The following is a 57,671-nucleotide window of genomic DNA, read 5'->3' on the forward strand; positions in this document are numbered from 1 at the left end:
CTTGAGGAATAGTTGCTTCAAGTTGGGTACGAATCTGGCGGGATAAAACAGGAGATGTACCATTGGTCGCAATCGAAATAACCAAAGGTGAACGATCAACAATTGCAGGCACCATAAAACGACAATGCGGTGGATCATCGACACTATTCACCAAGACATTTTCAGCTTCACAGACTTCAAAAACCTGTTGATTGGTGGATTTACTGTCTGTTGCAGCAATGACCAAGCGATATTGACGTAAATTTAAATATTCAGGATTGTCTAGATTTAATTGCTGTTCAAATGTGGCTTGGACATATTGCCCTTGGCTTTGTACGACAATCTCTAAAAGATTAGCATCAATTTCAGGTGCAATCACGCTAATCACTGCACCTGCTTTAGCTAAGAGCACTGCTTTGCGATAAGCAATGTGTCCACCACCGACAATCAGACAAGGTTGCTGTTGCAACTTTAAAGAGATTGGAAAAATATCCACAGAATTCCTCTAAATTTATATCTGAATGTCTTAAAAATAAATCTTTGAAACAAGTGATGTTTATAAATGGCTTATAAACATCACATCATTTGCGAATTAAACTTTACGCAAGAAGTTGATTAATCAATAAAAGTCGTACCACCCATATATGGGAGAAGTACTTCAGGAATTTCAATTGAACCATCAGCACGTTGGTAATTTTCCATGACAGCAAGCAATGTACGACCCACCGCCAAACCAGAACCATTCAAGGTATGCACAAGCTCTGTTTTCTTTTGGTCTACACGGTAACGCGCCATCATACGGCGTGCTTGGAAATCACCCATGCATGAACAGCTTGAAATTTCACGATAAGTATCTTGGCTTGGCACCCAAACTTCTAAGTCATAGGTTTTGATTGCGCCAAAGCCCATATCGCCACCACATAGAATAATCTTACGATATGGTAAACCTAAGGCTTGTAAAATCCCTTCTGCATGACTGGTTAAATCTTCAAGCGCTTGCATCGAAGTTTCAGGTTTAACAATTTGTACCATTTCAACTTTGTCGAATTGATGCTGACGGATTAAACCACGGGTATCACGACCATAAGAACCGGCTTCACTACGGAAACATGGGGTATGTGCAGCATATTTAAGGGGCAAACGATCTGCATCAATAATTTCATCACGTACGAAATTAGTGACTGGCACTTCAGCCGTTGGAATCAGGTAATATTCTTTTTCACCTTGTAATTTGAATAAATCTTCTTCAAATTTAGGCAATTGACCTGTGCCACGTAAAGATTCAGCATTAACCAAATAAGGCACATACGCTTCGGTATAACCATTTTTCAGTGTATGTGTATCTAACATGAATTGAGTCAAAGCGCGCTGTAAACGAGCAAGTGGCCCTTTTAATACGCTAAAACGTGTTCCTGTAAGCTTGGTCGCTGTCTCAAACTCAAGCCCACCCATCATTTCACCAAGATCACTATGATCTTTAATCTCGAAATCAAACTGACGAGGCGTACCCCATTTCAGAATTTCAACATTATCATCTTCATCTTTACCTTCAGGTACAGACTCATGCGGTAAGTTCGGAATAGATAGAGACTTAGCTTCAATTTCAGCCTGTAATTCATTCAATTCGGTTTCAGCAGTTTTGATTTCATCACCAATCGCACCCATACGTGCCATGATTTCGGATGCATCTCCGCCTGCTTTTTTAATTTGACCAACTTGTTTAGCACCCGAATTACGTTCCGCTTGTAAAGCTTCAGTTTTGGACTGAATTTCTTTACGGCGAGCTTCAAGAGATGCCCATTCTTCTACGTTAAGTTGAACACCACGTTTCGCTAAGGCTAAATTAACAGCCTCAATATTATTTCTGAGTAATTTCGGGTCGATCATAGCCAATCTTTAAGAAAGAAAAAAACTGGCTATAGTGTAAGCTCTTCACCATTAAAAATATAGTGATAGAGCTTTATGGATGTATTGATTCGTCTAAGAAGGATGCAATTTCTAAAATTATTCCGCTGAATATTGTGGAAGACTCGGCAAGTATTCAGGTTTCACGACATCTTTTGCGACATTGTAAGGCAATTTCAGTTCTGGCATACCTTCCGCATATGATGCTAACTCATACAAGGGATATACAAATACAATTCCATTTGCACCATAAAAATAATTGTCGCTCAGTTGCAATTTATCTCGCGTAATATCATGTTGTTGTAACCAATTCGAGTTTGCGTCATAAAGCTGTTCTGCAATTTTAGCTTCCATATTCGGTTTTAAAATATCCGTCAAAGCCAAACGCTTTTGTGTTGTTAAATCGAAGGTCACATATTCATTATGATAAGTACCATGCGCTGCACCTGCTGCATACACATAAGATTGAATGACAAAAGTGGCTAAATTATATTGTTGCGAAATAAAGCGTACATAAATTGAATTTTGATTTAAACCTTTTGGCGCTTCAGCTTCAGTTGCTGTTTGTGGCGATGGCTGAGTTTGATCAAAAGCATCAGGTACATCTTTTTTAATCCGCGTTAAAAAATAATCGTCAATCCATGCAATATGTGTTTGGATGGTTTGTAAATCATATTGAGTACAGCCATCTTCATCACAGAATTGCTTTTTCGGTAAATCAACACGAATCACTTTAGCCTGAATTAACTGAACAGCCTTAGCTTTAGCTTCTGTTGCTTTCTCCTGCTGAGGTGCAGATTTTTCCTGACAGCCTGCCATAGTGATCGCCGCGATTGAAAGAGGAATTGCCCAAAGCCATTGTTTGCTCATTTTCTGTGCCATTTTATTTTACAACCTAATTACCCTTTATTTAGCCATTTCACTATACAAAGCTTTGTAATTCAATGAAATTGAAAAAATGTATCTATTCCTATTTCACATATCATTTTACTTATTTTTGCGATAAATCTACCCAATTCCCATGAAAACCAACTGGAATACGAACCCCTAAATCAATTTCAGCTTGAAACTGAACATCCAAACCATCCACTTTTAAAATCACCACTTTAGATGGCAATGCATTGATATGGTGCACATAAGACAATAAATATCCCTGCCCTTCTTTTGCAGATGAAGATTCAGCAATAAAAATCACTTCGCCTGAAATCCACTCTGACCCAAAATCATGACTGACTTTTTTACAATGCTGAACATCATGAATCAGCAATTGATTCGCTTGAGCCAATCCTTCTGCATTAAAACTTACAGTGTAAATAAACTGATAGGGTTGACCTGTAAAACGCTCATCAATACGTGGAAATTCTTGTGCTTGTTCATCCGTCACATGACGATGAATTGCTCTCGCTTGCACATTTACAGTCCAACGCTCAAGTTGTACTTTTTGCTGTTCAAATGGTCCTTGTTGTGAATACTTAAACATATGGTCATAGACTACTAAATCGATAATGATTTTCCCTTGCTCATCTCGAAAAGCATTCGCTGCATGGAACACAAAACATGGATCAATATGAATCCATTGCACCTCATGTGCTTTGCCATATTTAGGCAAAACCCCAATACGTGCCTGATGTTCTGAATTCCACTCATAAGGCAAACTATTGCCTTTAAAAATTTGTTTATTTGAAAATGTCACAGGAAAATCAAAAATTAAAACCTCAGTTTCCGTCATAGTACAATCATGAATCATTGGACCATGTAACACAGGAATTTTGCATAGATGCACCAGATGTCCTTCTTGATCTAAAACTTCGTAATAAGCATGTTTTTGATCAAACGCATCATAGCAAATGGCATGCAAATGCCCTGTGATTGGATCTTCGTGCGGATGTGCTGTAAAGGGCAAGTCTGCATCTGTATTAAAAAATTGATGCTTTTCAGTATTTAACTCTAAATCTAATTGTGCAGGAAAAGTTCCTGCTTCAATCACTGCCCAAATTTTATCGGCATAATAAAAAGCATTAGTATTCACCACATCGCCTGGACCTCGACGAAAACCTGGCTTAAGTTTTTCCTTGTTTTGCTTTTGTATACTATCAGATTGAATATATTTACTTTTAAACCAGCTTGCTGATCCATTTTCAATACACAATGCATGTAACATTCCATCACCCGAAAACCAATGATGTGAAGTAGGATGTTCAACCTGTAATGGATTAGGACCTATACGCAATAACATGCCATTCAGTTGTGAAGGAATTTCGCCGAATACTTTTAAATCTGTTTTCTCAACTTCATCAACAGGTGCATAAACACCTTCTAAATATATATTTTCACCATCTTTTTTCTGTTTTCTTTGCAACCAACTAATGCCCTTATTTATCAAACTTTGACGAAATACATTCACCTTAGATTTCAAGGCAGTCATTCGTGGATAATCCATCAACAATTGATCTTGATTATTCCGTCGCATATCCATATTCAATCTCCGTTATTCTAATTATGATTCTTTAATATATTTTTCAATCCTGATGAAAAAAAAGAAAGGCTTAAAGGCGAGTTTTGTATTAATCGACGAACTTAGCTTTCAAATATATTTACAATAAAAAAAGCAACCCGAAAGTTGCTTGATTACATCAATAAAATATTAATTATTGATCAATAATATCTGTACCTTTAGGTGGCACGAAATTAAACTTTGATTCAGGAATAGTTGGATTCACTTTGACATCATTAAAACGTACTGTTGTCGTTTGACCCAATGAATCTTGTAAAATCATTAAACTTGGCGCTTTATTCACACCAAAACTAATGGTTAAGCTTTGGAAAGCCCCATCTTTTTGCTTAGGGTACAAGGTATAATACGTTTTACCCGCATCTGGCTGAGTAATTCGATATGCCTGCATAATTTGGTTGGTATTACCCGATAACAATAAAGCAGGTGTATTCGCCACTTGTTCATCTAAATTTTGACGAACAGCTTGTTGTAAATCAGGATCATAAATCCAAACCGTTCGACCTGTAGTCACAATCGTTTGTTTCGCAGGTGATGTGGTTTCCCAATAGAACTTACCAGGACGTGCCACACTCATTGTCCCCTTAAACGTTTGGTTCATATGCTGTGCAGACAAACCTTTTTTCTGTGCAACTTTACTCCCACCCGTTACTTTGGTTGTTTGTTCAAAATTTGCAGTTAAGCTTTTAATATTCCCCAACTGTTTCACTAAGTTTGCAGTTGCTTGTTGCTCAGGTGCTGCTGTCGCTGCAAAAACATTAGTGCTCATGATAGGTGCAAGCATTGCTGCACTAACGGCTACAACACTCATGGTTTTACGAAGCATATTCATATGTTCACCTTATATAGCTTTGCTTATTTGCAATTTATTTGATGTCTTATCTTAAACCAAATTAAGTAGCTAATAATTGAGAAAATAAGAAGTTTTGTATTGTTATTTATGCACATTGTTGATATTTATTCATCATGATGAAGATTTCATCTGATCAATAAAGCTCAAAACAAATTTTTAGATATAAAAAAACCCGCAATAAAGCGGGTTTTTCGAACTATTAAAACTTACGCTTCAACAGATACATAGCGACGGCCAAACTGACCCTTCACTTCAAATTTGATCACGCCATCAGCAGTAGCAAATAAAGTATGGTCACGGCCCATACCTACATTTGTACCAGCGTGGAATTCTGTACCACGTTGACGAACGATGATGTTACCAGCAGTCACAGCTTGACCACCGTACATTTTAACACCCAACATTTTAGGGTTTGAGTCACGACCGTTACGTGTCGATCCACCGGCTTTTTTAGTTGCCATGTCTATTTACTCCTCGTAATTAGCCTGAAATAGCTGTAATTTTCAACTCAGTGAACCATTGACGGTGACCTTGTTGTTTACGATAGTGTTTACGACGACGCATTTTAACAATACGAATTTTGTCGTGACGACCATGGCTAACTACTTCAGCAGTTACAGTAGCGCCAGCAACAACTGGAGCACCGATTTGAATGCTATCACCGTTAACAAGCATCAATACGTCATCAAACGTAATGCTCGAACCAGTTTCAGCTTTCAATAATTCTACTTTAAGGGTTTCACCCTCAATAACACGGTGCTGTTTACCACCGCTTTGGATTACTGCGTACATAATGTACTCCAAACATACCCGTGTCGTCGTGCCGATAAAGGAATATATCGTTCTTAATACGAGCGCCACTGGGGAATATAAGGGGATGGATTTTAAGTGATAATGAATTAAACAACAAGTAATTTTGACTAAAAATTAACACCATCTATCATATATTCGACCCTAAATCCGCTTGTCATAGTTTTAGTAGATGATTTACAGGATTTTTTATAAAAAATGAAATAGATTTTTAAACTGAATCGGCTACTATGTAGCACAAAAGAACAATGTCCTGTAAGTTCGTGTTTTTGTTTTAAGCAGATTTGCAACGAATGATACCTATTCGTTCAGATCATTGTTCTACAAATAACATCACTTGGATGATCGTTGTTACACTAATACATGTATTGAACACATCTGTAAGAGGACTCCTTTCACATGACCATCGACTTTAAGCAAGATATTCTCGCCCCTGTTGCTACAGACTTTGCTGCGATGGACAAGCTTATTAATGAAGGAATTAGCTCAAAAGTTGCATTAGTCATGTCTGTAAGCAAACACGTGGTTGAAGCAGGCGGTAAACGTATGCGTCCAATTATGTGTTTACTGGCAGCACGTGCATGTGGAGAAACCGATTTAGTCAATGCACAAAAATTAGCAGCCATTATTGAAATGCTTCATACAGCAACTTTAGTACATGATGATGTGGTGGATGAGTCAGGTTTACGCCGTGGTCGTCCAACAGCAAATGCCACTTGGAATAATCAAACTGCGGTATTAGTAGGAGATTTCCTGATTTCACGTGCTTTTGATTTACTGGTTGACCTGAATAATATGGTCTTGCTTAAAGACTTCTCGACGGGTACGTGTGAAATCGCTGAAGGTGAAGTATTACAACTTCAAGCACAGCATCAACCTGATACAGATGAAACTACTTATTTAAGTATTATCCATGGTAAAACATCTCGTTTATTTGAGTTGGCAACTGAAGGCGCTGCAATTTTAGCAGGCAAGTCTGAATACCGTGAACCTTTACGTTTATTTGCAGGTCACTTTGGTAATGCATTCCAAATTATTGATGATATTTTAGACTACACCTCTGATGCTGAAACATTAGGTAAAAATATTGGTGATGATTTAATGGAAGGTAAACCCACTTTACCTTTAATCTCTGCCTTACAAAATACTTCTGGTGAGGAACATGACATCGTTCGTCGTAGCATTGCAACAGGCGGTACAGCAGACTTAGAACGTGTGATTGAAATTGTACAAACTTCCGGTGCTTTGGATTATTGCCGTAAACGTGCCCATGAAGAAACTGCTGCTGCTCTCAGTGCGCTTAATCAATTACCTGAAAGTGAATATCGCCAAGCACTTTATAACCTTGCTCAATTGGCATTACATCGAATTCAATAAAACGTAATTACTTTTTGCTTATGCATATAAATTTTAATGATCTTTTCCAAAAAATGCTGGAACAGCTTGAACATCCCAAAGCTGTTCCAGATGCAAGTATTCTCATTGAACTGGTTAAACGAATAAGACCAGAAGACAGTACAAATACAGATGAAATTCATCAAAAAACTCAAGCACTGATCCAAGCTTTACTCATTACTCCTAATGCCACCAATAGCTTTCAAGGTTATCTTCTTAAACTGATTAACCACTATAAACAAGCCTCTTTGTATGCTGATAGTGGCATTCTGTCTTTAGATGGCTTTTGGAATCAATTGGGTCAACGCTTAGGTGCGCATTTTCTTCCTTTACTGAAAGATGAAACTGATTTAAGAGATTTAGTTGGGAAAGTTTTTTTCTTACGTAGTGATAAAGATTGGCTTGAAAATGTAAAAGATGCGGACTGGATTCAACTTTTTCAAATTTTGAATCAAGGGCACGATTACACCACGGCGAAAATCGGCATTAAACGAGAAATCATTAAAGCGATTACGGTTTTATCCTATCGAATCAGTGGAATTGGCTTATATCCTGAATTCATTAATGCACAACCTGAACTGACAGAATACGAGTCACCTTTCTTGGTGCAGAATCGTGAAATTGTCGAATTTATTGAAGCCTATAAAAAGCAACATCAGCAAAGCAAAGATATTGCTGTGATTGCTCCGCCTGATGCAGATCAAGCTTTAGTTATGATTGAGCAATGTCGTGATGTTGTACTTAAAATTCGACGTGCGACCAAACGTATTGGGGTCAGCTTAAGTTTGACCTATTTATTGTCTTTACTTGAGCAATGTTTAGATCGAATCGAGTTACTTTTAAACCTTATTGTTGAAGACGATAATGTTCACTATATTTCTTGTGGTGAGTTACTGACTGATTTGGTTGATGCACATTACCGTGAAACCAGTGTCAGAGACTTACTTAAAACCAATAGTGAGCTGATTGCGCTTCAAGTCACCGAGAATGCCAGTAAAACAGGCGAACACTACGTAAGTACAGATAAGCAAAGCTTTTTTGGAATGTATAAGGCAGCTGCAGGCGCTGGTGTGATTATTGCCATCATGGCAACCATTAAAATTTTGCTGACTCGATTGACTCTAGCGCCATTAATGCATGCTTTTTTATACAGCATGAATTATTCACTGGGCTTTATGTTTATTCATATTCTGCACTTTACCGTCGCAACGAAACAACCTGCAATGACCGCGGCTGCACTGGCTTCAACTGTTCAACATCGCCGAGGCTCTAAAACAGCTCAGATTGCTGAACTAGCTGCACTAATTATCAATATTATCCGTACTCAATTTGTAGCCATTCTAGGCAATATTTCTATTGCGATTCCAACGGCTGCACTGATTACCTATTTGTGGCAACTCACTTTACATGAGCCTTTACTCACACATGCAAAAGCCAATGCCGTTTTACATAGCTTAAATCCATTTACATCGCTTGCAATTCCACATGCAGCGATTGCAGGGGTTTGCCTATTTTTATCAGGGTTAATCGCGGGTTATTTCGATAATATGGCGGTGTATCGTAAAGTTGGGCCTCGATTAAAAGCACATCCGCGTTTAAAAAATCTAATGGGACAAGAAAGACTAGATAAATTTGCCAAGTATATTGAAAGAAATTTAGGTGCATTAGCAGGTAATTTTTTATTCGGCATCATGCTCGGTAGTATGGGAACTATAGGATTTATTTTAGGTTTACCGCTTGATATTCGACATATTGCTTTTGCATCTGCAAACTTCATCCAAGGTTTAATGACAATTAACGGTACACCAGAGCTTGGCTTGATTATCGTATCCTTTCTAGGTGTGCTTCTGATTGGTCTAACCAATCTTTTTGTCAGCTTTAGTTTAACCATTATCGTGGCTTTACGTGCCCGACAGGTTCGCTTTGAACAATGGAAACCTTTGGCAAAACTGGTCTTTACTCACTTTTTTACACGGCCTTTAGACTTTTTCTGGCCACCGAAACAACCTTTACAAGTAGAAGATGAGGTTCCTTCTTCTAATAAAGCAAACCACTAGCTGTTTTGTTATTGTTTTGTGCAAATTGTAAAATGTTTTGCAAAAAGAATTTACTATAAATTACTCATTTAGACTCACTTGAAAAAAAGTGTACTGACTAGTACACTTTGGCACATTCATTAATCTCCAATAATGCGATTAATATAATCAAGGTTATTTTATGCCTTACTTATTACTTTTAATAGGCTGTTTTGGATTAGGCATGAGTAGTATTGGAATAAATATTCCATTAATACAACAATTTGATTCTTCAACTGTTGTATGGATGAGTTTAAATCGTTCTGATATTTTAAGTGCTATTGCTATAAGTTTATCTTATTTGGGTGGCTTACCCGTAACATTGCTCATCAGCGGAATATGGTGTTTGTTGCAAATTCGGTCTAAAAAATACTCAAATGTTTTGTTCATTTTCTTAGGTGTTTTGGGCGGTTCCGCAATCGGCTGGATATTAAAATATGCAGTCGATCGCCCTCGCCCAGATTTGATTTACCAAATGGTACAGACCTATGGTGCATCTTTTCCCAGTGCACACAGTATTTATGCGGCAATACTGGCTGGCTTAGTCATGTTTATCTTTTATAAACATACCCAAGCTAAAGTAATAAGCCTACTTGCATGTCTTTGGTTTTTGAGTATGGGGGTTTCAAGAGTTTATCTTGGTGCTCATTTTCCTACAGATGTAATTGCAGGTTGGAGTATAGGTTTGATATGGATTGCACTACTTTGGTTAGTGTTAAAGCAATTTATATTGGGTACAAATAAATTATTTTTAGATAAAAATCTAAACGAGGTGGAATAATGATGTCGGCAAAGCTTTGGGCCCCTGCCCTTACTGCTTGTGCTTTAGCAACAAGTATTGCACTTGTGGGTTGTAGCAAAGATCCAAAAGAAGCACAGCAAGGTGCTGCTGCCCAGAAAATGCCGCCGACAGAAGTTGGTGTCATTGTTGCTCAACCACAAAGTGTTGAACAAACGGTTGAACTCTCGGGTAGAACTTCAGCATATCAAATCTCTGACGTGCGTCCTCAAACCAGCGGTGTCATTTTGAAACGCTTGTTTACTGAAGGAAGCTTTGTTCGTGAAGGACAACCCCTTTATGAAATTGATGCGAATACAAATCGTGCCAATTTAGAAAGCGCTAAAGCTGCAGTGGTTCGCCAACAAGCGAATTTAAATGCATTACAAGTAAAAGCAAATCGTTACCGTCAATTGATCGGCATTAATGCTGTATCAAAACAAGAATATGATGATTTAGCAGCACAAGTAAAACTTGCTGAAGCAGATGTTACTGCGGCACAAGCATCGCTTAAAAATGCTCAAATTGACTTAGGCTACTCAACAGTACGCTCTCCTATTTCGGGTCAATCTGGTCGTTCTTCAGTAACAGCCGGTGCATTAGTCACAGCAAATCAAGCCAATGCTTTGGTAACGATTCAACAACTAGATCCAATCTATGTTGATATCAACCAATCAAGCACTGAATTACTGCGTTTACGTCAGCAATTAAGTCAAGGTAGCATTGACCGTAGCAACAATACTAAAGTTCGTTTAAAACTTGAAGATGGTAGTTACTACTCAGTGGAAGGCAACCTTGCATTCTCTGATGCCAGTGTAAATCCAGATACAGGTACAGTGACATTACGTGCTGTATTCTCTAACCCGAATCATTTGTTGCTTCCGGGTATGTTCGCCAATGCACAAATCGTGCAAGGTGTGATTCCAAATGCCATTCTAATCCCACAGGCTGCGATTACTCGTACTCCTACGGGTCAAGCGATGGCAATGCTGGTCAATGCTAAAGGTGCTGTTGAGGCTCGTCCTGTAACCACTTCTGGTGTTCAAGGTCAAAACTGGATCGTAACTCAAGGCTTACAAGCAGGCGAAAAAGTGATTGTGGATGGGATTGCAAAAGTAAAACCTGAACAACAAGTTGTTGCTAAGCCATATCAACCACAAGCAGCTGCCCCTCAAGGTCAACCTGCTGCTGGCGCTCAATCAGGCACTGCTGCTCAACCAGCTCAGCAACCAAAACCAACTGAACAAAAAGCTACTTCACATGCATAAGGGGTAGACTGAATGGCTCAATTTTTTATTCATCGCCCTATTTTTGCATGGGTGATTGCATTGGTGATTATGTTGGCGGGTATACTCACGCTAACCAAGATGCCTATTGCTCAATATCCAACTATTGCACCACCAACTGTTACCATTGCGGCGACATATCCAGGTGCATCTGCGGCAACTGTTGAAAATACAGTGACACAGATTATTGAACAACAAATGAATGGTTTGGATGGTTTACGTTACATCTCATCTAACAGTGCGGGTAATGGTCAAGCCTCTATTCAATTGAACTTTGAACAAGGTATCGACCCTGATATCGCGCAAGTTCAAGTTCAAAATAAACTACAATCTGCAACTGCACTTTTACCTGAAGACGTTCAACGTCAAGGGATCAAAGTGACTAAATCAGGAGCGAGTTTTTTACAAGTTATTGCATTCTACTCACCGGATGAAGGCTTATCTGCTGATGATATTAAGGACTACGTAAACTCTAATATTTCTGAACCACTCAGCCGTGTTGCTGGTGTGGGTGAAGTACAAGTGTTTGGTGGTTCTTATGCAATGCGTATTTGGTTAGATCCTGCAAAACTCAACAGTTTCCAAATCACACCAAGTGATGTTGCCGCAGCAATTCGCTCTCAAAACTCGCAAGTTGCAGTGGGTCAATTAGGTGGAGCACCTTCTGTTGAAGGTCAAGTACTGAATGCAACTGTAAATGCACAAAGTATGCTTCAAACACCAGAGCAATTCAGAAACATCTTCTTAAAGAACACTGCTTCTGGTGCACAAGTTCGACTGTCTGATGTTGCTCGCGTTGAATTGGGTGCAGATAATTATCAATTCGACTCAAAATATAATGGTAAACCTGCAGGTGGTGTCGCAATTAAATTAGCAACTGGTGCAAATGCATTAGATACAGCAAAAGCTGTAGAAGCTCGTTTAGTTGATCTCCGTAAAAACTATCCTACGGGGATGAAAGATCAACTTGCATTTGATACAACACCGTTTATTCAGCTTTCAATTGAAAGTGTTGTACACACATTAGTTGAAGCCATTATTCTTGTATTCATCGTTATGTTCTTGTTCTTACAGAACTGGCGCGCAACGATTATTCCAACACTTGCTGTACCTGTCGTTGTATTGGGTACATTTGCAGTAATTAATATTTTTGGTTTCTCAATCAATACACTCACGATGTTTGCCATGGTGCTTGCCATTGGTCTACTGGTCGATGATGCGATTGTTGTGGTCGAAAACGTTGAACGTGTTATGCAAGAAGATCACTTAGATCCTGTTGCAGCAACTGAAATTTCGATGAAGCAAATTTCAGGTGCATTGATTGGTATTACCAGTGTGCTATCAGCGGTATTCGTACCGATGGCATTCTTTGGCGGTACGACAGGTGTAATTTATCGTCAGTTCTCAATCACGCTTGTTACAGCAATGGTACTTTCACTCATCGTTGCTTTAACCTTTACACCTGCACTTTGTGCGACTTTATTAAAACAGCATGATCCAAACAAAGAACCAAGCAATAATATCTTTGCTCGTTTCTTCCGTTGGTTTAATACGAGTTTTGATAAAACAGCACAGAAATATCAAAACGGTGTAAACCGTATGACCCACAATAAGATTTTCTCTGGTGTGGTCTACGTTGCTGTAATTGGTGTATTGGTTGTTCTGTTTAAAATACTGCCTTCTTCTTTCTTACCAGAAGAAGACCAAGGTGTAGTAATGACTTTGGTTCAGTTGCCGCCTAATGCTACATTAGATCGTACTGGCAAAACCATTGACACTATGACTGACTATTTCATGAACAAAGAAAAAGATACCGTTCAGTCAGTCTTTAGTGTAACGGGCTTCTCATTTACAGGTGTCGGCCAAAATGCAGGCCTGGCTTTCATTCGTTTGAAAGACTGGAAAGACCGTACAACGTCTGAACAGCAAATTGGTGCGCTTATTAAACGTGGTATGGCACTGAATATGATCATTAAAGATGCTTCATATGTAATGCCATTACAACTACCTGCAATGCCTGAACTTGGTGTCACTGCTGGCTTTAACTTGCAATTGAAAGATGCAGGTGGTCAAGGTCATGACAAGCTAATTGCAGCTCGTAATGCTATTTTGGGTATGGCTTCTCAAGACAAACGTCTTGCAGGTGTACGTCCAAATGGTCAAGAAGATACGCCTCAATATCAAATCAACATTGATCAAGCGCAAGCGGGTGCAATGGGGGTAAGTATTGCTGATATCAACTCAACCATGAGCATGGCTTGGGGTGGTTCTTATATCAATGACTTCGTTGATCGTGGTCGTGTGAAAAAAGTTTATGTCCAAGGTCAAGCGAATGCTCGTATGATGCCTGAAGACTTAAACAAATGGTATGTTCGTAACAACCAAGGCACAATGGTTCCATTCTCTGCATTTGCAACAGGTGTATGGACATATGGTTCACCACGCCTAGAACGTTATAATGGTATTTCATCGGTTAATATCCAAGGTACACCTGCTCCAGGTGTCAGCTCGGGTGATGCAATGAAAGCAATGGAAGAAATCATTGCCAAGTTGCCTTCTATGGGCTTACAAGGATATGACTATGAATGGACAGGTTTATCTTTAGAGGAACGTGAGTCTGGTGCACAAGCTCCATTCTTATATGCGCTTTCTTTATTAATTGTCTTCTTATGTCTTGCTGCCTTATATGAAAGTTGGTCTATTCCATTCTCAGTATTATTGGTTGTACCTTTAGGTGTTGTTGGTGCGATGGGCTTAACTTGGTTAGGCATGACCATTAAAGGTGATCCAAATCTTTCCAATAACATTTACTTCCAAGTCGCGATCATTGCAGTCATCGGTTTGTCTGCTAAAAATGCGATTTTGATTGTAGAGTTTGCGAAAGAATTGCAGGAAAAAGGTGAAGAGCTTTTTGACGCAACATTACATGCTGCAAAAATGCGTTTACGCCCAATTATTATGACCACATTAGCCTTTGGTTTTGGTGTACTTCCGCTTGCTCTTGCGAGTGGTGCGGGTGCAGGTAGCCAACACTCAGTCGGTTACGGTGTTCTAGGTGGTGTCATTAGTTCTACACTTTTGGGTATCTTCTTTATTCCTGTGTTCTTTGTATGGATTCGTAGTATCTTTAAGTATAAACCTAAAAAAATTAACACTCAGGAGCAATCTTCGTGATGCAAAAAGTATGGTCTATTTCAGGTCGTAGCATTGCGGTATCTGCATTGGCGCTTGCTTTGACTGCTTGTCAAAGCATGCGTGGTCCAGAACCCGTAGCTCAAGCAAGTATCCCTGAAGCTTTCGTAACTCCAGCTTCTGGTACTTCAATTGCTGAACAAGGTTATAAAGACTTTTTTGCAGATCAGCGTTTATTACAAGTGATTGATCTTGCTCTAGCCAATAACCGTGATTTGCGTACTGCGACATTGAATATTCAACGTGCACAGCAACAATATCAAATTTCTGAAAATAATCAGTTACCAACGATTGGTGCAAGTGGTAGTGCAATTCGTCAAGTTTCTCCAAGCACTGATCCGAACAACCCTTATTCAACTTTTCAAGTTGGTCTAGGTGTGACTGCATACGAACTTGATTTTTGGGGTCGTGTTCGTAGTTTAAAAGACAATGCTTTAGATAGTTACTTGGCAACGGCAAGTGCTCGGGATGCAACGCAAATTTCATTAATTAGCCAAGTTGCACAAGCTTGGTTAAATTATTCATTTGCAAATGCAAACTTAAAACTTGCAGACCAAACGTTAAAAGCACAACTTGATTCTTATAATCTCAACAAAAAACGTTTTGATGTAGGTATCGACAGTGAAGTCCCTGTTCGTCAGGCGCAAATTTCTGTAGAAACTGCACGTAATGATGTTGCGAACTATAAAACTCAAATTGCTCAGGCGAAGAACTTACTCAACCTACTTGTAGGTCAGCAAGTTCCAAACAATTTATTACCAAGTCAACGTGTAACACGTATTAGCAATGCAACTGCATTGTCTGCGGGTTTACCGAGTGATTTACTAAATAACCGTCCTGACATACGCTCGTCTGAATACCAACTTTCAGCTGCTGGTGCGAATATTGGTGCTGCTAAAGCACAACTCTTCCCAACCATTAGCTTAACGGGTTCAGCAGGTTATGCTTCAACCGATTTAAGTAACTTATTTAAAACAGGTGGCTTTGCTTGGTCTTTAGGTCCAAGTTTAAACCTTCCAATTTTTGATTGGGGTACGCGTAAAGCAAACGTTAAAATTTCTGAAACAGATCAAAAAATTGCTTTGTCTAGTTATGAAAAATCAATTCAATCTGCTTTCCGTGAAGTGAACGATGCTTTAGCAACTCGTCAAAATATTGGCGATCGTTTAACGGCACAACGTCGCTTGGTTGATGCAACTAATACAACCTATAAACTATCGAATGCTCGCTTCCGTGCAGGTATTGATAGCTTCTTAACCGTATTAGATGCTCAACGTTCGTCTTATGCTGCTGAACAAGGTTTGTTATTGCTTGAACAAGCAAATTTAAATAACCAAGTTGAAGTGTATAAAACCTTGGGTGGCGGTGTAAAAGCCAATACATCTGACCAAGTGATTAAGCAACCTTCAAGTGCTGAATTAACATCTAACAAACAAGATAAATAATTTAATTATTTATATCGCTAAAAGCTCACCTTGGTGGGCTTTTTTCTTATTTGGATTTTAGATTTATTCAGTTGGGTACATCATCAGTTTAGTCCTCTCCTTTCTTTTCTTGCCTTATTGCTTGTTTTTATCTATCTTCAAATCAAATCTTATTTTTATATAGCCTAAATATGCAGTTAAGTAATTTGGAAACCGTACCGGGACATAATATTATCAAACAACTTGATGTCGTTTATGGCAGTACGGTACGCAGTAAACACGTTGGGCGTGATCTCATGGCGAGTTTAAAAAATATTGTCGGCGGAGAACTTACAGGTTATACCGAACTGTTAGAAGAATCACGGAAAGAAGCGATGGATCGAATGATTGCCAAGGCACAAGGCTTAGGTGCAAATGCTGTTGTCGGTATTCGTTTCTCAACATCCAATATTGCACAAGGTGCTTCTGAACTCTTTGTATATGGCACTGCTGTTGTGATCGAATCTCACACCACCAAATTACCTGATCCATTTTCGACGCAAGGTTAATTATGGACGGCTTAATTTTTAAAATTATTCTTACGCTTATTTTATTCTGTATTGGTTGGCTTTTTGGTCGGCACATTGAACGTAAGCATTTAAATGAACTTGAAGAAAAAGAAGCTCGACTGGGGTATATTCGCCTTGATACCAATAAATTTCAGACTTCTGAATTGAATGGTCAACTTGTCAGTAGCAATGTTGTGATTTCTCATGATTATTTTAAATACATTATTGCGCAAATACAGAACTTCTTCGGAGGAAGACTCAGTACCTATGAAAACGTAGTTGATCGGGCACGTAGAGAAGCTGTTGTTCGACTAAAACTAGAAGCAGAACAAATGGGTGCAAAACATATTATGGGTTTAAGACTAAGTACCACGGAACTGGGGATGCAAGGTGGTATGGTCGAAGTTTTTGCCTATGGCACAGCAATCATTCAGCCTCATTAAAAATTAAAATAGACTGTCCTGACCATTTTAAAATGACAGGACACAAAATTATTTACAGGCTCAAGATTACTCAAAAATAGCTTGCCAATAGTGATAGGTTTTTTCTTCACCACTGGCTAATTTAAACTCATACATCATCTTACGTGTTTCAATAATATTGAACTCTACAGGATGTTTGAATAGCTCACCTGCATAAGCAAAAGTATGATATTCACCATTTTCACCACAGACATCAACATCGGGTGGCATTAAATCAAGAGTTGCCGAACTAATATCCTGCCCGATAAAGCTTCCATCAAGCTTACTGGCATCGGTTACGATAATTTTGGTTTTTATCCCAGAGGCTAGAAAGTCTTGCATCACTTCAGTCGAATTGGGATTCCACAAGGGCTCAACCACTTCTATTCGCAATGGATGCAACCTATCTTCTCGATATTGACGAACATCCGTTAAATAAATATCACCAAAAATAAAGTGTTCCACACCTTGTGCTTTAAAGTGATTTGCAGCATCTAACATTCTTTGTTCATAAATCTCAAGATTTTTAGGCAAATAAACGGGATAAAGCGGAATGCCAATACTCTCCGCCTGTTTCATCAACAGAGTATGAGGAATGGCATGCATGGATGAAAGTTTGGTTTCTTCATTCACAGTTGTTAATAAGGCAACAACTTCAAATTGGTTCTCTTGTAAAACTTTGGAGAGTGCTAAAGCTGAATCTTTACCACCACTCCAATTAAATACTGCTTTCTTACGGGTATACACAATCATTTGACTCGCATTTTTCGAATCATTTTATATAAAGTTGTCGGTGATAAGCGAGAAACTATTACCCCAAGTTTTTCTTTACTGCCACCCACCACAATATATTCTTTGCCATTCATCAACGCTTTGACTGTTTGTTGTGCAAAGTCATCAGCATCAAGACCATTTTCAATCGCTTCATCTTGATGAGCTTGTGGTTTCCCCTGCCCATTCAATGCATTAAAAGACACATTGGTTTTTACAAAGCCAGGGAAAATAACGGAAACTTCTACACCCTCTTGAGCTACTTCGGCACGTAAGCTATTTGCCCACATGTGAATTGCCGCTTTTGCCGCAGAATAAGAAGCACGGTATTGCGTCCCGAGTAATCCTGCAACACTGGAGACATAAGCGATACGCCCTGATTTTTGTTTTAAAAATGTCGGCAATACGATTTTGGTTAAGAACACTTGAGAGAAATAATCAATTTCCATAATGGCACGTTCAGTTTGCATCGTTGTATCTGCAATCAATGCACGTTGACTCAAGCCTGCATTATTGATTAGCCAATCAATCTGACCTTTTTTAGCCAATACTTCTTCATAGGCACGACGAATTTGAGCCTCATCTGTAATGTCCATTGCAATCGAAATGTGCTGATCTGGATGCAATAAACTCACACGAACATTTTCAAGTTCTTCAAAACGACGTGCACTGAGAATCACTTGTGCACCTTGTAAAGCACATTCCTGTGCAAGCGCTTTGCCCAAGCCTGATGATGCACCCGTAATCCACACCACTTTATTGTCTAAGTTATCCAACTTCGCCATGATCAATCCTTTAGATGATAAGTATTAATTTTATGAGGCTCTTACATAAGTTATGAATCAGGAATTTATATAAGAAGCTTATTTAAACACTAGTTTTAGCAGGATCATCTAAAAACTCAAGGAAATGATCAAAAAACTGGCTCATCATTTTTGCATCATACATTGTCGCTAATTTATCAAAACGCTTATAACCCAATTGTGTAGTGACATTAATCACACCATTCAGAGTTTTATCAACCACCATATTGAATTTCAACATTTTTTTAGGTTCACGAATCAAACTTGTCACCCCTTGATCAACCACTTGGGTAAAGGCTTTTAAAGATGGTGCAACATATTGATTTTTACCTTCTTTCATATGGTCTGCATAAGCCAATAATTCAGTAATGAGTGCATTATCAACTTGATAGCTTAAATAGTCGTGACCATTTTTTGAAAAGGTCAATTTTTCTAAATAGTTCACCATCGGTGTTAAACGGTCATTCCCAAAGAAAGACACAGACCACGGCATATATTTACGTAAGGTTTCTAATACTTGTTTCAGTACTTTTTCAGATTCTTTATCTCCAGACCCTGCCATGCGCACCAATGGACTAAACACTTGATCAATCACTTCACACGCAATGTCTGCTAAGTTTTCCCCTAAAGACTTCGCCAAAGCACTTTTTTCATTGGCATTCAATTGGGTATAAATTTCTTGAAAACGTTTATAAGTTTCTGGTTTTAGTTTTAACGCAATCGTTTGCGACATTGTGTCGTCCTCTTCTCATTGTTTTATCATTTAATGCACAGTTTTTATTCAAAACTAGACATAAGTCGGATTTTATTGTGTCGTAATTCCCCAAAGAAAGCATTTGCCTTTCTGACTACACTTTACATTTATTTGCTACAATGGATGCAATTTTTTATCTACTTTTGGTCTGTTCTGATTATGACTGATTCTGCGCAAAATATTGCTACGACATACGATCCTACTGAGATCGAGAAAAAATGGTACAAAACTTGGGAAGACAAGGGCTACTTTAAGCCATCTCAAAAAGGGGATTCATTCTGTATCATGATTCCGCCACCGAACGTCACGGGTAGTTTGCACATGGGTCATGGTTTTAACAATGCCATTATGGATGCCCTCACCCGTTACAATCGTATGTCTGGTAAAAATACTTTATGGCAACCGGGAACGGATCACGCAGGCATTGCGACGCAAATGGTGGTTGAACGCCAATTGGCAGCACAAAATATTAGCCGTCATGATTTGGGTCGTGAAAAATTCATCGACAAAATTTGGGAATGGAAAGAAGAATCTGGTAATAACATTACCAACCAAATCCGTCGTTTAGGTTCATCTGTAGATTGGTCTCGTGAACGTTTCACCATGGATGATGGCTTATCTAATGCAGTGAAGGAAGTCTTTGTACGTCTGCATAAAGAAGGCTTAATTTACCGTGGCAAACGCCTTGTTAACTGGGATCCTAAATTACAAACTGCCCTTTCTGATTTAGAAGTTGAAAGTGATAAAGAAGAACAAGGTTCTCTTTGGCACTTCAAATATTTCTTTGAAGATAAGTCACTTCGTACCCATGATGATAAAGATTATATCGTTGTTGCAACCACGCGTCCTGAAACATTACTCGGTGATACTGCGGTTGCAGTTGCATTGGATGATGAACGTTATGCAAATCTTGTGGGTAAAAATATTATTTTGCCAATTACAGGTCGTAGCGTTGCGATTGTTAAAGATGAATATGTAGACAAAGAATTCGGTACAGGCTGTGTAAAAATTACCCCTGCGCATGACTTCAATGACTATGAAGTGGGTAAACGTTGCCAGTTACCAATCATCAATATTTTCAACAAAAATGCTGAGATTTTGGCTGAGTTTGAATACATTGCCAAAGCGGGCGAGCAAATTTCTAAAACCATTCCTGCGCCTGCGGACTATATTGGTTTAGAGCGTTTTGCTGCACGTAAAAAATTAGTTGAACAAGCGGAAAGCGAAGGTTGGTTAGAACAAATCCAACCATATACGCTAAAACCACCCCGCGGTGACCGTTCAGGTGTGATTGTTGAACCATTATTGACTGATCAATGGTATGTAAAAATTGCACCATTGGCTGAACCTGCTATTAAAGCAGTGAAAGATGGTGAAATTAAATTCGTTCCTGAACAATACAGCAATATGTATATGTCTTGGATGAACAACATTCAAGATTGGTGTATTTCACGTCAATTGTGGTGGGGTCACCGCATTCCTGCTTGGTACGATGTAGATGGCAACATTTATGTCGGTCGTGACGAAGCAGAAGTTCGGGAAGAAAACGGTATTCCAGCTGATGTTCAATTGACTCAGGATGAAGATGTACTCGATACATGGTTCTCGTCAGGTCTTTGGACATTCTCAACCTTAGGTTGGACTGGCGATGCTAAGAAAGATGCAGAAAACTATTTCCTCAATACTTTCCACCCAACGGATGTATTGGTAACAGGTTTTGACATCATCTTCTTCTGGGTTGCCCGCATGATCATGATGACCATGCACTTCATGAAAAATGAAGATGGCACACCACAAGTTCCGTTCAAAACTGTGTATGTGCATGGTTTAGTACGTGATGGCGAAGGTCAGAAAATGTCTAAATCTAAAGGGAATGTGCTTGATCCTTTAGATTTGATTGACGGTGTAGATTTAGAAACTTTGGTACAAAAACGTACCACGGGTTTGATGAATCCGAAACAAGCAGCGAAAATTGAAAAATCGACCCGTAAAGAATTCCCAGAAGGCATTCAAGCTTATGGTACAGATGCGGTTCGTTTCACTTTCTGCGCACTTGCCAATACAGGTCGTGACATTAAGTTTGATATGAAGCGTGTTGAAGGTTACCGTAACTTTGCCAACAAAATTTGGAATGGTACACGTTTCGTTCTGATGAATGTTGAAGGTCAAACGGTTGGTCAAACTGCACGACCTGATCTTTGGGAATTGCCTGAACAATGGATCATCAGTCGTTTACAGAAAGCCGAACAAGCGGTTCAACAAGCTTTTGCGACTTACCGTTTAGACTTGGCTGCACAAGCGATTTACGAGTTCATTTGGAATGAATACTGTGACTGGTATGTTGAACTGACTAAACCAGTACTCAATGATGAAAATGTTGCTGAAGAACGTAAAGCAGAAGTTCGTCGTGTATTACTTGCGGTTATGGAAGCATCTTTACGTCTTGCACATCCAATTATGCCGTATTTGACCGAAGAAATTTGGCAAACCCTTGCACCAATGATTGGTTTGGGCGGCGAAACCATTATGACTGTGGCTTACCCTGTTGCAGACCCTGCAAAAATCAATGATCAAGCTGAAGCAGATATGCAATGGCTTCAAGGTTTGATTGGTGCGGTGCGTAATATTCGCGGTGAAATGGGCTTAGGTAATGCACGCTTACTACCTGTATTACTACAAAACACCACGGATGCTGAAAAAGCACAGATTGCACGTATTGAACCCTTGGTTAAAGCATTGGCAAAAGTGGAAAGTATTACTTTCTTAACGGATGCTGAGCAACCGCCATTGTCTTCTTCATCTGTAGTCGGTCATGTGTCTGTATTTGTTCCAATGAAGGGTTTAATTGACCCGAAAGCGGAACTGGGTCGTTTGCAAAAAGACTTTGATAAAGTTCAAAAACAGCATGACCAAATTGCAGGCAAACTTTCTAATGAAGGTTTTGTGGCTAAAGCACCTGCTGCTGTGGTTGAAGGTGAAAAAGTGAAATTGGCTGAGTTTGCTGATCAGTTAGTAAAAATTAAAGCAAATATGGATCAGATTGCGGTGCTTTAATCTATTGATATTTTGGTCTAATTCGTAGTATAAAGGGCTGATTATTCAGTCCTTTATACTTCTATGGAAACTTTCGATTTTATAATCATTCTTATAATACTAATAACAGTGGTTATAACAATGACAGGACTTGTCAAATATCTAGATGCAGATACAACTTCATCAATTCTCGCTACCTTAGTAAAGAGTTCTTTAGGATTAGACATAAGAAATAATGATAAAGATTCTGACAAAGACGAGGAAATTAATAAACTAATAAAAGAATCGCAACGTCAAAAAGAAATAATAATTCAAAAAGAAATTGATCAATTTGATGATATTAAAAAATTAAAGTACTCAACAGTCATACGTCTCAAATCACATTTGGATGATTTGAACAGGAAAGCTAATTTAAATCTTGTTTCTGGGTTAACATTTTGTTTATTAGGTTTAGGTTTTATTTTTTATTCACTTATTGCATATACACCTTCAAATCCTCCAAATTTAAATAACACTCTAATTTATTTTTTACCTCGTATAAGCCTAACAATTCTTATAGAAGTTTTCTCATACTTCTTTTTAAACCTTTATAGAAAGAATTTAGAAGATATAAAATATTTTCAGAATGAAGTCACTAATTTAGAAAGCCAATATTTAGCTATCTTGTATGCATTTGAACAAAATAATGGACAAGTTAAAGCTAAAGTGATTGAAACACTCATGAATACTGAACGTAATTTTATTCTTAAAAAAGATGAAACAACTCTTGATCTCGAGAGAAACCGCATTGATGCACAGAGTTCAAGTAATACTGTTCAAGCTTTAAAAGATATTATTAATTTTAAAAGATAGCCCTCTCCCATAGGGAGAGGGAGCAATCCTTGTGAATTCAACTGTTGTTTGATGCTCAATGAATGTTCTCAGGAGATGAGCAGCACTGTTGCGCAAGGAAGAGGTGCTTTGAATTCCTAATACCCTCACCCCAGCCCTCTCCCATAGGGAGAGGGAGCAACCTTTGTGAATCCACTGTCGATTGATACTCAATGGAAATTCCCTCTCCTTGTAGGAGAGGGTTAGGGAGAGGTGTTTTTCAATTCATCACATACACGCCATAAATCCTCCAAAACGACATCCGTCTCACTCAAAACGTCATGATTCCAATACCGCACCACTTTTAAATCCAAAGCCTCTAAAAACTTAGTTCGTTCAACATCATATTCTTTTCCATCAGCCGTATTATGTTGACCTCCATCGAGTTCAATCACCAAGCCAATGTCATGACAGTAAAAATCGACAATATAAGGTTGGATCACGTGCTGACGACGAAATTTAAGATTCATAAATCGTTTGGCACGGAGGATTTGCCACATCAAATGTTCTGCATCAGTCGCATTACTGCGCATAGATTTTGCGAATTCTAATAATTCGGGATTCAATTTCATTTTAATTCTCTTTTTTAGCCCTCACCCCATCCCTCTCCTTTCAGGAGATGAGCAGCACTGCCGCACAAGGAAGGATTATTTTAAAAAAGTTACAACGCATTATTTTCTAACAATACCGCTAAGCCACTCACTTTCACCATATATTTTAGACGTTCTTTTTCCCATTTCACTTGCTGTTTTAATTCAGCACAATCTGCTTCTAAGCTCTTATACATATCTGCAATTTGAATGGTGTTTAAAGGCTTTTGAGTTTTCGATTTAGTTTGTTTCACCCAACTCAATGACTCAATAGTCTCTTCAATTTGAGCATCCAATTGCTGTTTTTGTGCCTCTAAAGCCAGTTTATAAAACTTCACTTGCTCATTGCTCAACCCCTTCTGAGCTATTCCCCTATTCAGCTCAACCTGTATTTGCAGTTTGAGTAAATAAAATAAATCTTGCTGTTCATAGGCTTGGTTAACTTGTTGCAACATCTCCGTTTTTTCGACTTTAAGCTGTTCATCTTGCTCACGGTCAGGGTGAATAATTGAAGCAATTTTTAAATAGACGGTTTTTAATGATTGATCCGCCATTTTCTGCGCTTGTTCGTGCTTTTCTTTTTGTCTATTTAACCTGTATTGTTCACGTTCTAATTGATGTTGCTCATCAAAATCATCGACATTCCAATCCATTTCCGCAGATTTATCATCGATGGTTTGTGTGTTATTTTCAATATGATGATTACTTTTAATATTATAATCTTCTTCACGATGTAGATTTTTCTTGTGCTTTTTCGCTTGAGTATGTTCTGCATGTTGTTGGTAAAATTCACCAATTTGAATAACTTTAATCTTCTGCTGTTCAGTGAGAAATTGAGAGTTTTTTAATAAGCTTGCTAGATTCTGAATTTTATCATCAAGCTGTGTAAGATCAGCTTTTGAAAATTCATGTACTTGCAAGCAATTCCATAACTGTTCTAGTTGCTGAAATAAAATGTTATGTAATTCACTATAGATGGGTACAAGGGTTTTTCGTGTTTGCTGTTGAATCTCATCTTTGGCTTTTTGCCACATATCGAGTTGGATTTTTTGCTGTTCGATTTGTTCAATCAGGCGATTGAGCTTTTTTTGCTGTGACGACAAATTTTGCGTATTTTGTTGTGCACTAAGTTTTAAATCGAAAGACATAGAAAAATAAGCAAAAGGAAAATCTGATCAATTATAACATTCTATCAATCCAAGAATAATCATGCTTTTATAAAGCCAATGGCATAACTTTATTGATTATCAAAAATTACCCTTCATTAAAAGATGAATCCAACATAGACTAGAGTCAATACAACAAAAATTCATGAGGGAAATATGGCACTTACACAAGCCAGTCTTATTTTTAATCAGGAACTTGCTGCGTGGGTGCAAGCCATCGGCTCAGTCATTGCTATATTTGTCGCTGTTGCTGTACCCATTCACTTTGACCGCAAACAGCGTTTATATGAACAACAGACTTTAGAGAACCAAAAACAAAAGTTTTTTATTACCTTACTGCCAACACTTTACCAACTTCGAAATAGCACATCGGCATTTCTTCAGGAATTTCAGCACCAACAAACAAGTGAAATCGATGCGATTAAAACGTTAGAGTCTGAGTATTTAAACTTAATTCCTGTCTTTGCCAAAGAACTGCATATTTTTGTGCACAGTAATATTTATGATGAACAACTGAATCAACTGTCTTTTGAATTGTTCCATTCCGAAGAAATTTTATCTCAACATTTAAGACAGCCTTCGGAACTAAAATGGATTGAGCATCAACATAATCTCATTCAACATGCAGAAAAAATTGAGCAATTCACCTCACAAATCATTCAGAAAATAGAAAAGAATTATTCTTCAAGCTAAAAAAAGGCACACCTCAAATTCATTTTAGGTGTGCAACTTTAAAATAAAAACTTAAAGCTACTATTTTTTAAATAATCGTTTGTGGTTATTCCAAAATAACACGTGCGTTAATTGGTTGAACAGGTCGATTATTTGGATGCTCTAGTAATGTAGTAAATGCTTTAATTTGTTGAGCTGATGCTTGTTGAATATCCTTTAATACAACCCAACGTACACCTTCAGTGCATGGTGGCGTCGTTAAAGAACCATTAAAGCGGTAATAATCTAATTTTTCAGGAATAAAACTAGTCGCGGCTTCTTGTTGCTGTAAAAAGTATGTGGTTCCTGGAGTTTTAGGAAGTGTTTTCCAAATATTACTGAGTTTATTATTTTCATTGCCCTGTTCAAACATCACAGCAACTACAGCCAACTCGCCTTGCTCCGATGCATGCACAAGGTGCATTTCCAAAGGATAGCTTTTACCTAAAATTGTATTTTCACTTGGGCTATGTAAATGAAACTGCTTTAAACTAAATTTTTTCCCATCTAGTTCTAATACATTCCCTTCATTAAAATCTACTTGTACAGTATGCCCATTATTCACAATAGACTTTGAAGTGGTCGCGTAATTAAATTTTAAGGGTGAAAGCTGTGCTTTGGTTGTCTGACTAATATTAATCGGTGATTGATTTAAACCTGAGCAAGCTTGATATTTGGCGTTCAAATTTGTCCAATTAGATGGTGCTTTAGCATCAGAATATCCCCAATCTGAATCTACACCTGCAAATGATATTTGACTTGTAAATAATCCGAATAATACAAGGTTTCTTATTTTCATGATTTTTCCTTATGCTTTAATTCTATCCATTTTTTAGTTTTAATTTTAGGCGAAAAGCTAAAACTCTGAGCAGAACTTTAGAAAATAAGAAATAAGATGTCAATAATGTCTATCAACGCCTAAAATCAGGCATTTAATCCATCTAATCAAACCTTTTTACTTTATAAACTACAACTAAATAAAAAATTATAAATACTAAAACCAATCCATTTAAATAAAAATAAATGAGATTTAATTATCATTACTAGCTGTGATTTAAAAAATATTCAATTACAAAAATCTCAATTTGAATGTAATTAAAATTCATTAAAAGCGGAATAAAACAAATCACTGTTCAATCAGCAAACATCGTTAAGTTATAAAATAAAGAATAAAAGGCAAAGTAATGGCTGAACATAAAGTCTGTAAGCTAATCACCCCTGCCATAAGTTGGCTATCACCACCCAAAACTTTGGTTAAAATATAAGATGCTGAAGCCGTTGGTAATGCAAAAAATAGAACCAAGACTTGTGTTTCTAAAGTAGAGAGTTGCAATATTTGACATACCAACCAAGCCAAGGCTGGAACAATAAGTAAGCGTCCAAGTGTATTGAGAATTAAACGATTTACATCTTTTTTAAGTTGCATAAATTGCAGTGCTGCACCAACACACAATAGACCGAGTGGCAAACTACATAATGCGAGTTGTTTTAAGAAACTGCCAAAACCATCCCATAAACTAAGCCCTGTGGCATTAAATAAAGCACCAAGTACACAAGACATAATCAATGGATTTTTAATTAAAGAAATAAGGACAGAATAAAACTTCATCTGCTCTTTGTTGGTTAATGCCAAAACAGATAAAATATTAACGACAGGAATACTCATTGCGAGTGCAATTGCTAAAATAATCATCCCTTGTTGATGGAATAATGTCGCAACAATTGCTAAGCCCATATAAGTATTAAAACGTACCATACTTTGCATATACACGCCGAATTGTGCTGATTCAGTTTTATATATTGCTCGTAAAGCATATAAACCGATACAAACAATACTTAATACGCCAAGCAGGACTAGACCAATGGTTTTAACGAGATGTAATTCTATTGTTGCAGATGCAAGATTGCCAAATAACATCGCAGGGAAAAGAATATAGTAATTGAGTTTTTCAGCACCGACCCAAAAACCATCATTTAAGAAATTCTTCTGCTTTAAAAAATAACCACTCAAAATCAGAGAGATTAAAGGGAAAAGTGAAAGTAAAATACTATACATTTTTCATAGCCTGTAATTTTTTCCTATTCAGCATTCGCATCCCTACTTCAGTATCATCGATATATACGTGAATAATGTTTTACCTTTTGTTACGTATGAATATACGCTAATTTTTGATGCTCTTTGAGAAATACTGCATCTAATATCACCTTAAATTGGTCTAGCTAAACCGTTACCAAGTCTTTCTCAATCAATAATTGCACCTATTTTTTTAATAAGTTTCAATATATTGTTTAGGTTATCAGTCTAATTTTTACTTGCCAAAAAGCAGATTAATATTAAAATGATAAATTAGTCACAAATTATAAAATTATCATGATAAAAATAACATTAAAAATATTCTCTGCTTTTCTTCCTTTGCTGATGTTGAGTCATACTTTTGCAGCACAAAATAATAAACCCAGTAAAGATGAAGAAGCTCAGATTTACAAAGCTGCTGGAATTAAAAAAACCGCCATGGGTTGGGAAAGTAAATGTAGCCTTGTGCATATCGAAACCTATAAAGACTTAAATAATGATGGTCGTATGGATGCGATTGTTCGAGATGGGGGTACAAAATGTTATGGGGCAACAGGCACAGGATTCTATATTTTGACCAAACAAAATAATCACACATGGACAAAAATTTTAAATAGCAAAGGAACACCAATAATATTACCTACTGTCGGTCGACATGGTTGGCCCGATATCGCCATCGCAGATACTAGTACCTGCTTCCCAGTCTATCGTTGGAATGGCAAAAGTTATGCGATTGATCGTTATGAAGATAAAGGACGCGCATGTGCAAAACGTTAATCTATGCCATCCTTTAAATCTTGTATGATGTATAGCGAACTAATTTATTCAATTTATTTTCATCAACGAATTTTAGAAAATTCTGTTATCTATAAATTCTGATAATTATTTTTTGATGAGTAAATTATTTTTATTTTAATTATCAAAAATTTAGTATAAATTCATTCAATATAACAAGCACTAAAATGATGCAAAAAATCCAAATGAGTGCAAGCCTTTGCTTTATATCGAGTCTTGATAAAATTTTGAATTCTTTAATCTATTTTTCCCTATAGCAAAACATTTCACGTCATTCATTGCATCGTTATACTGATGATAAATTGTGACATAAAGCACCAAAAGAACCCACTATGCAAAATACCGACCTACTCTTTCTCCTCCTTGGTGCAATCCTTGTACTGGCAATGCATGCAGGCTTTGCTTTTTTAGAACTTGGGACTGTACGCCATAAGAATCAAGTCAATGCTTTAAGTAAAATCTTAACGGACTTTTCTTTATCTGCAATTGCCTATTTTTTTGTTGGCTATTACATCGCTTATGGGCAGCATTTCTTCCATACAGGTGCAACACTGGCAACTGAGCATGGTTACAATCTCATGCGTTGCTTCTTCTTACTGACCTTTGCCGCCGCGATTCCTGCAATTATTTCAGGGGGAATTGCTGAGCGTGCCAAAATGCGTACCCAAGCTATTGCCACCCTGTTTTTAGTTGCTCTCATTTATCCTTTCTTTGAAGGGATTGCATGGAATGGCAATCTGGGTTTGCAGAAATGGTTAGCCGATACCTTTGGTGCAGGTTTTCATGACTTTGCTGGTTCTGTTGTGGTGCATGCAATGGGTGGATGGATTGCTCTAGCCGCTGTTTTACTGTTAGGTGCAAGACATGGGCGATATAAAAAAGATGGTCGAGTCAGTGCACATCCTCCATCGTCTATTCCATTTTTAGCCTTAGGCTCATGGATATTAATTGTCGGTTGGTTTGGCTTTAATGTCATGAGTGCTCAACGCCTAGACGCTATTTCTGGCTTAGTTGCAATCAATTCACTTATGGCGATGGTCGGTGGAACAATTGCAGCAAACTTCTTTGGTAAAGAAGATCCAGGTTTTTTACACAATGGACCGCTGGCAGGTCTCGTTGCGATTTGTGCAGGTTCAGATATCGTGCATCCTGTTGGGGCTTTAGTGATTGGTAGTTTTGCAGGCTTTCTCTTTGTCAAACTCTTTACCTATACCCAAAACAAACTCAAAATTGATGATGTATTGGGTGTTTGGCCCTTACATGGCGTCTGTGGTGCATTTGGTGGACTAGCAGTCGGAATATTTGGACAACAATGGTTAGGTGGGCTTGGCGGAGTGTCCTTCGTGTCACAAATCATTGGCACAGTCCTCGCGATTATCATTGCATTATCAGGTGGTTTTATTGTGTATGGAATTTTAAAATACACTATGGGAATTCGTCTCACTCAAGAAGAAGAGTTTCGTGGTGCAGACTTATCCATTCATAAAATTTCTGCAAACTCAGAAGATGCGATGTTCTAAATCAAGCTTTTACATTGTGTAGGTGACTCAATTGAGTCACCCTTTTTATTTCAATACAGCTTCTCAGTTCTCTTTTATGAAGAAAGTAAAAAGCCGCTTCATATTGATAAAAGAGCCTTATGAATCAAACCGATTATATTTTCAATATGGATTAAATATATTCAAGCATAATACTGAATACTCTGATATTTTAGGCTTATCAAGGTGATTCTACAGTTCTTGTCTCAAGACTATTTTAAGACTTGATTAAGTTTGAACTGCTGTAATAAAAAACAAATATATCTCTATAATTTACGTAATATTCGACACTATGCCATTAGACCTAAAAAAGCTCTCAATTCATTCATTGCTATTATTAAGCATTAGTTTTTTTATTTTAATTTTCTATGTCCCTGTCGGTGGGGCGATAGATATGTACTTCATCCACCCTTGGATGGATCAATTCGGCAACTTTATCTACCGCAACAACTGGTATTTAGTTCATATTAATCATCGTATTTTTAAATATATACTGATTGCAGTTTATGTCAGTTTTCTCGTGCTATGGTGTGCTTCGTTTAAAGTTAAACGTCTCAAAGCAAACCGTTGGCTCTATGGATATATGTTTTGGGTCAGTATTTTATCTACGGGTCTTATAGGGCTATTAAAGTCAAAATCTGCCCATGCGTGCCCATGGAATATGACCCACGAAACAGCGACAGGATTTATCTGGGATTTCACCGCAACGCATGGACATTGTTTTCCAGGTGGGCATGCCAGCACAGGCTTCGCTTTAGTCACAGGTTTTTTCGTTTATCGCTTAGCTCGCCCTAAATTAGCTTATGTTTTTTTATTCGCGGGCTTAATTTGTGGATTCATATTGGGTTGGGGACAAATGATGCGTGGCGCTCATTTCCTTAGCCATAATCTATGGACAGGTTGGATTATTTTAGCCATGAACTGTGTACTTTACTTCTTCTTTTATCGTAAATTTCAAAGACAAATTCAAGCTAAAAATAGTCATTCAGTAGACTCATTCAATGAGAAAGCCTGATATTCAAAACTCATCACTAAGACTAGATATTATTAAAATCTCTTCAATAATGAGCATAAAAAAGCACATCATGGTGCTTTTTTAACACCTCTTTAGGAGAAAAACAGAGAGGTCTAAGTACTTCTAGTAAGATGTTTATTCTAAATCCCTGACTATTTTGTAGAAAATACTTTAGGTAGTTTAACCAAAGCACTTAAACCACCGAGATCATTACTTTTTGACAAAATCAGTTCACCACCTAAATGTTGAATCGCCTTATCTACAATAGATAAGCCTAATCCGCTTCCTACTTCTAAATGATGATGTACTCGATAAAACCGTTTCAGCACTTTGTCGTACATTTCAGGTTCAATTCCATTACCACTGTCTTCAATTTGAATATAGGCATATTCATCAGCATCCTGAAATACAGAGATATTGATGATTCCAGAAATTGGCGTATATTTAATCGCATTATCAATCAAATTAAATACAATCGAATGAATGGTTTGTTCAATACTATGCATTTTTATCGGTTCATTTCGTTCAAAACCCAGATCAATGTCCTTCTCCATCGCCAAATGAACCAATTGTTCCACACAATTTAAAGCGACATCATTGAGTTGAAAATTGGTAATTAACTCATTTTGACCCAATGCTGCATCCTGTTTAGCTAAGGAAAGCAACTGCATGACCAAATGCTGCATTCGAGCTAATCCCTTGCTCAAATTTTGTAAATTATTTTCTTCTGGAAATTGGCTTAATAGAATTTGAGTTTGCAAATTTAGTGCTGTGATCGGTGTCCGAAGTTCATGTGCTGCATCTGCTACAAACTGCCTTTGCTCTGCTTGTGCTAAGGAAATGCGTTCAAACAAATGATTCATCTCATTGATGGTCGGTACTAACTCTTCAGGATAAAGCGTATTTTGAATCGCAACCAATGAGTTTGAATCTCGTTGGGACAGTTCCTCTTTAAAATCATCTAAGGGTTTTAAATTTCGCCGAATAATTAAAATTAAACCCAATAATGCAAATGGAATGATGATTAAATAAGGCAAGAACATGCTCCCCGCAAGTTCTAATGCGAGAACCTGACGGACTTTTTCTTGTTGGCTAATTTGAATTTGGTAGTCTTTAGTGGGCAAAACATAAGCAATCCATGTGCCATTCGGTGATTCTTCTCTATAAAATCCAGCTTTTTGTTTCGGTTCAACTAAAAACTGATGTTCATGCGTGGTATCACTTTTACTTCCATAAGCCCATACATCAATAAATAAATCATCTTCATGGTAGTGCTTATGGCTATCAAATTTACTTTGTATGGGTCTAATATTTAATTCAACACGCTCAGCCAAATAAACCATCTGTGCATCTAAAATTTCATTGATTTCCTCAAGTGAAATTTTATATGCCGAAAAAATCAGGACACACCCCAAAATTACACTGAACAGTGAGGTATAACCAATCAGACGTTTTTTGAGAGAATAATGTGCGGACATAGCCATATATTTTATATTTTCTTCGCTTGACCCAAACGATAGCCCAAACCACGGATCGTTCGAATGATGTCTTTACCTAATTTTGATCGGATATGATGTACATATACTTCAATCGTATTACTATTCACTTCACTATCAAAAGCATAAAGTTTATCTTCTAAATTAGATTTAGAAAAAATCTTATTCGGATGTGTCATCAATGGCGTTAAAATTGCCCATTCACGGTTTGAAAGTTCAACTTCTTCACCTTTAAGTTTGGCAATATGTTGCTCTACATCTAAAACAACATCACCATTTGTCAGTAAAGCCTCACTGCCTGTTTGTGTAACTTCCCCACCACTACGACGTAATAAAGCATGAATCCGCGCAATCAACTCATCAAACTCATAAGGTTTAACCAAGTAATCATCTGCGCCTTGATTCAACCCTTCTACCCGATTTTGTAATTGATCTCGAGCTGAAATAATTAGAACAGGCATGCTTGTGCGTTGTCGAATTTGCTTCAACACTTGCATGCCATCCATCATTGGAAGACCTAGATCAAGCAAAACTAAATCAAAACTTTGATTGGTCAGTTGCTTCAACCCATCTAAACCATTGTTTACCCACTCTACATCAAACTGATGAAAGCGCAGTAAAGTCATGGTGGATTCGGCAATCATGAAATCATCTTCAATCATTAAGATTTTAGTCATGGGGTAATATTCCTAGGTGTTAACTGCGTACGTTACATGAGTGCAAAATATTATTATCTTCATTAATGACATGCGTTTTCACATCTAGCAAACTCAATAAACTTGGAAATAAATTATCTTGACTCAATGTTTTATTTTTTTGCTGGGCAATACAATCGAATTGCGGTGCCGCTATCTTTTTCCACTGATCTGAAAACCACATCACCATCGGTACATGGGTTTGCTGACTAGGTGCAATCGCATAAGGTGCACCATGTAAATACATCCCATGTTCACCTGTAGATTCACCATGATCTGATAAATACCAGAATCCAGTACGGTAATTTTGCTCTTTCTTCAATCGTTCAATTACTTGATTCAGAATATGATCTGTATAAACAATCGTATTATCATAAGCATTGATCAGTTCAGTTGGACTGCAACCTTGGATTGCATTTGTATCACAGCTTGGTTTAAATGGTTGGAATTCACTGGTTGCACGTTTGAAATAAGCAGGACCATGGCTACCCATCTGATGCAGTACAATCAATCTTGGTGATTTATCATCTTTCGGAATCGTTGCTAAATAGCTATCTAAACTATCAACAAGAATACCATCAAGACATTCATCATCTTTACACCATTTCTGTTTCAAAGCTTCTGGAATTTTATATTCTTCAACACGATTGCACGTACCTTTGCAACCTGAATTATTATCAATCCAAGTGACTTTATAACCTGCACGTTGAGCAATATCGAGTAAGCCTTCACGGTGGCTTGCCAACTGTTCATCATATTGAACGCGAGGCATACCAGAAAACATACAAGGTACTGAAACTGCTGTTGCAGTACCACATGAACTGACTTGACTAAAATTAATGATATTGGTTTGTTTAGATAACTCAGGATTGGTATTTTTTGCATAGCCGTTTAAAGAAAAACTTTCCGCTCTTGCCGTTTCCCCCAAAACAAACACCATTAACTTCGGCAATTTTTGTACTGAAGTTTGTTCTACAAGGTGTGCATCTTCACCATATTTAATCAAAGGTAAATCTTTTTTAGGCGCTTTTTTATGAAAATAAGAAAAGCTTGATGCAATCGCATTCTGCGGTGAAATCATCCCTTTTAAATCACGATGTTCACGAAAAATAGCAGCATAATCAACATAGAATGAAAATACTAATGCGCCAACCAATCCTAAAGATGCAGTGATCTGCATCATTTTATTAAGAATGGTTTTAATCATCGGTTCTGGTCTAATCTTAACCCATAAAATAGCAGCGATTGGTAAAATAACAAAAGCCAATGTCCACAACAAAAACTGTAAAGACAATAGATCTGATGCTTCTGAAATATCAGTTTGCATCATATTTTGAACTTGATCAGGAGAAATCATTACTCCCAATGAATTGACAAAATAAGAACTAAATCCACCAATAAAAACCAATAGGATGGATACGAACTTTGCAGTCCACTTCCAATTCAATAGTTGTGTGAAAAAAGTATAAAGTGCAATTAATAGCAAAGCTGTCGCAATTAAAAATAAATATACTTTTGGACCTTGGTACGGCGTTAGAGTTTCTATTCTTCGTAAAAAACCAAAATTTAAAATTAAGCCTAACCACACTGCAACAATAAAATTAAATGCAGTTAATGAGATTGTTATATTCCGTTGTTTAATTTGTTTTATTAAATTTAGCATTACTCTAGTTCTAGTCACATTTTAACCGATACTGTAATGTAATAAAGCAAACTTAAATACAGCTTAAGTTCAATAAATTGATGAAATTCATCTAAAAAGTAGTTAAATTTCATACAAGTAAAAAATCATTTTTTCATTCAAAATGGAAATATCACATGGTGATAAATCACGATCCGATCACTTAAATTTCATGAGTGAGTTTTTCCATTGCCAAATTGGAATTAAAAATACTGCCGCAATTAAAATGATCAACATTAGATAGTTTTGATACCCTAAATAATCACCAATAATCCCACTGATGGTATATAAACCGCCACTCACGGTTGCCATAACTGAAACTTGAAAGGTGAAATCTGTTCCCGCGTGACTTTTTCGACTGTATTGCATCACCAAAGTTAAAATCACCACCAAAAGCATCGATGCAAACATATCCTCCAGTGCATTAATACTGTAAATCATCCAAGGTTTAATACTGATTCCTGTTTGGTGTTGTACAGCCAACCAAGCAAATCCCGCCATACTGATGATTTTGAACATAGAAAATAACAATAATGCTGTCGAACGTTGCAAATATTTCAACACTATACTGGCAAGACCTGCACCGAACAGCGCAGCAAGCGCCCCCAACATGGTGACATAAATTCCAATTTGAGAGAGTGATAAACCTAGATCCACCAATAAAGGCTTAATAATTGGACCTGATAAACCATCAGCAATTTTGATACTACATAAAACAATCAGCCACCACTGCATTGTTTTATTCTGCAAAAAATAACGCAGATATGACTGAATCCAATGATCTAACGCTATAGGTGATTTACCCTGTGATTCAGGTTCAATACTTTTAGATTTTTCTGAAACTGCATGAAGAGGCTCCTGAAAAAACAAAACAGGAATTGTATTGATCAAAACAATTACTGCTAAAATCAGAAAGGTCGATTGCCAATTCAGCCAATCTAAAGCCCATAAAATCGCTCCACCACCAACAATAAAACCCAAACGAGAACCAACCACTTGGAACATATTGCCCCAATGTTGTTGATCTCCTTTTAAAATACTCACCGCCAATCCATCAGTCGCAATATCTTGCGTTGCGCCAACAATATTTAGACACAACAACGCAATGAAAAACATCAGTAAATAAAGAGGTTCATTCAAAGCTTGAATCGGTAAAAAAGATAAAATAATTAAAATTGCGACTGTTAAAGCTTGTGTGGGTAAAATCCAACTACGAAAATGTCCTATCTTTGAATGTCCTATGCCATCGACCCAAGGTGCCCACAATATTTTCATCGCCCAAGGCGCCATTAATAAGCCAAATCCACCAATATGTGCCAAAGACACACCCTGCGCACGCAAAATGACAGGCAAAGCATGCGTCATAAATCCCACAGGTAAACCTTGTGCCCAATATAAGGAAAATAGAAGGAGATAAACTTGTGAAGTCTTCAGCATAGTGACTCGTTCTTCAAAAATATGAGCAAGGGCTCATGCATTAAAATCTATGGGTATCAAGTATTTTGCACTAAATACTGATCCTCATTATATTTTGCCAATGCTTCAACTTCGGGAAAGCTTTAATATTTTTTTCAAGTAATAAGCGTAGCAACATAAAAACAATGTCTCAAAACTTTCCAACACTCCCTGATCAAGTTCCACAAAGGGGAACATCAACCAGTCGTGAATTTTTTAAAAATATCTATCTTGCTCAAGGATGGAGCTTTGAAGGTGAATTCCCAAACCTACCGAAAGCGGTTGCGATCATCACACCTCACACTTCTAACTATGATGGATGGTATGGTTTTACTGCTATCTTAGGCATTGGCATTAAGCTCACTGTTTTCGGTAAAGATAGCCTATTTAAACCGCCATTTAAAAATCTCTTTCAATGGATTGGCGTTATGCCGGTGGATCGTAACTCACCACATGGGCTGACCCAACAAATTATCGATATTATTCATCGTGAAGAAAAAATTTGGATTGGAATTGCACCAGAAGGAACACGTAAAAAGGCTGAAAAAATTAAAAGTGGTTTTTATCACATTGCCGTAGGCGCCAATATTCCTATTGTGATCTTTGCTTTTGATTATCAAAAGAAAATGATTCGTTGCCTAGGTGTATTTCATCCTACAGGCAATTATGAACAAGATTTACCCCAAATTTTAGCTTTATATCAAGATCATTTCTCACCGAAAAATTTAAATTGGTTATCTACGCCTTTACAAAAACTTTTAAAAAATCGGTAGAAAAACAAGCAACAATCTGTTGTGATGTGCGGCAAGTTTTTTGCTTTAAAGATGTACAAAATGCGTTTCAAACAATTAGGATTAATAGGTTTATTGGGTCTAGCACTGGTTGGATGTGATAAAACTGCTAAAACACCCACTCAAACAACAGCAATTAATGCACGTGAACCTGTGATTGCAATCGCCTTAGGCGGTGGTGGTGCAAAAGGTTTTGCACATATTGGTGTATTGAAAGTTTTAGAATCTCATGGCATTAAGCCTAAAATTGTCACAGGAACAAGTGCAGGAAGCTTTGTTGGGAGTATTTACGCAAGCGGTAAATCACCCTATCAATTACAACAAATTGCGTTACAACTGAAAGAATCAGATTTGCGTGATTTAACTTTAAATAGCCAAGGTATTGTACTGGGTCAAAAGCTCCAAGATTATGTGAATCGTAATGTAGCGAACAAACCAATTGAAAAATTCCCTATTCGTTTTGCAGCTGTTGCGACACGTTTAGACAATGGTCAAAAAGCAGATTTCATTAAAGGTAATGCAGGACAAGCAGTTCGTGCTTCTTGCAGTATTCCCAATGTATTTGTCCCAACTACAATTGGCAAAACCAAATATGTAGATGGTGGTTTAGTCAGCCCGATTCCAGTTCAAACAGCCAAAGATATGGGTGCAGATATTGTTATTGCTGTTGATATTTCAGCACGTCCTTCAGGTAGCCAAGCGGTCAATATGTGGGGTTTATTGGATCAAACCCTGAATATTATGGGACAGCAAAGTATCAATAATGAATTGAGACAAGCGAATGTGGTGATTCAACCCAAAGTGGGACATTTAGGGACGCTTGATTTAAAATCAAGCAATGAAGCCATTTTAGAAGGTGAAAAAGCAGCCCAATTAAAAGTTCAGGCAATTCAAGTTGCGATTCAAAATTTCAAAAAATCCCCTGCTGCATTGAAACCTGCGCCACGTCCTAAGTTCTAATAAATAATATGATAATAATCACGTTTTTATATTCAGACGAGTTTTGATCTGCTACATTGGTATTGATGATGCGTCATCTATACCAATGATAATGATTAGAGTAGATGTATGAATTTTGTTTTTGAACCTTGGCATTGGTTTGTATTGGGCATACTGCTCATCCTATCTGAATTAATACTACCTGCATTTGCTGCAATCTGGTTTGGTATAGCAGCGATCGCGGTGTGTATTCTCTATTTACTATTCCCTTGGATGAGCTTTACAGTACAAATCATCTGTTGGATTGTACTTTCTATTGCTTGCACAGTATTGTGGTTTAAATTTATCAAACCACTGTCTATTGATAAAACCAAAGCTGGAATGCCACGTGAAGCCACGATTGGACAAACAGGTATGGTCATTCAAACAGGTCTAGCGCACGATCAAATTCGAGTCCGTTTTCCAATGCCTGTTCTTGGCTCTGATGAATGGAACTGTCGTACCTTATCACCCGTACAAGTCGGTGATCGTGTACGAGTCATCGATATTCTTGGAAATGATCTTGTGGTACAGCCACATACAACTGCCTTATAACTTAAATCTTCAGATCAAACGTATTCAAAAAAAGAGGAATGATAAATGGGTGTTGGTGCTATTGTTGTTTTAGCGATATTGGTTTTTGTGGCCGTGACTATTTTCAAAGGCGTCCGCATTGTTCCGCAAGGTTATAAATGGATCGTTCAACGTTTAGGAAAATATAATACCACCCTAAATCCTGGACTCAATTTTGTGATTCCTTATGTTGATGAAGTGGCTTATAAAGTCACAACCAAAGATATTGTTTTAGATATTCCTTCACAAGAAGTTATTACCCGAGATAATGCGGTATTGTTGATGAATGCTGTGGCTTATATCAACTTAACCACACCTGAAAAAGCAGTTTATGGGATTGAAAACTATATTTGGGCAATTCAAAATTTAGTTCAAACCTCATTACGTTCAATTGTGGGCGAGATGGATCTAGATGATGCTTTATCTTCACGTGATCACATTAAAGCAAAATTGAAAGCCGCAATTTCGGATGATATTTCGGATTGGGGAATCACCCTAAAAACAGTAGAAATTCAGGATATTCAACCCTCAAGCACCATGCAATCTGCGATGGAAGCCCAAGCTGCGGCCGAACGTCAACGTCGTGCAACAGTAACGAGAGCTGATGGTGAAAAGCAAGCGGCAATTTTAGAAGCAGATGGTCGTTTAGAAGCCTCTCGTCGTGATGCCGAAGCACAAGTTGTCCTTGCTGAAGCATCACAAAAAGCCATTACGATGGTGACATCTGCTGTCGGTGATAAAGAAGTTCCTGTTGCCTATCTATTGGGTGAACAATACGTGAAAGCAATGCAAGAAATGGCAAAGTCAAACAATGCTAAAACTGTGGTTTTGCCTGCTGATATTATGAATACGATCCGTGGTGTTATGGGTCGTAATTCTTAAAGTTGTAAAGTAGCTCAATTCTAAGGATTGATGCTTCAATCAAAAATAGGCAACCCTTCAGTTGCCTATTTTTTTTTGAATAAAAGAGAATCCCAAATAGATTCAGCTTCAAAATTAACTTTTACGTGATAACAAAAATTTTGAAATCTGATTCAAATCATTGGCATCATTACCAAAATAAGATAACGCTTGAAAGGCTTGGTCATGTAATTCTTGTGCATAATTTTTTGCTTGCTCTAACCCCATTAAAGCGGGATAGGTCGATTTATCCACTTGCTCATCTTTACCTGCAGTTTTGCCCAAAGCCTGAGTATCTGAAATGACATCTAAAATGTCATCTTGCACTTGGAACGCTAAGCCAATGCTTTGACCATATTGACGAAGTTTTGGAATTGCAGGGTCTGTACCTTCAAAAATAGTAACCGCTGCCATCATAATTCCAGCCAGAATTAATGCACCTGTTTTATTACGATGAATATTTTCCAGTTGCTCTTGATCGACATGCTTTCCTTCCGCTTGTAAATCTAAAACTTGACCACATACCATTTTAGAGCTTGCTGTCGCCAAAATCTGCATTTGCTTTAATACAATTGGCGCTACAACAGACTGCCCTTGATCAAACAATCGACTTCCAAGTATTTCAAATGCCATTGATTGCAAAATATCGCCAGCAAGCAATGCGGTATCTTCCCCAAAAGCCACATGACAAGTTGGTTGACCACGGCGCAACAAATCATTATCCATACACGGTAAATCATCATGTGCCAATGAATAACAATGAATCAGCTCTATCGCAACTGCTGCACGGCGTACAGCTGCAAAATTTGGATTTTCTAATTTTAAATTGGATGTGGCATAACACAATGCGGGTCTAACACGCTTCCCACCTAACATCACAGCGTGAAACACAGCAGCTTTAAGTGGTTCAGGCAAAGAAAAAGCCTCTAAGGCTGTTTGTAAATCTTGCTGAATACGTTGCTGTGCCTGTTGCAAAACGTCTGCATTCACATTTGGAATTGATGTCACATTCGCCTCGAATTTTCAGTTTCTCAGTTTTATGCACTGAAACAGATATAAGTTGTTGCTATTCTACAATGAATAGGAATAAGTCTCATCTATTTAATCAGCTTGATTTGAATTAAGTACATGAATTGAGTTTTTACTCGTCGCCTTAGCATGTCGCACAGCCAAATCCAATTTTTGTAACAGATCAAATTCAGTCAAAGACGATTTAGAAGAAAAATGACAAATTCCGATTGAAGCTGTTAGTAATTCAGCATCTTCATTTTCAAACAAAATATTTTCTTGTTGAATTGCAAATTTCAAACGTTCAGCCAAGGTTAATGCTGCCCATTCTGTTGCATTGTCGATAAAAATAATAAAACTTGCTGAATTTATGCGAAATATTTTAACGGTGTCTTGTGAAGTCTCTCCATTCAAAAGTACACCAATTTGTGCCAAGGCTTCATCACCACGAGTATAACTATTCAGTTGATTAAATCTTTTGAAATCATCAATATCAATTTTCAAAAAAGCACATGCAGATTGATTTTCAACTTGATGATGCAAATCTGAAATCAAACGATCCAATGCCATTTTATTCGGCAAACCTGTAATAGAATCTAAATAAATATGATCATGTAATTTTTGATTATTGAGCAGTAAAACCTTTTCACGACGTTTTAACTTGGTCACATCAGCCGCAATAATAATAATGGCAATCAGTTGATGATCACTATTTCGCAACGCTTTATAAAAGGATAAATAGAAACGTCCTTTTGAATAAAACTCAAAGTCTACATCCTCTTGCCCTGCTTCAAAAGCCAATAGCACATCTTGGAATTGTGCATAAACAATGGTCGAAAAATTATTCAGTAACTTTCCATACAAATAAAGTGCATCACTTTCATAGATATCAGCAAACTGCTGATTTAAACCAATAAATCGAGCATCACAATTTAAAATTGCCACGGGTACAGGTAGTTTTGAGGTAAATGAAACCAAGTCTAATTTTTCAGCATTTTGTAGTAAATGAACAAAATGCTCTTCATTCATTAAGGTTGCAAAATTGGGGTGCTTGAATTCCATCAAATGCCTCTTTTACTTGTTATTGTATTTAAAATCGTTTTATTTGAAATATCGGAACTTTTGTCACTTCGTTTTAGAATATTGTCATGTTTTATTGTAAAAGATTTGCGTTCTAATATCTCTCTTTTTTAAATTAATTTAGACTAAATCACAAACTTAAAATATCGAATAAAGAAAAAAATCACCCTATAAAAAACCTCTGAAATTCAGAGGTTTTAAAAATCTAGAAGCTTATATATTAGAAACTATCTGCTGGAACTCTTACCCAGCCTTCCATTAATACTCTCGCACTACGACTCATAATGGCTTTTTTAACCACCCATTGATTATTTTCAAGGTTGGCTTGAGCACCGACACGCAAAGTCCCTGATGGATGTCCAAAACGCACAGCTTCTAATTCTCCACCACCTGCTGCAAGGTTCACCAATGTGTTTGGAATGGCGGCTGCTGTCCCAATTGCGACGGCTGCTGTTCCCATCATTGCATGATGTAATTTACCCATCGACAATGCACGAACCAATAAGTCAGCATCAGTTTCTTTTACGGCTTTGCCACTTGATGAAACATAAGCTTTTGCCTTTGAAACAAAAGCAACTTTAGGTGTGTGTTGACGATTGGCTGCTTCACTAATATCTTTGATTAAGCCCATTTTTACCGCACCATAAGCACGTATTTTTTCAAAACGAGCTAAAGCTTCCACATCATTATTAATATCATCTTGCAGCTCAGTTCCTTGATATCCAATGTCTTCAGCATTGAGAAAAATCGTTGGAATACCTGCATTAATTAATGTGACTTGAAATGCTCCAATCTCTGGTACGTCTAAAGTATCCACAACATTGCCTGTTGGAAACATTGCTCCACCATCTTCACCATCATCTGCTGGATCTAAAAATTCAATTTGAACTTCTGCTGCAGGAAAAGTCACGCCATCGAGTTCAAAATCACCTGTTTCCTGTACTTCACCATTGGTAATCGGTACATGCGCGATAATGGTTTTTTTAATATTGGCTTGCCAAATACGAACTGCACATAAACCATTCTGTGGAATACGTTCAGCATCAACTAAACCATTGCTAATCGCAAATGATCCAACCGCTGCTGTTAAATTACCGCAGTTGCCACTCCAATCAACAAAAGCTTTATCAATAGATACCTGACCAAATAGATAGTCGACATCATGATCAACTTGCGTACTTTTGCTTAGAATCACAGTTTTACTGGTACTTGATGTCGCTGCGCCCATTCCGTCAATTTGCTTACCATACGGATCTGGACTGCCAATCACACGAAGAAGCAAATGATCCCTTGCTTCACCCGCAACTTGTGCTCGTTGCGGAAGATCGTTTAGTTTAAAGAATACACCTTTACTTGTACCACCACGCATGTAAGTTGCGGGTATTTTTATCTGTGCTGCAAAGCTCATTTCTACGCCATTCCTTTCGTTTATCGTTGTTGTCTCAAATATTGAATTGCTATTCAATATTATATTAACCTGTTTTTACGATAATTATTAGCATATTGACTTAAGTATAAAGACAAAATGCACATAAAATCATGATCAAATTGACTATTTCTTAGATTCGTATATAAATTTAATTATATGATTTATATTAATTTAATAATTATTTTAAAATTTTGAATTCTCTGGTCAATATGTTGAAGCTGACATCCACTAGGCTAACTGTTACCAATCAATTACAATAATTCCTCATTCTCATTCGAGCAGAATAATTTGAGCAACGAGTCTACAACCTTACAGCGTGGACTTAAAAATCGTCACATCCAACTGATCGCAATGGGCGGTGCAATTGGTACAGGCTTATTTTTAGGTTCTGCTCAAGTCATCCAATCTGCTGGTCCATCGATTATTCTGGGCTATGCCATTGGTGGTTTGATCGCATTTTTAATTATGCGTCAATTAGGTGAAATGATTGTAGAGGAACCTGTTTCAGGTTCATTCAGTCACTTTGCCAATAAATATTGGGGAAAATTTCCAGGTTTTCTTGCAGGTTGGAATTACTGGATTTTATATATATTGGTCGCGATGACCGAACTTACAGCCGTCGCAAAATATATTAATTATTGGTGGCCCCATATTCCTGCATGGACCTCTGTCCTATTTTTCTTTGTTGTGGTCACTATTCTCAATTTAGGTAACGTCAAATTTTATGGCGAATCTGAGTTTTGGTTAGCGATTATCAAAGTCGTCGCTGTCATTTCGATGATTATTTTTGGCTTGTATTTACTTTTCACAGCAGATGCAACATCTACAGCATCATTTACAAACCTTTGGAGTCATGGCGGGTTTTTCCCCAATGGTTTTGATGGCTTATTTTATATGTTGGCTTTCTTGATGTTTGCCTTCGGCGGTATCGAATTAATCGGTATGGCGGCTGCAGAAGCAAAAGATCCTGAAAAAACCATTCCAAAAGCAATTAACCAAGTCGTTTTCCGTATCCTCATTTTCTATGTCGGTTCTTTAACAATTTTATTATCTTTAGTGCCTTGGAATCAGCTTGAATTGGGTGGTTTGGATAAAAGTCCATTCGTGATGATTTTTAGTCAACTAGGAATCGGTTGGGCGGCTCATCTTCTTAATTTTATCATTTTGACTGCTGCCCTCTCTGTTTATAACAGTGGTATGTATGCCAACAGCCGTATGCTTTATGGCTTAGCAATACAAGGCAATGCACCAAAAGTATTCCTTAAAGTGAATAAACAAGGTGTGCCCATTCCAGCAGTATTATTCTCTGCATTGTTAATTTTTGGTTGTGTATTGCTTAACTATTTCGTACCAGAAGATGCTTTAAGTCATTTGATGTACGTTGTGGTCGGTGCATTGGTTTTAAACTGGGCAATGATTAGTTTGACTCACTTAAAATTCATTCAAGCAATGAAAAAAAGTGCGATGAAAACGAAATTCCCTGCTTTATGGTCCCCTTTTGGTAATTATTTAGTCTTAATTTTTATCGCGACAGTGTTATACATCATGTGGACACAAGGTTTTAAAGAATCTGTCTTAATGATTCCAGTATGGATTGTCTTGATGTTCGTTTTATTTAAAATTTTAAATCCTAAAAAATAAAATTAGATGATTATAAAAAAGGATATTGCTAGTCAATATCCTTTTTTATTCCACATTAAATTTTAACCGTATCTTTAACCACACCTTTAAAATTTTCAATAATTTCAATAATTTCAATAATTTCAATAAAATATTTATCATTATTTACACATTCAATATAAGCGCACATTAAAAGTACTTATGCTTACCTTTAAGAAAAAATGACATTTTTGACACAACTACTCGTCACAAAGGTCAAAAAATATTTGCAGAAATTCTAAGCCATGTTAGATTTAATATGTATAAAAAATAAACGCATGTATCTCATATCAAACTACATGCACAGAAAACTCAAATAATAAATTTCAAGGATGAAATAAGATGAAAAAACATAATCTTTACACTGGAATTCTACTTTGCCTTTTTCCTATGACTAATGTATTTGCGGCTGCTATGGATCGCTCAGGTCAATCCATTTCTGCCTTTTTACAGCCTAACAACTATTTTGAAACCGGTATTTCTGTACTTGATCCAACAGTTGAAGGCACAGAAGCAGGGACGAGTGAAACACATCGTCATATTGATGATATGGCTGATGATTATTATTTTCCTTCTGCTGCTATTAAATTACAGCTCACTGAAAATCTGTCATTCGGTTTATTATACGACCAACCTTATGGTGCAGAAGTTACATATACAGGTAACAATATCTTTGTCTCAGATTCAAGTAATACCTTATTAGATTCTCAAAAAATGTCTGATCTACGCGCATCAGCCATACAAAAAAATACACCTGTAGGTATTTCTAATTTTGCTCAAAAAGCGGGTATTTCGATAGCGACTGCACAACAAATGTATGACAACAATGTTGTAACAGCTCTAGGTAAAACTAAAGATCTGATTGATGCTGGTGTCGCAACAGAAGTTGATAAAACAATCACTCATCTGAATGGTTTATTAGGTAAAGGGGCAACAAAAGCTGAAGTAGACTCACATAATTTATCAATGATTGTTGGTTTTCAGCCCAATAAAAACTTTAATATTTATGCAGGTGGGGCTTATCAAACAATTAAAGGACAATTAAGTTTAAGAGGTCAAGCAACCAGTATCTTTAATGGATATGACTTAACTATGAAAGAATCGAGTGGTGTAGGTTGGCTTGCAGGGGTCGCCTACCAAATTCCTGAGATCGCTTTAAAAGCATCTGTAACTTATCGCTCCGAAATCGACCATGATGCAGATAGCATCGAATCAACACCGACACTCTCTGCGCTTGGAGCACTTAGTCCACAAACTGCTGCCTTAATTCCTAAAATTGCAGCAGCTTCTGCTCAAACCAAAATCACAACACCTCAATCGGTCAATCTTGATTTCCAAAGTGGCATCATGAAAGATACTGTTGCTTTTGCAAATGTTAGATGGGTGAATTGGGCAAATTTCGAGATTAGCCCGATTAGATTCAAGATGATGTCAGAGGTTATTGGGCAAATTCCTTCTGTAAATCGTCCAAATGGATTTAATCTTTTACAATATTCCAAAGATCAATGGAGTGCGAATGTGGGTGTAGGTCGTAAGCTTACAGATCAATGGGCTGGTAATGTCTCTGTAGGATGGGATTCTGGTGCAGGTAATCCAATAACAGCACTCGGCCCTACAGATGGTTACTGGAACTTAGGTGTCGGTTTGCAATTTAGCCCAACACCCTCCACATTTATTGCTGGCGGTGTGAAATATTTCTGGCTTGGTGATGCTAAAGGTCAAATTGCCTCTCAAAATGCAGGACAGGAATATGTTGCTAGCTTTTCAGGCAATAATGCGATTGCTTATGGTTTAAAAATGGGTTATCGATTTTAAACTTCTATAAACAACAGGCTTTTATCGCATAGATACTTTAAAGGAGAAAATACTTTAGCATTTTCCCCTTTTTATTTAAATGTAATCAAGCTTTTTGATATTCGTTATATCAACTCTGTTTAAGAATAAAAAACAATCAGATATGATATTTTTTCTTTGGTTTTCATCTTTTTTGCATTACATTAACTATCCTTGCGCTCTTAGCTTAACTGGATAGAGCAGTTGCCTCCTAAGCGACCGACGTGGGTTCGAGTCCCCCAGAGCGCACCAGTTTAGAATTTAATATTCTAAGTATTTATTAAAAATACAATTATTAGCTTATAAAAAAGTTATTAATCTTGAAATCCCCGATTTAAATTTCAAAAAACTACACTTCAAAATTAATTTTTTTAAATATCAGCAGTTTTTATAAAACTTATGTCAATTTTTATATATTTAACGATATAGAATCTTAAATTCGGATATTCCATGCTCTAACAGCAATGATGTAGCATAATTAATGACCTTTTAGTTCAAAATAGTATGTGATAAAAATCAACTTTTCTCGCATACTATTTAAAAAATAAAATCATTTTTTATCTTTATTTGAGAATTTAATAAGAGAGTTACAAAATCTAGGTCTTTTTTTTATCAATTCGTTTGTTTAGAGTATTTACTCTTAAATTTTATATGTTATTTTGTAAAAAGAAGTAAACATAGAATTTTATGAAACTACTCAGCTTACTTCATGATCGAACAAATAAGTGCTTAAAATTATTCATTTTATAAATTTAGGGAAAGATTAAAATGAAATTAAAAATGTTAACAGCAGCTATTCTTGCTTCAGTATTGCCAACGACTGGTGTTTTTGCTGCTGCTTTAGACCGCTCTGGCCAATCAATTTCTGCTTTTTTACAACCAAATAATTATTTTGAAGCAGGTATTTCTGTTTTAGATCCAACAGTAGAAGGACGTGAAGCAGGATCAAGTGAAACTCGTCGTCATATCGAAGATATGGGAGATGATTATTATTTTCCTTCTGCTGCAATTAAACTGCAATTAACTGATCATCTTTCTTTTGGTTTGCTATATGACAAGCCGTTTGGAGCAGATGCCGCATACTCAGGAAATAATGTATTTGTTTCAGATTCAACAAATACAATTCTTCCTCCTGCAACCTTAGCAGGTATTCGTGCACAAACAATTTCTAAAAATGTTGATGCTCAAGTCATAGCTCAAGCAACTAAAGCCGCATCTGCTGCAACAGGTTCGGCAACTCCACCTCAAGCAGTAATTGATCAATTTGTTACAGGTATTAAAGCAAATACTGGCGCAATGGCTCAAATTACAAATGGTGTTACTCAAGTTGTAGATGCTGGATTAGCACAAGTTAACTCAACACTTGGCAAAGGCAATACGAAAGTTGAAGTTGATACTCAAAATATTTCTATGATTTTTGGCTTTCAACCGAATAAAAACTTTAATATCTACGGTGGTGGTGTTTACCAAACAGTCAAAGGTGATGTAAGCCTTCGTGGTCAAGCTTATAGTCTCTATAATGGATACGATGCTTCCATTAAAGAAACTGGTGGTGTAGGTTGGCTAGCAGGTGCAGCATATCAAATTCCTGAAATTGCTTTAAAAGCGGCTGTGACTTATCGTTCTGAAATCAATCATGATGTAGAAATTCGTGAAAGTTTACCAACGCTTTCTGCACTTTCATTATTAGGTCCAGATGGTGCGACTGCAGCAGCAAATATTGCTTCATCTTCAGGTGAAACAAGAATTACGACGCCTCAATCTGTAAACTTAGATTTACAATCTGGAATCATGGCTGACACAGTCGCATTTGCAAGTGTGCGTTGGGTAAATTGGAAAGATTTCTCTATTCAACCTTATAAGTTTGGAAAAGTTTCCGAAGCTATCGGTGGTTTAGTGGGTCGACCAAATGGTTTTGATTTGGTTAAATACTCTGATGACCAATGGTCTGCTACGGCTGGTATCGGACGTAAATTAACGGATCAATGGGCAGGTAACGTTTCTGTAGGTTGGGATTCTGGCGCAGGTAATCCAGTTACTACTTTAGGACCAACTGAAGGTTATTGGAATGTGGGTGTAGGTGTTCAATTTAGCCCTACTCCATCTACATTTATTGCTGGTGGCGTTAAATACTTCTGGTTAGGTGATGCAAAAGCTCAAACTGGTGCACAAGCTGATGGCAATGATTATGTTGCTGAATTCCAAGACAATACAGCACTTGCTTATGGCTTAAAAATTGGTTACAAATTCTAAGTTAATGTTTAAATAAAAAAGGCGCTTAAAGCGCCTTTTTTATACATTATTTTTTAATCATTCAGGAATTCTCGTACTCTGCATATATTTTAAAATTAAACCTTTACGATAGTTTAATTTACGATCTTCTCGATGATCTTGGTAATACTTTGGATTGGGTAATATTGCTGCTAAAAATGCAGCTTGCTCACGACTTAAACTTTGAGCACTTCTACCATAATAATGCTGTGCTGCTGCTTCAATGCCATAAATATGATCACCAAATTCAACTGAATTCATATACGTTTCTAAGATACGCTGTTTGGTCCACATCCGTTCCATCATTATAGTTGCAATGGTTTCTTGACCTTTACGAATAAATGAACGGCGATTATAAAAAAATAAGTTTTTTGCCAATTGCTGAGAAATAGTTGATCCGCCTGCAACGACTTTATCTTTATTTAAATTTCGCTGTAATGCGAACTCAATACCATCCCAATCAAATCCATGATGATCGACAAATTTAGCATCCTCTGCTGCAACGATTGCATGCTTAAAATTATCACTGATTTCATCATAATCACGCCATTGATGTTGAATCGGTTTAAAATCAGATAAATAAGTCCAACGCATAAACATAGTGGTATCGACTGGATTGGTTCTCCACCAGACAAGACTACTGAAAATCCAAAGTTGGATGATAATGAGTAGACTGACAATGATTAACAAAGTACGAACAATAAAAGCTTTCATGTCAGTGTGTTACTCCTCAAAAAATGCAATTTCATGCTAAGCTGAATCACCAATAATAAGCACAGAATACATTTACATGTCTGAAATGCAACCTCCCCAAGTATATACACAGCCACGTAATCCTATTGAGAAAATTACCTTACTGTTTATCATCATTAATGTGGGATTATTTGCTTGGCAAATTTTGACAGGCGTTGATATTACAAACCCTAAAATTATTGATGCATTAAAATGGGGTGCTGATTATGCACCTTTAACCTTCTTAGAGGAACCATATCGGCTGTTTACCAGTATGTTTTTCCATTTCGGATTAATGCATTTAATGTTCAATATGTGGGCTTTATATGTTTTTGGAAATATTGCTGAACAGACATTTGGGCGTGTTTATTTCTTAGGTTTGTATGTACTTGCAGGTTTAATGGGAAGCCTACTCAGCGGTTATTTAGATATTCAGAATAGTTATGCATTACTACAACACTTTGATCAAAGCTTGTTGCCTCATGTGTCAGCAGGCGCATCGGGTGCAGTGATGGGGCTTGGAGGTGCATTAACCGCACTTTCATTTTTTTCACCGCTGCCTCATCAGCGATTCATACTGGATAAAAAATCACTGCTCACCATTATGGGGATTAACTTAGTCTTCGGTATTATGGCATCAGGAATCAATAATGCAGCGCATGTTGGTGGCATGATTATGGGGGCATTGTTAGCAATGACGTGGTATGTCGCTCAACGTAAAAATTTAGGCATGATGAGCAATATCATTATATTAATCATAGGTACCGCAATCACCTATGCTTGTTATCAATATTGCTTACACTTGGTTCAACCCATTCAGCCGCTTTGGCAAATCGCTATTGAACAAATGAGAAATTAAAACTCAATCTATTATAAAAAAGAGGAGTCAGAAAAGTACGATATTCATACTTTTCTGACTCCTACAACAATTTAGCATTGTCTTAGTTTAATTTATAAATAACAGCTTACTGATTCATTTCCCTCAAACTTTGCAAAGGCGGAATATCACATAAATAGCTCAAACGATAACGTCCAATCACAGCACAAAGAATAGTCATCAATATGGGTAAGATGATCCAAATTTCCCAGTGTAGTTGCATCGCTAAATTCATTTTATAACTTGCAACCGCACTAATCACCTCTGCAAATAAACATGAAACTAAGCCTGCAATAAAACCAATGAAACCAATTTCTAAACTCATCATATTCTTGAGTTGACGTTTTGAACTACCAAATGATCGTAATAAAGCGACTTCTCGTTTACGCTCATCCATCAATAAATTAATACATGCGATCAACACCAAAAAACCTGAAAGACTCACCAATACAGCCAATACAGTAATAATTTGCACTAATACAGTCACTAGACGTTTAATTTCATCCAAAATTAAGGTGACATCAACAAAAACTGTATTTGAAAATTGTTGAATCATGCCGACCAGTTTTGCTTTTTCTTGGGGTGGTACGTAAAAGCTTCCCAAATAACTTCCTGCATTTTCATCCAATGTTTTTGGGCTAAAAATAAAGAAAAAATTCGGGCTAAAACTTTCCCACTCTACTGTTCGTAGATTAATGACTTTGGCTTGCAATTGCCCTTCTGGCAGACTAAATGTCAGTGTGTCCCCCAAATGAATATCTAACGCTTTTGCTAATTTGTCTTCTACAGAAACTTCACCTGCTTGAGTTAATTTTGCCTGACCTGAAACAATGACATTATCTTGTGGATATTGATCGGTCTGCGTTAAATTTAATTCACGACGCAGAGAGTTATTTTGCTCAATTTGTTGTGCTGAAAATGCTTGGCCATTCTTAGCCAATAAACGCCCACGAATATTGGGATATAACGGTGTACTTTGCCAATGTAGTGTCTGTAATTGTGACTTAAATTGTTCAACTTCAAACGGAGGCAAACCATAAACAAATTGATTCGGTGTACCTTCGGGCAATTGTTGTTGCCAACGCTCCAATAAATCGGTTCTTAACACAGCAAGCACTGTAATTAAGCTCAAACCTAGGGCTAAAGCAGTAATTTGTAATGCGGTCTGTGATGGCGTCCGAATATAACTTGAAAGTTGATTTTTCAGTGCTTTTAGCAATTTCAAAATAAACCACACTAAGCCATATAACAAACCACTTAATACAATCACAGCACCAATAACCAGAGTGGTTAATTTAAGATTAGCAGTCAGCACTAAACTAAAAATCACTAAACTCAAGACACCTGTTCCAAACATCCATAATAATGAGCGTGCAGATTTTTCTTGCTGACGAATTACCCGAATCGGTGGGGTATTTAGCAACTCCCATAAACTTGGTAGAACAAAACCAAATAGAACCACAGCACTGGTAAAAATTGCAATTGGTAATGGTCCTAAAAGCATTTCAAAAATAGAAAACTGTAGTTCTAAATTAGGAATCAGCTGCAACATCAACTGCAATAACGCATAACCTAGACCTAAACCTAATGTGCTTCCGATTAGCATAGAGATCAGGATAATCACCAAAAGTAAGGCAATATACGCTTGAAATATTTGTACTTTCTTTGCCCCCATACAACGCATCAGTGCAATATAATCCTGATTTTGCTGTACATAACGCTGACTGGTCAGCGCAATCGCAATACCGCATAACAAAATCGTTAAAATATTTGCCAATTGTAGGAAAGTATCTAAATTTTCCATAGGCTTCATTAAACGTGTATTTGCTTCGCTTGCATTGCTCAACTTCAAACTACTTGCAACTTGCAATGCTGCTTGATCATTTGATTCATTCGGCTGACTTTGCGTAGGAGATACAGATTGATTCTTTGCTTTTTCTACATCTTGAAATGTTTTAAATTTCTGTTCAAATTGATGAATATGTTGAGGATCACCTGCCATTAACAAACGATAGTCGATTCGACTTCCGATCTGAATCGCGTTGGTTTGTGCAATATCTTGCTGTGAAATAATAACGGTAGGTGAAAATGCCGAGAAACCCAATTCTTGATTTGAATCATGACCAATCACAGCGCTGACTTTGAACAAACCATCTGCAATTTTTAACGAATCACCCAGTTTTACTTTGAGTAAATCAATCGCACGTTGACTCAGCCATACTTCCCCTTTTTGAATCGTTTTAGCTTGAGCCTGTCCAACTCCAGTAGTGACAGTCAGCTCTCCTCTTAATGGGAAATTTGTATCGATTGCCTTAACATTCACCATCACAAACTGATCATGCGTAGAAGCCATAGAACCAAAAACGGTCACTTCTGATTGCTTTAAATTCAGCTCCTTTGCTTGTTGTTTCCAACTGTCGGTAATTGGAACATTATCACTGAGCACCAAATCTGCCGCTTGCATTTTAGCAGCTTGTAAAGCGACTGCTTGTTGAACCTGTTCATTACTAAACTTGAGCGCAGTTGTCGCACTAATCGCTAAACTCAGTGCAACTATCAATAGATAAATACCCGTACTACCAAAACTTTGTTTGAGTAAAGGTCTAAATAAGGACATCATATTGAAGCCTCATTTTGTGTTGAATGCTCAATGATTTGCCCATCTCTTAACTCAAAATGCCGTTGGCACTGTGCAGCAAGTTGTAAATCATGGGTCACTAAAACTAAGGTTGTGCCCAATTCCTTATTGAGTTGAAAAAGCAATTGCTCAATATCTTCGGCTGTGTGCCCATCTAAATTTCCAGTTGGTTCATCTGCAAATACAATTTTAGGTTCTGTAATCAGTGCTCGCGCGATTGCCACGCGCTGTTGCTCTCCTCCTGACAATACTTTAGGCGTTTGACTACTTTGACGCTCTAGACCGACTTTTTGTAACAGGTTCAATGCTCTTTTTTCAGCATCGGCATAATTAAAATGTGCTTGAATTCTTAAAGGGAGCATCACATTTTCAAGTGCACTGAGGTGTGGCAATAATTGAAAAGACTGAAAGACAAATCCGATATGTTGTAATCGTACTAAAGCCCGTTGTTCTTCATTTAGCTCATGTACCGCTTGACCACAAACATAAAGTTGCCCAGCAGAGGCTTCATCTAAAGTGGCGAGAATACCCAATAAGGTTGATTTTCCAGAACCAGATCGCCCTGTAATTGCAACTTGTTCCCCTGCGTAAATCTGTAAATTTAAATCTGCAAAAATCGTTAAAGCTTTATTGTTTAATTGAATGCTTTGTGTAAGTTGCTGTGCAGAAATAATCGCTTGTGGCATGATGGAAGATGTTGAATCCTGTTGAATCTTGGACATAAAAGACACTCTATATGCATACTGAAAAAATATTGAAATTAACCGCAATGAAAAAAATGGCTCAGTGTCTAATATTTAGCACGTTCTACCTTGTTTCTGCGAGTAGTTTTGCGAAAACAATTATGATTTTAGGTGACAGTATTAGTGCAGGTTATGGCATTGAATCACCACAACAGGCTTGGGTGAACTTATTACAACAGCGCTTAAATCAGCAATATCCAAAACAACATAAGGTTGTGAATGCCAGCGTGAGTGGTGAAACAACGAGTGGGGCTTTGGCTCGTTTACCTAAATTATTACAAATCCATCAACCCAATATTGTCGTGATTGAATTAGGTGGAAATGATGGTTTGCGAGGTCAACCACCACAAATGATTCAAAAAAACTTGGCACAAATGATTCAACAAAGCCAAAAAGCCAAAGCAACAGTACTGGTTTTTGGGATGAAAATTCCACCGAACTATGGAACTGCTTATAGTCAAGCATTTGAAAATAACTATAAAATGGTGAGTCAGCAATATAAAGTGAAACTACTTCCCTTTTTTATGCAGGGCATTGCAGGAAATAAAGCACTCATGCAAAAAGACTTGATTCATCCCAATGCAACGGCTCAAAAAATATTATTGGATAATGCTTACCCATATATTAAAGGCGCTTTATAAAGCGCCTTTAATAGGTTTTAAATCGTTTAAATTGATTTAGACTCTTTTAAATTTTTTAATAAATTCAATGCTTTGATCAAAAATCAAAAAATGTCACTTCGCCTGTTTCTAAAGAATATTCTGCGCCAACGACTTTCAATTTGCCTTGTGCAATTAAGTTTTCAAGTACTGCCGAACCATGACGTAACTGATTCACAGAAGCAAATACGTTTGAACGTACTGCATGCACTGAAAGCTTTTCTAAATCATCCTTAAGCTCTGTTTGCATTAAAATTTCAACAGAAGGACGAACCCGATTCACAATTGACATTAAATTTGCAGAGGGTTTTTGCTCAGGGTTACGTAATGCCTCAATTGTTGAGTGAATTGCTCCACAATGCGTATGACCTAAAACAATCACCAATGGACATTCAAAACTACCAGCTGCAAATTCCACGCTTCCGACTTGTGACGGTGCAACAATATTGCCTGCAACACGAATCACAAATAAATCCCCTAAACCTTGGTCAAAGACCATTTCAGCAGGAACACGTGAATCTGAACAACCTAAAACAATAGCAAATGGATCTTGATGCTCTGCCATTTCTGCACGTTGTTGATGCGTTAAAAGCTTAGTATGATTGGTTTCACCATGTACAAAACGTTGGTTACCCTTTTTTAAACGATCTAAAGCTTCTTCTGCGGTTAACATGCTCATATCCATTTGGCTGGAGAATATAGATATTTTAATCTCCCTGCTTTTGAATGTCACTGACCAAAAACAAACTCTGTTACAATTTTTGTTATTGCTTAGCCTTTACGGCATGTAAAAGCAGATTGATATATATGAATGATTGTATTTATTGATATTAATAAATACTTTGATGTTTTTAATGCTTTATTTATACTTTTAAAATAATCAAAATTGACAATAAAACATTCAATTATATAAAAAATGCAAGTCCGAACAAAATCAAATCAGGAATAATCTTTTGCCTTTTATATAATGGCTGACCGTTTTAAGGAAGATGTTGCATGACACCACTGCTCAAAAGAAAATTTCTTCAAGTTTTAATGACTATCGCCCTTAGCATATCGACATCAGGTACCTTACTTTTTAGCACGACCAGTCAGGCGGCGACAGGAACAATAGAAACTGCTGATTATTCTAAAATATTACAAGAAGAACGAGCATGGGCAGGTCTAAGCACTAAAACATTAAGAGTTGGAGATGTTGTTTGGTCTTATAGTGAAGGTGGCCAAGCCAATAAACCCACCATCTTATTAATTCATGGTTTAGCCAGTAGCCGTGATTCATGGAATCAGGTTGCGAGATCACTTACCCCTTATTATCATGTGATTATTCCTGATTTACCTTCGACGGGAAGTACTCAAGTTCCAGCTAATTTTGACCTTTCAGTGCCGAATGTGACGGAACAATTGCGCCGTTTTGTTGAAGCAGCACATATTCAAAATAATTTAAATATTGCAGGTCATTCATTGGGCGGTTCAATTGCAATGTTTTATGCATCACAATACCCTTTTGATACTCAAAGTTTAGCACTCATCAGCACAGGTGGACTTTTCCAAAGTAATAATACCAATTACTTAAAAAATCCTGTTTATCTGAAACAACTGATTGTTTCACAAGCGGGTGACTTAGATTTCGTTTATCGAAAAGTCATGTATAACCCACCGTTTATTCCAAGCATTATAAAAAAAGAACAAGAAAGGCTTTTAATTTCTCAAGCTCAAGAAACATCTAAGATTATCAATCAATTAAATGAGCTAAATAAGCTTTATACGCCGCAATCTTTTGCTAAAATGATTCGTAATATTGAAGCACCGACTTTAATTATTTGGGGTAAGCAAGATCAGATTGTGAACGTTGAAGTTGCACAAGAGTTAAAATCGACTTTAAAACATGCTGAAACACCTGTTATTTTGAATAATGTGGGTCATGTACCTATTTTAGAAGCGCCTGAACGTGTGGTTGAAAGTTACTTAGCATTTTTAAATCAAACTCAACTTCAAAAAAACTCGCTATCTGATCAGAAAAGCAATAAATAGAGAAATTGATTATGAGCATGCCATATATAGAACAGCTGATTGAAGCTCATTTAGAGTTTTTAGATGAAGAGTTTTCTCAATCTAAAACCATTCAAACTGAATTTTTGCAGTTTTATCATTGGTTCAGAAAACAAAGTTTGCAAGATATTTGGAGTTTTGAGCAAATCAATCATTTGATTCAAAAGCAAAGTTTAGCAACACCTGCAAGCCATTTTTTGATTGAGCAAATTGCTGAACATATTCGTTTTGCACTGATTCACCCTGTTAATGATGATACGAAAATTGAAGATATTATTCCTGTTACCACTATTGATAAAATTGCATTATACGTAGCGAGTAAAAGTGCTCATCGCCAAGCTTTAATTAAACAAATTGTAAATAATCCTTCTTTTTCAACAATGCTGACGCAACTGATTCATCATTCTATTCAAGATTATATTGATAACTCTGTGATGAATAAAAAAGTGCTTGGCGTCGGACGCTTTATGAAAATGGGGAAATCTGTTTTAGAATCCGTTACAGATACTAATCTTGATGATACCGTCAAACACTATTTACAGAAAAATATCATTAAAATTAGTCAATTAAGTGAACAAGTTTTAAACCAGCAGTTTGATGATAATAAGCTCTACCACTTTCAAGCCAATTTATGGCATAAAATTAAGAAAGTGCCACTTTCAACCTTACGTAATTATGTCGAAGTAAAAGATTTACCTAAAACTGTCGGCTTAGGTCATGAGGTTTGGGAGCATCTTCGTCAAACTGATTATTTAAAAAAACAAGTACATGACGGCGTATATGCTT

General features: G+C 37.1%; 50 protein-coding genes and 1 tRNA gene (1 of these 51 running past the window's edge). 26 read left to right on the plus strand and 25 right to left on the minus strand.

The window, feature by feature from the left end; genetic code table 11:
- The 7 genes from B9T35_RS10620 to rplU form a co-directional block, all read right to left on the minus strand.
- Positions 1–475: precorrin-2 dehydrogenase/sirohydrochlorin ferrochelatase family protein (locus B9T35_RS10620; RefSeq protein ID WP_139842021.1), on the minus strand; the 475-nt coding region annotated here is incomplete at its 3' end.
- Between the two features lie 119 nt (positions 476–594).
- Positions 595–1,866, minus strand: a complete 1,272-nt coding sequence (gene serS, locus B9T35_RS10625; protein WP_086191095.1) for a serine--tRNA ligase — start codon at positions 1,864–1,866, stop codon at positions 595–597.
- 117 nt (positions 1,867–1,983) lie between these two features.
- The gene (locus B9T35_RS10630; protein WP_228147125.1) at positions 1,984–2,754 is read right to left on the minus strand and encodes an RsiV family protein; all 771 of its coding nucleotides are present in this window, start codon (positions 2,752–2,754) and stop codon (positions 1,984–1,986) included.
- A 121-nt stretch (positions 2,755–2,875) separates the two neighbouring features.
- The gene (locus B9T35_RS10635) at positions 2,876–4,360 is read right to left on the minus strand and encodes a carotenoid oxygenase family protein (RefSeq protein ID WP_228147123.1); all 1,485 of its coding nucleotides are present in this window, start codon (positions 4,358–4,360) and stop codon (positions 2,876–2,878) included.
- 172 nt (positions 4,361–4,532) lie between these two features.
- On the minus strand, positions 4,533–5,228 hold the full coding sequence (gene lolA / locus B9T35_RS10640) for an outer membrane lipoprotein chaperone LolA (protein WP_086191097.1): 696 nt from the start codon (positions 5,226–5,228) through the stop codon (positions 4,533–4,535).
- Between the two features lie 227 nt (positions 5,229–5,455).
- A complete protein-coding gene (gene rpmA, locus B9T35_RS10645; RefSeq protein ID WP_086191098.1) occupies positions 5,456–5,710 on the minus strand; it encodes a 50S ribosomal protein L27 in 255 nt (84 codons plus the stop codon).
- A gap of 19 nt (positions 5,711–5,729) precedes the next feature.
- Entirely contained in the window at positions 5,730–6,041 is a 312-nt protein-coding gene (gene rplU, locus B9T35_RS10650; RefSeq protein WP_086191099.1) for a 50S ribosomal protein L21, read from the minus strand.
- Positions 6,042–6,458: 417 nt separating this feature from the next.
- On the opposite strand from rplU, the gene sdsA reads away from it, so the two are divergent.
- The 8 genes from sdsA to B9T35_RS10690 all read left to right on the plus strand — a co-directional run bounded on the left by sdsA (position 6,459) and on the right by B9T35_RS10690 (position 17,200).
- Positions 6,459–7,436 carry an All-trans-nonaprenyl-diphosphate synthase gene (sdsA, locus tag B9T35_RS10655; RefSeq protein WP_086191100.1) on the plus strand — a complete coding sequence of 326 codons (978 nt, stop codon included), beginning with the start codon at positions 6,459–6,461 and terminating at the stop codon, positions 7,434–7,436.
- A 20-nt stretch (positions 7,437–7,456) separates the two neighbouring features.
- Positions 7,457–9,511, plus strand: coding sequence for a site-specific recombinase (locus B9T35_RS10660; protein WP_171264265.1), 2,055 nt, complete (start codon positions 7,457–7,459; stop codon positions 9,509–9,511).
- Between the two features lie 160 nt (positions 9,512–9,671).
- Positions 9,672–10,310 carry a phosphatase PAP2 family protein gene (locus B9T35_RS10665; RefSeq protein ID WP_086191102.1) on the plus strand — a complete coding sequence of 213 codons (639 nt, stop codon included), beginning with the start codon at positions 9,672–9,674 and terminating at the stop codon, positions 10,308–10,310.
- Positions 10,310–11,575 carry an efflux RND transporter periplasmic adaptor subunit gene (locus tag B9T35_RS10670; RefSeq protein WP_086191103.1) on the plus strand — a complete coding sequence of 422 codons (1,266 nt, stop codon included), beginning with the start codon at positions 10,310–10,312 and terminating at the stop codon, positions 11,573–11,575. The genes B9T35_RS10665 and B9T35_RS10670 overlap by 1 nt, the downstream gene beginning before the upstream one ends.
- Positions 11,576–11,587: 12 nt before the next feature.
- The gene (gene adeJ, locus B9T35_RS10675; protein ID WP_086191104.1) at positions 11,588–14,767 is read left to right on the plus strand and encodes a multidrug efflux RND transporter permease subunit AdeJ; all 3,180 of its coding nucleotides are present in this window, start codon (positions 11,588–11,590) and stop codon (positions 14,765–14,767) included.
- Positions 14,767–16,230 (plus strand): multidrug efflux RND transporter AdeIJK outer membrane channel subunit AdeK, encoded by a 1,464-nt coding sequence (gene adeK / locus B9T35_RS10680; RefSeq protein WP_086191105.1) that lies wholly within the window; start codon positions 14,767–14,769, stop codon positions 16,228–16,230. The genes adeJ and adeK overlap by 1 nt, the downstream gene beginning before the upstream one ends.
- Positions 16,231–16,400: 170 nt before the next feature.
- On the plus strand, positions 16,401–16,757 hold the full coding sequence (locus B9T35_RS10685) for a YbjQ family protein (RefSeq protein WP_086191106.1): 357 nt from the start codon (positions 16,401–16,403) through the stop codon (positions 16,755–16,757).
- Between the two features lie 2 nt (positions 16,758–16,759).
- Positions 16,760–17,200: a YbjQ family protein gene (locus B9T35_RS10690; RefSeq protein WP_086191107.1), complete on the plus strand. Its 441-nt coding sequence runs from the start codon at positions 16,760–16,762 to the stop codon at positions 17,198–17,200.
- Positions 17,201–17,266: 66 nt separating this feature from the next.
- On the opposite strand, the gene B9T35_RS10695 is transcribed toward B9T35_RS10690, so the two are convergent.
- The 3 genes from B9T35_RS10695 to B9T35_RS10705 form a co-directional block, all read right to left on the minus strand.
- Entirely contained in the window at positions 17,267–17,971 is a 705-nt protein-coding gene (locus tag B9T35_RS10695; RefSeq protein WP_086191108.1) for an ATP-binding protein, read from the minus strand.
- A complete protein-coding gene (locus tag B9T35_RS10700; RefSeq protein ID WP_086191109.1) occupies positions 17,968–18,774 on the minus strand; it encodes an SDR family NAD(P)-dependent oxidoreductase in 807 nt (268 codons plus the stop codon). The genes B9T35_RS10695 and B9T35_RS10700 overlap by 4 nt, the downstream gene beginning before the upstream one ends.
- Before the next feature lie 82 nt (positions 18,775–18,856).
- A complete protein-coding gene (locus B9T35_RS10705; RefSeq protein WP_086191110.1) occupies positions 18,857–19,525 on the minus strand; it encodes a hypothetical protein in 669 nt (222 codons plus the stop codon).
- A gap of 180 nt (positions 19,526–19,705) precedes the next feature.
- Between B9T35_RS10705 and B9T35_RS10710 the strand changes: the two genes are divergently transcribed.
- Both B9T35_RS10710 and B9T35_RS10715 read left to right on the plus strand, forming a co-directional pair.
- On the plus strand, positions 19,706–22,600 hold the full coding sequence (locus tag B9T35_RS10710; RefSeq protein ID WP_086191245.1) for a valine--tRNA ligase: 2,895 nt from the start codon (positions 19,706–19,708) through the stop codon (positions 22,598–22,600).
- Positions 22,601–22,720: 120 nt separating this feature from the next.
- A complete protein-coding gene (locus B9T35_RS10715; RefSeq protein WP_139842022.1) occupies positions 22,721–23,431 on the plus strand; it encodes a hypothetical protein in 711 nt (236 codons plus the stop codon).
- Positions 23,432–23,652: 221 nt separating this feature from the next.
- Here the strand turns inward: B9T35_RS10715 and B9T35_RS10720 are convergent, their stop codons facing one another.
- Together B9T35_RS10720 and B9T35_RS10725 are read right to left on the minus strand one after the other, a co-directional pair.
- Positions 23,653–24,021: an endonuclease domain-containing protein gene (locus B9T35_RS10720; protein ID WP_086191112.1), complete on the minus strand. Its 369-nt coding sequence runs from the start codon at positions 24,019–24,021 to the stop codon at positions 23,653–23,655.
- Positions 24,022–24,110: 89 nt separating this feature from the next.
- Positions 24,111–25,187: a molecular chaperone DnaJ gene (locus tag B9T35_RS10725; RefSeq protein WP_086191113.1), complete on the minus strand. Its 1,077-nt coding sequence runs from the start codon at positions 25,185–25,187 to the stop codon at positions 24,111–24,113.
- 174 nt (positions 25,188–25,361) lie between these two features.
- On the opposite strand from B9T35_RS10725, the gene B9T35_RS10730 reads away from it, so the two are divergent.
- Entirely contained in the window at positions 25,362–25,898 is a 537-nt protein-coding gene (locus B9T35_RS10730; protein WP_086191114.1) for a hypothetical protein, read from the plus strand.
- Between the two features lie 85 nt (positions 25,899–25,983).
- Here B9T35_RS10730 and B9T35_RS10735 read toward each other — a convergent pair whose 3' ends face one another.
- Together B9T35_RS10735 and B9T35_RS10740 are read right to left on the minus strand one after the other, a co-directional pair.
- The gene (locus B9T35_RS10735; RefSeq protein WP_086191115.1) at positions 25,984–26,715 is read right to left on the minus strand and encodes a carbonic anhydrase; all 732 of its coding nucleotides are present in this window, start codon (positions 26,713–26,715) and stop codon (positions 25,984–25,986) included.
- Between the two features lie 351 nt (positions 26,716–27,066).
- Positions 27,067–27,972 carry an AEC family transporter gene (locus B9T35_RS10740; RefSeq protein ID WP_086191116.1) on the minus strand — a complete coding sequence of 302 codons (906 nt, stop codon included), beginning with the start codon at positions 27,970–27,972 and terminating at the stop codon, positions 27,067–27,069.
- 315 nt (positions 27,973–28,287) lie between these two features.
- On the opposite strand from B9T35_RS10740, the gene B9T35_RS10745 reads away from it, so the two are divergent.
- The 3 genes from B9T35_RS10745 to B9T35_RS10755 all read left to right on the plus strand — a co-directional run bounded on the left by B9T35_RS10745 (position 28,288) and on the right by B9T35_RS10755 (position 31,338).
- A complete protein-coding gene (locus B9T35_RS10745) occupies positions 28,288–28,767 on the plus strand; it encodes an FG-GAP repeat domain-containing protein (RefSeq protein WP_086191117.1) in 480 nt (159 codons plus the stop codon).
- 350 nt (positions 28,768–29,117) lie between these two features.
- Complete coding sequence (locus B9T35_RS10750; protein WP_086191118.1) at positions 29,118–30,305, plus strand: ammonium transporter; 1,188 nt, start codon at positions 29,118–29,120, stop codon at positions 30,303–30,305.
- A 310-nt stretch (positions 30,306–30,615) separates the two neighbouring features.
- Positions 30,616–31,338 (plus strand): phosphatase PAP2 family protein, encoded by a 723-nt coding sequence (locus B9T35_RS10755; protein WP_086191119.1) that lies wholly within the window; start codon positions 30,616–30,618, stop codon positions 31,336–31,338.
- Between the two features lie 152 nt (positions 31,339–31,490).
- Here B9T35_RS10755 and B9T35_RS10760 read toward each other — a convergent pair whose 3' ends face one another.
- The 4 genes from B9T35_RS10760 to B9T35_RS10775 form a co-directional block, all read right to left on the minus strand.
- Complete coding sequence (locus B9T35_RS10760; protein ID WP_086191246.1) at positions 31,491–32,816, minus strand: ATP-binding protein; 1,326 nt, start codon at positions 32,814–32,816, stop codon at positions 31,491–31,493.
- A gap of 11 nt (positions 32,817–32,827) precedes the next feature.
- Complete coding sequence (locus tag B9T35_RS10765; protein WP_086191120.1) at positions 32,828–33,511, minus strand: response regulator transcription factor; 684 nt, start codon at positions 33,509–33,511, stop codon at positions 32,828–32,830.
- Between the two features lie 19 nt (positions 33,512–33,530).
- Positions 33,531–35,192 (minus strand): phosphoethanolamine transferase, encoded by a 1,662-nt coding sequence (locus B9T35_RS10770; protein WP_086191121.1) that lies wholly within the window; start codon positions 35,190–35,192, stop codon positions 33,531–33,533.
- 177 nt (positions 35,193–35,369) lie between these two features.
- A complete protein-coding gene (locus B9T35_RS10775) occupies positions 35,370–36,647 on the minus strand; it encodes an MFS transporter (protein WP_086191122.1) in 1,278 nt (425 codons plus the stop codon).
- Between the two features lie 164 nt (positions 36,648–36,811).
- Here B9T35_RS10775 and B9T35_RS10780 point away from each other — a divergent pair, with 164 nt between their 5' ends.
- The 4 genes from B9T35_RS10780 to B9T35_RS10795 all read left to right on the plus strand — a co-directional run bounded on the left by B9T35_RS10780 (position 36,812) and on the right by B9T35_RS10795 (position 39,889).
- Entirely contained in the window at positions 36,812–37,438 is a 627-nt protein-coding gene (locus tag B9T35_RS10780) for a lysophospholipid acyltransferase family protein (RefSeq protein ID WP_086191123.1), read from the plus strand.
- 60 nt (positions 37,439–37,498) lie between these two features.
- Complete coding sequence (locus tag B9T35_RS10785) at positions 37,499–38,416, plus strand: patatin-like phospholipase family protein (RefSeq protein WP_086191124.1); 918 nt, start codon at positions 37,499–37,501, stop codon at positions 38,414–38,416.
- 108 nt (positions 38,417–38,524) lie between these two features.
- Positions 38,525–38,989 (plus strand): NfeD family protein, encoded by a 465-nt coding sequence (locus B9T35_RS10790; protein ID WP_086191125.1) that lies wholly within the window; start codon positions 38,525–38,527, stop codon positions 38,987–38,989.
- A 45-nt stretch (positions 38,990–39,034) separates the two neighbouring features.
- Positions 39,035–39,889, plus strand: a complete 855-nt coding sequence (locus tag B9T35_RS10795; RefSeq protein WP_086191126.1) for an SPFH domain-containing protein — start codon at positions 39,035–39,037, stop codon at positions 39,887–39,889.
- 114 nt (positions 39,890–40,003) lie between these two features.
- Here B9T35_RS10795 and B9T35_RS10800 read toward each other — a convergent pair whose 3' ends face one another.
- From B9T35_RS10800 to prpF, 3 genes are all read right to left on the minus strand, one after another.
- Positions 40,004–40,915 (minus strand): polyprenyl synthetase family protein, encoded by a 912-nt coding sequence (locus tag B9T35_RS10800; protein WP_086191127.1) that lies wholly within the window; start codon positions 40,913–40,915, stop codon positions 40,004–40,006.
- Between the two features lie 93 nt (positions 40,916–41,008).
- The gene (locus tag B9T35_RS10805) at positions 41,009–41,977 is read right to left on the minus strand and encodes a GGDEF domain-containing protein (protein ID WP_086191128.1); all 969 of its coding nucleotides are present in this window, start codon (positions 41,975–41,977) and stop codon (positions 41,009–41,011) included.
- Positions 41,978–42,215: 238 nt separating this feature from the next.
- On the minus strand, positions 42,216–43,403 hold the full coding sequence (prpF, locus tag B9T35_RS10810; protein ID WP_086191129.1) for a 2-methylaconitate cis-trans isomerase PrpF: 1,188 nt from the start codon (positions 43,401–43,403) through the stop codon (positions 42,216–42,218).
- A 309-nt stretch (positions 43,404–43,712) separates the two neighbouring features.
- Between prpF and B9T35_RS10815 the strand changes: the two genes are divergently transcribed.
- From B9T35_RS10815 to B9T35_RS10830, 4 genes are all read left to right on the plus strand, one after another.
- Positions 43,713–45,065, plus strand: coding sequence for an amino acid permease (locus B9T35_RS10815; RefSeq protein WP_086191130.1), 1,353 nt, complete (start codon positions 43,713–43,715; stop codon positions 45,063–45,065).
- A gap of 360 nt (positions 45,066–45,425) precedes the next feature.
- Entirely contained in the window at positions 45,426–46,898 is a 1,473-nt protein-coding gene (locus tag B9T35_RS10820; RefSeq protein ID WP_086191131.1) for an outer membrane protein transport protein, read from the plus strand.
- 194 nt (positions 46,899–47,092) lie between these two features.
- A tRNA-Arg gene (locus tag B9T35_RS10825) sits at positions 47,093–47,168 on the plus strand.
- A 516-nt stretch (positions 47,169–47,684) separates the two neighbouring features.
- Complete coding sequence (locus tag B9T35_RS10830; RefSeq protein WP_086191132.1) at positions 47,685–49,169, plus strand: long-chain fatty acid transporter; 1,485 nt, start codon at positions 47,685–47,687, stop codon at positions 49,167–49,169.
- Between the two features lie 57 nt (positions 49,170–49,226).
- Here B9T35_RS10830 and mtgA read toward each other — a convergent pair whose 3' ends face one another.
- A complete protein-coding gene (gene mtgA, locus B9T35_RS10835) occupies positions 49,227–49,901 on the minus strand; it encodes a monofunctional biosynthetic peptidoglycan transglycosylase (RefSeq protein ID WP_086191133.1) in 675 nt (224 codons plus the stop codon).
- Between the two features lie 76 nt (positions 49,902–49,977).
- Here mtgA and B9T35_RS10840 point away from each other — a divergent pair, with 76 nt between their 5' ends.
- On the plus strand, positions 49,978–50,778 hold the full coding sequence (locus B9T35_RS10840; protein WP_086191134.1) for a rhomboid family intramembrane serine protease: 801 nt from the start codon (positions 49,978–49,980) through the stop codon (positions 50,776–50,778).
- 106 nt (positions 50,779–50,884) lie between these two features.
- On the opposite strand, the gene B9T35_RS10845 is transcribed toward B9T35_RS10840, so the two are convergent.
- Entirely contained in the window at positions 50,885–53,416 is a 2,532-nt protein-coding gene (locus B9T35_RS10845) for an ABC transporter permease (protein WP_086191135.1), read from the minus strand.
- On the minus strand, positions 53,413–54,156 hold the full coding sequence (locus B9T35_RS10850; RefSeq protein ID WP_086191136.1) for an ABC transporter ATP-binding protein: 744 nt from the start codon (positions 54,154–54,156) through the stop codon (positions 53,413–53,415). Before B9T35_RS10850 ends, B9T35_RS10845 begins: the two co-directional genes overlap by 4 nt.
- A 56-nt stretch (positions 54,157–54,212) precedes the next feature.
- Here B9T35_RS10850 and B9T35_RS10855 point away from each other — a divergent pair, with 56 nt between their 5' ends.
- Positions 54,213–54,818: an arylesterase gene (locus tag B9T35_RS10855; protein ID WP_228147126.1), complete on the plus strand. Its 606-nt coding sequence runs from the start codon at positions 54,213–54,215 to the stop codon at positions 54,816–54,818.
- A gap of 76 nt (positions 54,819–54,894) precedes the next feature.
- Here the strand turns inward: B9T35_RS10855 and B9T35_RS10860 are convergent, their stop codons facing one another.
- Entirely contained in the window at positions 54,895–55,509 is a 615-nt protein-coding gene (locus tag B9T35_RS10860) for a carbonic anhydrase (RefSeq protein ID WP_086191138.1), read from the minus strand.
- A gap of 323 nt (positions 55,510–55,832) precedes the next feature.
- On the opposite strand from B9T35_RS10860, the gene B9T35_RS10865 reads away from it, so the two are divergent.
- Together B9T35_RS10865 and B9T35_RS10870 are read left to right on the plus strand one after the other, a co-directional pair.
- Complete coding sequence (locus tag B9T35_RS10865) at positions 55,833–56,867, plus strand: alpha/beta fold hydrolase (RefSeq protein ID WP_086191139.1); 1,035 nt, start codon at positions 55,833–55,835, stop codon at positions 56,865–56,867.
- An 11-nt stretch (positions 56,868–56,878) separates the two neighbouring features.
- Positions 56,879–57,671 carry the 5' portion of a hypothetical protein gene (locus B9T35_RS10870; RefSeq protein WP_086191140.1) on the plus strand. The gene runs 221 nt beyond the window's last position, so 793 of the gene's 1,014 nt are visible here — the first part of the coding sequence; the start codon lies at positions 56,879–56,881; the stop codon falls past the right edge of the window.

It is taken from the genome of Acinetobacter sp. ANC 3832 (genome assembly GCF_002135415.1).
Lineage (GTDB): Bacteria > Pseudomonadota > Gammaproteobacteria > Pseudomonadales > Moraxellaceae > Acinetobacter.

What these genes read in the sequence shown, in the direction of transcription:
- serS (WP_086191095.1), bottom strand. Translation starts at nt 1,866, where the DNA reads ATGATCGACCCGAAATTACTCAGAAATAATATTGAGGCTGTTAATTTA.
- B9T35_RS10630 (WP_228147125.1), bottom strand. Translation starts at nt 2,754, where the DNA reads ATGAGCAAACAATGGCTTTGGGCAATTCCTCTTTCAATCGCGGCGATC.
- B9T35_RS10635 (WP_228147123.1), bottom strand. Translation starts at nt 4,360, where the DNA reads ATGGATATGCGACGGAATAATCAAGATCAATTGTTGATGGATTATCCA.
- lolA (WP_086191097.1), bottom strand. Translation starts at nt 5,228, where the DNA reads ATGAATATGCTTCGTAAAACCATGAGTGTTGTAGCCGTTAGTGCAGCA.
- rpmA (WP_086191098.1), bottom strand. Translation starts at nt 5,710, where the DNA reads ATGGCAACTAAAAAAGCCGGTGGATCGACACGTAACGGTCGTGACTCA.
- rplU (WP_086191099.1), bottom strand. Translation starts at nt 6,041, where the DNA reads ATGTACGCAGTAATCCAAAGCGGTGGTAAACAGCACCGTGTTATTGAG.
- sdsA (WP_086191100.1), top strand. Translation starts at nt 6,459, where the DNA reads ATGACCATCGACTTTAAGCAAGATATTCTCGCCCCTGTTGCTACAGAC.
- B9T35_RS10660 (WP_171264265.1), top strand. Translation starts at nt 7,457, where the DNA reads ATGCATATAAATTTTAATGATCTTTTCCAAAAAATGCTGGAACAGCTT.
- B9T35_RS10665 (WP_086191102.1), top strand. Translation starts at nt 9,672, where the DNA reads ATGCCTTACTTATTACTTTTAATAGGCTGTTTTGGATTAGGCATGAGT.
- B9T35_RS10670 (WP_086191103.1), top strand. Translation starts at nt 10,310, where the DNA reads ATGATGTCGGCAAAGCTTTGGGCCCCTGCCCTTACTGCTTGTGCTTTA.
- adeJ (WP_086191104.1), top strand. Translation starts at nt 11,588, where the DNA reads ATGGCTCAATTTTTTATTCATCGCCCTATTTTTGCATGGGTGATTGCA.
- adeK (WP_086191105.1), top strand. Translation starts at nt 14,767, where the DNA reads ATGCAAAAAGTATGGTCTATTTCAGGTCGTAGCATTGCGGTATCTGCA.
- B9T35_RS10685 (WP_086191106.1), top strand. Translation starts at nt 16,401, where the DNA reads ATGCAGTTAAGTAATTTGGAAACCGTACCGGGACATAATATTATCAAA.
- B9T35_RS10690 (WP_086191107.1), top strand. Translation starts at nt 16,760, where the DNA reads ATGGACGGCTTAATTTTTAAAATTATTCTTACGCTTATTTTATTCTGT.
- B9T35_RS10695 (WP_086191108.1), bottom strand. Translation starts at nt 17,971, where the DNA reads ATGATTGTGTATACCCGTAAGAAAGCAGTATTTAATTGGAGTGGTGGT.
- B9T35_RS10700 (WP_086191109.1), bottom strand. Translation starts at nt 18,774, where the DNA reads ATGGCGAAGTTGGATAACTTAGACAATAAAGTGGTGTGGATTACGGGT.
- B9T35_RS10705 (WP_086191110.1), bottom strand. Translation starts at nt 19,525, where the DNA reads ATGTCGCAAACGATTGCGTTAAAACTAAAACCAGAAACTTATAAACGT.
- B9T35_RS10710 (WP_086191245.1), top strand. Translation starts at nt 19,706, where the DNA reads ATGACTGATTCTGCGCAAAATATTGCTACGACATACGATCCTACTGAG.
- B9T35_RS10715 (WP_139842022.1), top strand. Translation starts at nt 22,721, where the DNA reads ATGACAGGACTTGTCAAATATCTAGATGCAGATACAACTTCATCAATT.
- B9T35_RS10720 (WP_086191112.1), bottom strand. Translation starts at nt 24,021, where the DNA reads ATGAAATTGAATCCCGAATTATTAGAATTCGCAAAATCTATGCGCAGT.
- B9T35_RS10725 (WP_086191113.1), bottom strand. Translation starts at nt 25,187, where the DNA reads ATGTCTTTCGATTTAAAACTTAGTGCACAACAAAATACGCAAAATTTG.
- B9T35_RS10730 (WP_086191114.1), top strand. Translation starts at nt 25,362, where the DNA reads ATGGCACTTACACAAGCCAGTCTTATTTTTAATCAGGAACTTGCTGCG.
- B9T35_RS10735 (WP_086191115.1), bottom strand. Translation starts at nt 26,715, where the DNA reads ATGAAAATAAGAAACCTTGTATTATTCGGATTATTTACAAGTCAAATA.
- B9T35_RS10740 (WP_086191116.1), bottom strand. Translation starts at nt 27,972, where the DNA reads ATGTATAGTATTTTACTTTCACTTTTCCCTTTAATCTCTCTGATTTTG.
- B9T35_RS10745 (WP_086191117.1), top strand. Translation starts at nt 28,288, where the DNA reads ATGATAAAAATAACATTAAAAATATTCTCTGCTTTTCTTCCTTTGCTG.
- B9T35_RS10750 (WP_086191118.1), top strand. Translation starts at nt 29,118, where the DNA reads ATGCAAAATACCGACCTACTCTTTCTCCTCCTTGGTGCAATCCTTGTA.
- B9T35_RS10755 (WP_086191119.1), top strand. Translation starts at nt 30,616, where the DNA reads ATGCCATTAGACCTAAAAAAGCTCTCAATTCATTCATTGCTATTATTA.
- B9T35_RS10760 (WP_086191246.1), bottom strand. Translation starts at nt 32,816, where the DNA reads ATGTCCGCACATTATTCTCTCAAAAAACGTCTGATTGGTTATACCTCA.
- B9T35_RS10765 (WP_086191120.1), bottom strand. Translation starts at nt 33,511, where the DNA reads ATGACTAAAATCTTAATGATTGAAGATGATTTCATGATTGCCGAATCC.
- B9T35_RS10770 (WP_086191121.1), bottom strand. Translation starts at nt 35,192, where the DNA reads ATGCTAAATTTAATAAAACAAATTAAACAACGGAATATAACAATCTCA.
- B9T35_RS10775 (WP_086191122.1), bottom strand. Translation starts at nt 36,647, where the DNA reads ATGCTGAAGACTTCACAAGTTTATCTCCTTCTATTTTCCTTATATTGG.
- B9T35_RS10780 (WP_086191123.1), top strand. Translation starts at nt 36,812, where the DNA reads ATGTCTCAAAACTTTCCAACACTCCCTGATCAAGTTCCACAAAGGGGA.
- B9T35_RS10785 (WP_086191124.1), top strand. Translation starts at nt 37,499, where the DNA reads ATGCGTTTCAAACAATTAGGATTAATAGGTTTATTGGGTCTAGCACTG.
- B9T35_RS10790 (WP_086191125.1), top strand. Translation starts at nt 38,525, where the DNA reads ATGAATTTTGTTTTTGAACCTTGGCATTGGTTTGTATTGGGCATACTG.
- B9T35_RS10795 (WP_086191126.1), top strand. Translation starts at nt 39,035, where the DNA reads ATGGGTGTTGGTGCTATTGTTGTTTTAGCGATATTGGTTTTTGTGGCC.
- B9T35_RS10805 (WP_086191128.1), bottom strand. Translation starts at nt 41,977, where the DNA reads ATGGAATTCAAGCACCCCAATTTTGCAACCTTAATGAATGAAGAGCAT.
- prpF (WP_086191129.1), bottom strand. Translation starts at nt 43,403, where the DNA reads ATGAGCTTTGCAGCACAGATAAAAATACCCGCAACTTACATGCGTGGT.
- B9T35_RS10820 (WP_086191131.1), top strand. Translation starts at nt 45,426, where the DNA reads ATGAAAAAACATAATCTTTACACTGGAATTCTACTTTGCCTTTTTCCT.
- B9T35_RS10830 (WP_086191132.1), top strand. Translation starts at nt 47,685, where the DNA reads ATGAAATTAAAAATGTTAACAGCAGCTATTCTTGCTTCAGTATTGCCA.
- mtgA (WP_086191133.1), bottom strand. Translation starts at nt 49,901, where the DNA reads ATGAAAGCTTTTATTGTTCGTACTTTGTTAATCATTGTCAGTCTACTC.
- B9T35_RS10840 (WP_086191134.1), top strand. Translation starts at nt 49,978, where the DNA reads ATGTCTGAAATGCAACCTCCCCAAGTATATACACAGCCACGTAATCCT.
- B9T35_RS10845 (WP_086191135.1), bottom strand. Translation starts at nt 53,416, where the DNA reads ATGATGTCCTTATTTAGACCTTTACTCAAACAAAGTTTTGGTAGTACG.
- B9T35_RS10850 (WP_086191136.1), bottom strand. Translation starts at nt 54,156, where the DNA reads ATGTCCAAGATTCAACAGGATTCAACATCTTCCATCATGCCACAAGCG.
- B9T35_RS10855 (WP_228147126.1), top strand. Translation starts at nt 54,213, where the DNA reads ATGGCTCAGTGTCTAATATTTAGCACGTTCTACCTTGTTTCTGCGAGT.
- B9T35_RS10860 (WP_086191138.1), bottom strand. Translation starts at nt 55,509, where the DNA reads ATGTTAACCGCAGAAGAAGCTTTAGATCGTTTAAAAAAGGGTAACCAA.
- B9T35_RS10865 (WP_086191139.1), top strand. Translation starts at nt 55,833, where the DNA reads ATGACACCACTGCTCAAAAGAAAATTTCTTCAAGTTTTAATGACTATC.